The organism is Amycolatopsis pigmentata (assembly GCF_042684065.1).
GTDB lineage: Bacteria > Actinomycetota > Actinomycetes > Mycobacteriales > Pseudonocardiaceae > Amycolatopsis_E > Amycolatopsis_E pigmentata.
This window is the reverse complement of sequence record NZ_JBHUKR010000006.1, coordinates 792960-848925: the sequence shown is the minus strand read 5'-3', so window position 1 is coordinate 848925 and position 55966 is coordinate 792960. Positions and strand designations below refer to the sequence as shown.

The 55966-nt window shown below is 70.1% G+C and carries 55 protein-coding genes and 1 pseudogene (2 of these 56 only partly in view); 16 read left to right on the top strand and 40 right to left on the bottom strand.

The genetic code is table 11. The annotated features are described in order from the left end of the window. Together ACFSXZ_RS11805 and ACFSXZ_RS11800 are read right to left on the bottom strand one after the other, a co-directional pair. Window positions 1-1788 carry the 5' portion of a vWA domain-containing protein gene (locus ACFSXZ_RS11805; protein ID WP_378264307.1) on the bottom strand. The gene continues 168 nt to the left of window position 1, outside the view, so the window shows 1788 of its 1956 coding nt (coding positions 1-1788); it begins with the start codon at window positions 1786-1788; the stop codon falls past the left edge of the window. Window positions 1789-1957: 169 nt separating this feature from the next. Then, complete coding sequence (locus ACFSXZ_RS11800; protein ID WP_378264305.1) at window positions 1958-3349, bottom strand: sigma 54-interacting transcriptional regulator; 1392 nt, start codon at window positions 3347-3349, stop codon at window positions 1958-1960. Between the two features lie 101 nt (window positions 3350-3450). Between ACFSXZ_RS11800 and ACFSXZ_RS11795 the strand changes: the two genes are divergently transcribed. Beyond that, a complete protein-coding gene (locus ACFSXZ_RS11795) occupies window positions 3451-4245 on the top strand; it encodes a hypothetical protein (protein ID WP_378264302.1) in 795 nt (264 codons plus the stop codon). An 8-nt stretch (window positions 4246-4253) separates the two neighbouring features. Here the strand turns inward: ACFSXZ_RS11795 and ACFSXZ_RS11790 are convergent, their stop codons facing one another. Beyond that, a complete protein-coding gene (locus ACFSXZ_RS11790; RefSeq protein ID WP_378264300.1) occupies window positions 4254-5285 on the bottom strand; it encodes a ferrochelatase in 1032 nt (343 codons plus the stop codon). 73 nt (window positions 5286-5358) lie between these two features. After that, window positions 5359-6235 (bottom strand): annotated as a pseudogene (locus ACFSXZ_RS11785) (aldo/keto reductase). 112 nt (window positions 6236-6347) lie between these two features. Between ACFSXZ_RS11785 and ACFSXZ_RS11780 the strand changes: the two are divergent. Next, window positions 6348-7049 (top strand): TetR/AcrR family transcriptional regulator, encoded by a 702-nt coding sequence (locus ACFSXZ_RS11780; RefSeq protein ID WP_378264298.1) that lies wholly within the window; start codon window positions 6348-6350, stop codon window positions 7047-7049. A gap of 9 nt (window positions 7050-7058) precedes the next feature. On the opposite strand, the gene fabI is transcribed toward ACFSXZ_RS11780, so the two are convergent. Next, window positions 7059-7826, bottom strand: coding sequence for an enoyl-ACP reductase FabI (gene fabI / locus ACFSXZ_RS11775; RefSeq protein ID WP_378264296.1), 768 nt, complete (start codon window positions 7824-7826; stop codon window positions 7059-7061). A gap of 46 nt (window positions 7827-7872) precedes the next feature. After that, window positions 7873-8577, bottom strand: coding sequence for a 3-oxoacyl-ACP reductase FabG (fabG, locus tag ACFSXZ_RS11770; protein ID WP_378264294.1), 705 nt, complete (start codon window positions 8575-8577; stop codon window positions 7873-7875). A 360-nt stretch (window positions 8578-8937) separates the two neighbouring features. Between fabG and ACFSXZ_RS11765 the strand changes: the two genes are divergently transcribed. Both ACFSXZ_RS11765 and ACFSXZ_RS11760 read left to right on the top strand, forming a co-directional pair. After that, on the top strand, window positions 8938-10284 hold the full coding sequence (locus tag ACFSXZ_RS11765) for an MFS transporter (RefSeq protein ID WP_378264292.1): 1347 nt from the start codon (window positions 8938-8940) through the stop codon (window positions 10282-10284). Between the two features lie 37 nt (window positions 10285-10321). Beyond that, complete coding sequence (locus ACFSXZ_RS11760; RefSeq protein ID WP_378264290.1) at window positions 10322-10786, top strand: tRNA (cytidine(34)-2'-O)-methyltransferase; 465 nt, start codon at window positions 10322-10324, stop codon at window positions 10784-10786. A 7-nt stretch (window positions 10787-10793) separates the two neighbouring features. Here the strand turns inward: ACFSXZ_RS11760 and ACFSXZ_RS11755 are convergent, their stop codons facing one another. From ACFSXZ_RS11755 to ACFSXZ_RS11730, 6 genes are all read right to left on the bottom strand, one after another. After that, window positions 10794-11774: a VWA domain-containing protein gene (locus tag ACFSXZ_RS11755; RefSeq protein WP_378264288.1), complete on the bottom strand. Its 981-nt coding sequence runs from the start codon at window positions 11772-11774 to the stop codon at window positions 10794-10796. 61 nt (window positions 11775-11835) lie between these two features. Continuing rightward, window positions 11836-12777, bottom strand: coding sequence for a DUF58 domain-containing protein (locus tag ACFSXZ_RS11750; RefSeq protein ID WP_378264286.1), 942 nt, complete (start codon window positions 12775-12777; stop codon window positions 11836-11838). A gap of 98 nt (window positions 12778-12875) precedes the next feature. Further along, on the bottom strand, window positions 12876-13940 hold the full coding sequence (locus ACFSXZ_RS11745; RefSeq protein WP_378264790.1) for an AAA family ATPase: 1065 nt from the start codon (window positions 13938-13940) through the stop codon (window positions 12876-12878). 45 nt (window positions 13941-13985) lie between these two features. Further along, window positions 13986-14567, bottom strand: coding sequence for a molybdenum cofactor guanylyltransferase (gene mobA / locus ACFSXZ_RS11740; protein WP_378264284.1), 582 nt, complete (start codon window positions 14565-14567; stop codon window positions 13986-13988). An 82-nt stretch (window positions 14568-14649) separates the two neighbouring features. Then, window positions 14650-15111, bottom strand: coding sequence for a DUF2000 domain-containing protein (locus ACFSXZ_RS11735; RefSeq protein ID WP_378264282.1), 462 nt, complete (start codon window positions 15109-15111; stop codon window positions 14650-14652). Next, a complete protein-coding gene (locus ACFSXZ_RS11730; RefSeq protein WP_378264280.1) occupies window positions 15108-16196 on the bottom strand; it encodes a Glu/Leu/Phe/Val dehydrogenase dimerization domain-containing protein in 1089 nt (362 codons plus the stop codon). The genes ACFSXZ_RS11735 and ACFSXZ_RS11730 overlap by 4 nt, the downstream gene beginning before the upstream one ends. A gap of 60 nt (window positions 16197-16256) precedes the next feature. Here ACFSXZ_RS11730 and ACFSXZ_RS11725 point away from each other — a divergent pair, with 60 nt between their 5' ends. Further along, window positions 16257-16742: an Lrp/AsnC family transcriptional regulator gene (locus ACFSXZ_RS11725; protein ID WP_378264278.1), complete on the top strand. Its 486-nt coding sequence runs from the start codon at window positions 16257-16259 to the stop codon at window positions 16740-16742. Window positions 16743-16751: 9 nt separating this feature from the next. On the opposite strand, the gene ACFSXZ_RS11720 is transcribed toward ACFSXZ_RS11725, so the two are convergent. Further along, a complete protein-coding gene (locus ACFSXZ_RS11720; RefSeq protein ID WP_378264276.1) occupies window positions 16752-18071 on the bottom strand; it encodes an NlpC/P60 family protein in 1320 nt (439 codons plus the stop codon). Window positions 18072-18398: 327 nt separating this feature from the next. On the opposite strand from ACFSXZ_RS11720, the gene ACFSXZ_RS11715 reads away from it, so the two are divergent. Then, a complete protein-coding gene (locus ACFSXZ_RS11715; RefSeq protein WP_378264274.1) occupies window positions 18399-21239 on the top strand; it encodes an aconitate hydratase in 2841 nt (946 codons plus the stop codon). 64 nt (window positions 21240-21303) lie between these two features. On the opposite strand, the gene ACFSXZ_RS11710 is transcribed toward ACFSXZ_RS11715, so the two are convergent. The 7 genes from ACFSXZ_RS11710 to ACFSXZ_RS11680 form a co-directional block, all read right to left on the bottom strand. Further along, entirely contained in the window at window positions 21304-23007 is a 1704-nt protein-coding gene (locus ACFSXZ_RS11710) for a phospholipase C (protein WP_378264272.1), read from the bottom strand. A gap of 101 nt (window positions 23008-23108) precedes the next feature. Next, window positions 23109-24284: an EfeM/EfeO family lipoprotein gene (locus tag ACFSXZ_RS11705; RefSeq protein WP_378264270.1), complete on the bottom strand. Its 1176-nt coding sequence runs from the start codon at window positions 24282-24284 to the stop codon at window positions 23109-23111. A gap of 133 nt (window positions 24285-24417) precedes the next feature. After that, the gene (locus ACFSXZ_RS11700; protein ID WP_378264788.1) at window positions 24418-24834 is read right to left on the bottom strand and encodes a nitroreductase family deazaflavin-dependent oxidoreductase; all 417 of its coding nucleotides are present in this window, start codon (window positions 24832-24834) and stop codon (window positions 24418-24420) included. A 108-nt stretch (window positions 24835-24942) separates the two neighbouring features. Further along, window positions 24943-25923: an L-histidine N(alpha)-methyltransferase gene (egtD, locus tag ACFSXZ_RS11695; RefSeq protein ID WP_378264268.1), complete on the bottom strand. Its 981-nt coding sequence runs from the start codon at window positions 25921-25923 to the stop codon at window positions 24943-24945. Then, window positions 25920-26690 (bottom strand): ergothioneine biosynthesis protein EgtC, encoded by a 771-nt coding sequence (egtC, locus tag ACFSXZ_RS11690; RefSeq protein ID WP_378264266.1) that lies wholly within the window; start codon window positions 26688-26690, stop codon window positions 25920-25922. Before egtC ends, egtD begins: the two co-directional genes overlap by 4 nt. Next, window positions 26683-28020 (bottom strand): ergothioneine biosynthesis protein EgtB, encoded by a 1338-nt coding sequence (gene egtB / locus ACFSXZ_RS11685; RefSeq protein WP_378264264.1) that lies wholly within the window; start codon window positions 28018-28020, stop codon window positions 26683-26685. Before egtB ends, egtC begins: the two co-directional genes overlap by 8 nt. A 46-nt stretch (window positions 28021-28066) precedes the next feature. Then, window positions 28067-29311: a glutamate-cysteine ligase family protein gene (locus tag ACFSXZ_RS11680; RefSeq protein ID WP_378264262.1), complete on the bottom strand. Its 1245-nt coding sequence runs from the start codon at window positions 29309-29311 to the stop codon at window positions 28067-28069. 153 nt (window positions 29312-29464) lie between these two features. On the opposite strand from ACFSXZ_RS11680, the gene ACFSXZ_RS11675 reads away from it, so the two are divergent. After that, a complete protein-coding gene (locus ACFSXZ_RS11675; RefSeq protein ID WP_378264261.1) occupies window positions 29465-30064 on the top strand; it encodes a TetR/AcrR family transcriptional regulator in 600 nt (199 codons plus the stop codon). A 5-nt stretch (window positions 30065-30069) separates the two neighbouring features. Here ACFSXZ_RS11675 and ACFSXZ_RS11670 read toward each other — a convergent pair whose 3' ends face one another. Beyond that, window positions 30070-30630, bottom strand: coding sequence for a TetR/AcrR family transcriptional regulator (locus tag ACFSXZ_RS11670; protein WP_378264260.1), 561 nt, complete (start codon window positions 30628-30630; stop codon window positions 30070-30072). A gap of 58 nt (window positions 30631-30688) precedes the next feature. Here ACFSXZ_RS11670 and ACFSXZ_RS11665 point away from each other — a divergent pair, with 58 nt between their 5' ends. From ACFSXZ_RS11665 to ACFSXZ_RS11645, 5 genes are all read left to right on the top strand, one after another. Continuing rightward, window positions 30689-31744 (top strand): FAD-dependent monooxygenase, encoded by a 1056-nt coding sequence (locus ACFSXZ_RS11665; protein ID WP_378264259.1) that lies wholly within the window; start codon window positions 30689-30691, stop codon window positions 31742-31744. A gap of 202 nt (window positions 31745-31946) precedes the next feature. Beyond that, the gene (locus ACFSXZ_RS11660) at window positions 31947-33269 is read left to right on the top strand and encodes a hemolysin family protein (RefSeq protein ID WP_378264257.1); all 1323 of its coding nucleotides are present in this window, start codon (window positions 31947-31949) and stop codon (window positions 33267-33269) included. 163 nt (window positions 33270-33432) lie between these two features. After that, the gene (locus tag ACFSXZ_RS11655) at window positions 33433-34476 is read left to right on the top strand and encodes a hemolysin family protein (RefSeq protein ID WP_378264255.1); all 1044 of its coding nucleotides are present in this window, start codon (window positions 33433-33435) and stop codon (window positions 34474-34476) included. Next, a complete protein-coding gene (locus ACFSXZ_RS11650) occupies window positions 34473-35525 on the top strand; it encodes a 3-methyladenine DNA glycosylase (RefSeq protein WP_378264253.1) in 1053 nt (350 codons plus the stop codon). Before ACFSXZ_RS11655 ends, ACFSXZ_RS11650 begins: the two co-directional genes overlap by 4 nt. Window positions 35526-35593: 68 nt before the next feature. After that, the gene (locus ACFSXZ_RS11645; RefSeq protein WP_378264251.1) at window positions 35594-36988 is read left to right on the top strand and encodes a hypothetical protein; all 1395 of its coding nucleotides are present in this window, start codon (window positions 35594-35596) and stop codon (window positions 36986-36988) included. A 7-nt stretch (window positions 36989-36995) separates the two neighbouring features. Here the strand turns inward: ACFSXZ_RS11645 and ACFSXZ_RS11640 are convergent, their stop codons facing one another. Both ACFSXZ_RS11640 and ACFSXZ_RS11635 read right to left on the bottom strand, forming a co-directional pair. After that, window positions 36996-37826, bottom strand: a complete 831-nt coding sequence (locus tag ACFSXZ_RS11640) for an aldo/keto reductase (protein WP_378264249.1) — start codon at window positions 37824-37826, stop codon at window positions 36996-36998. Window positions 37827-37839: 13 nt separating this feature from the next. Next, the gene (locus tag ACFSXZ_RS11635) at window positions 37840-38715 is read right to left on the bottom strand and encodes a helix-turn-helix domain-containing protein (protein ID WP_378264247.1); all 876 of its coding nucleotides are present in this window, start codon (window positions 38713-38715) and stop codon (window positions 37840-37842) included. Between the two features lie 178 nt (window positions 38716-38893). Between ACFSXZ_RS11635 and ACFSXZ_RS11630 the strand changes: the two genes are divergently transcribed. Continuing rightward, on the top strand, window positions 38894-39256 hold the full coding sequence (locus ACFSXZ_RS11630) for a nuclear transport factor 2 family protein (RefSeq protein WP_378264245.1): 363 nt from the start codon (window positions 38894-38896) through the stop codon (window positions 39254-39256). Window positions 39257-39493: 237 nt separating this feature from the next. Here ACFSXZ_RS11630 and ACFSXZ_RS11625 read toward each other — a convergent pair whose 3' ends face one another. The 7 genes from ACFSXZ_RS11625 to ACFSXZ_RS11595 all read right to left on the bottom strand — a co-directional run bounded on the left by ACFSXZ_RS11625 (window position 39494) and on the right by ACFSXZ_RS11595 (window position 43785). Then, the gene (locus ACFSXZ_RS11625; protein WP_378264243.1) at window positions 39494-40060 is read right to left on the bottom strand and encodes a MerR family transcriptional regulator; all 567 of its coding nucleotides are present in this window, start codon (window positions 40058-40060) and stop codon (window positions 39494-39496) included. Between the two features lie 355 nt (window positions 40061-40415). Next, the gene (locus ACFSXZ_RS11620) at window positions 40416-40889 is read right to left on the bottom strand and encodes a bifunctional nuclease family protein (RefSeq protein WP_378264241.1); all 474 of its coding nucleotides are present in this window, start codon (window positions 40887-40889) and stop codon (window positions 40416-40418) included. A gap of 232 nt (window positions 40890-41121) precedes the next feature. Then, complete coding sequence (ftsR, locus tag ACFSXZ_RS11615; protein ID WP_378264239.1) at window positions 41122-41865, bottom strand: transcriptional regulator FtsR; 744 nt, start codon at window positions 41863-41865, stop codon at window positions 41122-41124. Next, on the bottom strand, window positions 41862-42320 hold the full coding sequence (gene garA, locus ACFSXZ_RS11610; RefSeq protein WP_378264237.1) for a glycogen accumulation regulator GarA: 459 nt from the start codon (window positions 42318-42320) through the stop codon (window positions 41862-41864). Before garA ends, ftsR begins: the two co-directional genes overlap by 4 nt. A gap of 180 nt (window positions 42321-42500) precedes the next feature. Next, a complete protein-coding gene (gcvH, locus tag ACFSXZ_RS11605) occupies window positions 42501-42884 on the bottom strand; it encodes a glycine cleavage system protein GcvH (RefSeq protein ID WP_378264234.1) in 384 nt (127 codons plus the stop codon). 65 nt (window positions 42885-42949) lie between these two features. Further along, window positions 42950-43570, bottom strand: a complete 621-nt coding sequence (locus ACFSXZ_RS11600) for a CDP-alcohol phosphatidyltransferase family protein (RefSeq protein WP_378264232.1) — start codon at window positions 43568-43570, stop codon at window positions 42950-42952. Between the two features lie 8 nt (window positions 43571-43578). Further along, window positions 43579-43785, bottom strand: a complete 207-nt coding sequence (locus ACFSXZ_RS11595) for a hypothetical protein (protein WP_378264230.1) — start codon at window positions 43783-43785, stop codon at window positions 43579-43581. A 131-nt stretch (window positions 43786-43916) separates the two neighbouring features. On the opposite strand from ACFSXZ_RS11595, the gene ACFSXZ_RS11590 reads away from it, so the two are divergent. Together ACFSXZ_RS11590 and ACFSXZ_RS11585 are read left to right on the top strand one after the other, a co-directional pair. Beyond that, window positions 43917-44348 carry a hypothetical protein gene (locus ACFSXZ_RS11590; RefSeq protein ID WP_378264229.1) on the top strand — a complete coding sequence of 144 codons (432 nt, stop codon included), beginning with the start codon at window positions 43917-43919 and terminating at the stop codon, window positions 44346-44348. Window positions 44349-44387: 39 nt separating this feature from the next. Continuing rightward, a complete protein-coding gene (locus ACFSXZ_RS11585; protein WP_378264227.1) occupies window positions 44388-44771 on the top strand; it encodes a hypothetical protein in 384 nt (127 codons plus the stop codon). 6 nt (window positions 44772-44777) lie between these two features. Here ACFSXZ_RS11585 and ACFSXZ_RS11580 read toward each other — a convergent pair whose 3' ends face one another. From ACFSXZ_RS11580 to ACFSXZ_RS11545, 8 genes are all read right to left on the bottom strand, one after another. Further along, window positions 44778-46481 carry an AMP-binding protein gene (locus ACFSXZ_RS11580; protein WP_378264225.1) on the bottom strand — a complete coding sequence of 568 codons (1704 nt, stop codon included), beginning with the start codon at window positions 46479-46481 and terminating at the stop codon, window positions 44778-44780. A 14-nt stretch (window positions 46482-46495) separates the two neighbouring features. After that, window positions 46496-47338 carry a crotonase/enoyl-CoA hydratase family protein gene (locus tag ACFSXZ_RS11575; protein WP_378264223.1) on the bottom strand — a complete coding sequence of 281 codons (843 nt, stop codon included), beginning with the start codon at window positions 47336-47338 and terminating at the stop codon, window positions 46496-46498. Further along, window positions 47331-48566 carry a uroporphyrinogen-III C-methyltransferase gene (gene cobA / locus ACFSXZ_RS11570; RefSeq protein WP_378264221.1) on the bottom strand — a complete coding sequence of 412 codons (1236 nt, stop codon included), beginning with the start codon at window positions 48564-48566 and terminating at the stop codon, window positions 47331-47333. The genes ACFSXZ_RS11575 and cobA overlap by 8 nt, the downstream gene beginning before the upstream one ends. 57 nt (window positions 48567-48623) lie before the next feature. Then, complete coding sequence (locus ACFSXZ_RS11565) at window positions 48624-49643, bottom strand: ABC transporter permease (RefSeq protein ID WP_378264219.1); 1020 nt, start codon at window positions 49641-49643, stop codon at window positions 48624-48626. Beyond that, the gene (locus ACFSXZ_RS11560; protein ID WP_378264217.1) at window positions 49640-51163 is read right to left on the bottom strand and encodes a sugar ABC transporter ATP-binding protein; all 1524 of its coding nucleotides are present in this window, start codon (window positions 51161-51163) and stop codon (window positions 49640-49642) included. The genes ACFSXZ_RS11565 and ACFSXZ_RS11560 overlap by 4 nt, the downstream gene beginning before the upstream one ends. Further along, a complete protein-coding gene (locus ACFSXZ_RS11555; protein WP_378264215.1) occupies window positions 51160-52197 on the bottom strand; it encodes an ABC transporter substrate-binding protein in 1038 nt (345 codons plus the stop codon). The genes ACFSXZ_RS11560 and ACFSXZ_RS11555 overlap by 4 nt, the downstream gene beginning before the upstream one ends. A 120-nt stretch (window positions 52198-52317) precedes the next feature. Continuing rightward, window positions 52318-52575, bottom strand: coding sequence for a hypothetical protein (locus tag ACFSXZ_RS11550; RefSeq protein WP_378264213.1), 258 nt, complete (start codon window positions 52573-52575; stop codon window positions 52318-52320). Between the two features lie 87 nt (window positions 52576-52662). Further along, the gene (locus tag ACFSXZ_RS11545; RefSeq protein WP_378264211.1) at window positions 52663-53328 is read right to left on the bottom strand and encodes a Crp/Fnr family transcriptional regulator; all 666 of its coding nucleotides are present in this window, start codon (window positions 53326-53328) and stop codon (window positions 52663-52665) included. 68 nt (window positions 53329-53396) lie between these two features. Between ACFSXZ_RS11545 and ACFSXZ_RS11540 the strand changes: the two genes are divergently transcribed. After that, complete coding sequence (locus ACFSXZ_RS11540; protein ID WP_378264209.1) at window positions 53397-54320, top strand: effector-associated domain 2-containing protein; 924 nt, start codon at window positions 53397-53399, stop codon at window positions 54318-54320. 4 nt (window positions 54321-54324) lie between these two features. Here ACFSXZ_RS11540 and ACFSXZ_RS11535 read toward each other — a convergent pair whose 3' ends face one another. Continuing rightward, window positions 54325-55656 (bottom strand): MFS transporter, encoded by a 1332-nt coding sequence (locus ACFSXZ_RS11535; protein ID WP_378264786.1) that lies wholly within the window; start codon window positions 55654-55656, stop codon window positions 54325-54327. A 144-nt stretch (window positions 55657-55800) separates the two neighbouring features. After that, a protein-coding gene (locus tag ACFSXZ_RS11530; protein WP_378264207.1) for an LLM class F420-dependent oxidoreductase crosses the window boundary here: on the bottom strand, window positions 55801-55966 show its final stretch. It continues 860 nt past the right edge of the window; only the last 166 of its 1026 coding nucleotides appear in the window; its start codon lies off the right edge, out of view — the gene reads right to left on this strand; its stop codon occupies window positions 55801-55803.

The window sequence follows — 55966 nt, the reverse complement described above, 5'->3', positions numbered from 1 at the left end:
TCTGTCCACTTCGGACAGTGTCTTGTAGAGGGTTTCGCGCCGGGGCGGGTAGTCGAAGACGGCTTCACCGTCCGCTTCCAGGTGGGCGGTCGGCTCCCCGTCGGTGACCATCAGGACCACCGGTTGCGCGTCCGGGTGCCGGCGGAGATGCCGTCCGGCCAGCAGGAGGGCGTGGTGGGCGTTGGTGCCCTGTTCCCACGCCCCTTCCAGGCCGACCAGTTCCTCCAACTCCACCGAGGCGGCGTAACGGCCGAACGTGACCAGTTGCAGCGCGTCGTTGCGGAACCGGGTGGAAATCAACTGGTGCAGGGCCAGCGCGGTGCGCTTCATCGGCAGCCACCGCCCCTCCTGCACCATCGACCACGAGGTGTCCACGCACAGCGCGACCGCGGCCCGCGACCGGTGCTCGGTCTCCACGACCTCCACATCGGACACGTCCAGGCGCACCCGGCCACCGCCGGCCGAAGCCGTGCGGAGCACCGCGTTGCGCACCGTGCGCGAGACTTCCCACGGCTGCATGTCGCCGAACCGCCACGGTCTGCTGGAGCCTGTCGGCTCCCCCGCCGCACCGGCCGACTCCGTTTCGCGCTCCCCTGCCTTACCCCGCAACGCGTTCACCACGTCCGCGAGCGCGGTCTCCCCGAGCCGCCGCAAAGCCTTGGGAGACAGGCGAAGCGAGCCGTCGGGCGCGCGTTCGAACAGACCCTGCCGCCGTAGTTCGCGCTCGAGTTCGGACAGTCGCCGCGCGTCGACCCCCGCGTCCTCACCGAGCTGCCGGCGCAGGGCCTCCATGTCGATGTCCTCCAGCCGCGCGCCCGGGTAGGACTGCGCGAGCTGCTCGGCGAGCGCGTCGAGTTCGGCGAGATCGCTCATCGCCTGAGCACCCTCGCCGAGCCCGAGCGGGTCCTGGCCGCGGAAGCGTGCCGAAGAAGTCCAGTCCTCGCCCGGCCGCAGCGCCCGGAGTTGACTGTCCAAGGTGGACAGTTGCTGAGCGAGGCGCGGATCGCCGAACGCCTGCTGCGCCAGCTCCATCAGCTCGGCACGCTGCTGTTCGCTCATCGAGTTCATCATCCGCTGAGCGGCCGCGGCACGGGAGGCCAGCGCGTCGATCAGCTCGTCGACGTTCTGCGGGTTCTCCGGGAAGAACTCGCCATGGTTCCGCATGAACTCGGCGAACCGCTCGTCGACGTCGTCGGCACCCTGCGCGTGCGCGGCGAGCAGTTCGTTGAGATCGGTGAGCATCCGGTTGACGCGCTCGACATCCTGCGGCGTGGTGCTGCGCAGCGCGTCCTTCATGCCCTCGAAACGGGAATCGAGCATCTCACGCCCGAGCAGGTCACGGATGCGTTCGTAGTTCTCCCGTCCCTGTTCCGACTGCCACTCGTAGGAAGCCAGCTCACGCACGGCCGCGGCCGTACCCGGCGGGAGCGCGTCCAGCTCCGCTTCCCGGAACCGCGCCTCGTCCGACGGGTCCGGGAACAGCGTGCGCCGTTCCGCCGCCAGCGCCTCGTCCAGCAGACGTTGGACCTCTTGCAACGTCCCGTCGAGCCGGTGCCGCCGCTGGATCTCCGCGCGTCGCTGCCAGACCCGGCGGGTCAGTTCGTCGAGGCCGGCCGTGTTCCGGGTGCCACGCCGCAACAACTCCTCCAGCGCGGAACGCGGCGAGGACCCGCCCATCACGTCCTGGCCGATCTCGTCCAGCGCGTCGCGCAGGTCGATCGGCGGCGCGAGCGGATCCGGGCCCTCGTGCCACGGCCCGTAGGAATAGCCCTCAGGTACCTGTGTCATGGCAGCCCCTCCGCAACTTTGCGCGCTTCCGCAATCGCGTCGACAGGGCGCTCCTTACGAACCCAAGTCGCGCCATCGAGCGGGGCGCCCTGCCGCCACGCTGGCGGGCCTACCGGCACAACACGCGCGTTGTGGTCACCCTGACTGCCGCGCCTCGACAAACTAGGTGTCATGGTCCATACACCGTGGTCGCGTCATCGGTGTCCTTGGCCAGCTGGCGGGCCAGGTAGAGCGACTCCAGGGCCAGCTCCACCGCGGCCGCGATCCGGCCGGGCGGGTCGCCCGGCGAGACCCCGGCACGGCTCGCCACCTCGTGCAGGACCGGGAGTTCCGGCAACGCCGAAAGAAGATCCGTCCCGGGCACGCGTTCGCCGGTGGCGACGAGATGCCCGTCGGCGACCGCCTCGACCAGCGGGCGCAGGTTGAGCCCGCCGAAGGTGTTCCGGGCCGTTTCGGCGACCGCCCTGCGGAGCAGGTGCACCAGGTGCTCGTGCTCGCGGCCCTCCTCACCGGGCTCGAACTCGATCTTGCCGCGCAACACCGCCGGCACCGAGTCCAGGTCCACCGGGCGGGCGACCGCCGGCTGCTCGCCGGTCAGCGCGGAGCGCCGGAGCGCGGCGGCGGCGACGGTTTCCGCGGCGGCCACCGCGAACCGGGCGGACACACCGGAACGCTGGTCGATCACCGTGGATTCGCGCAGGTTGCGCACGAACCGCGCGAGCACCTCCAGCAGCGGGTCGCCCACCTCGGCGACCAGCTTGGACTCCTGCCGGACGACATCGACCTCGGCCTCCACGTCCAGCGGGTAGTGGGTGCGGATCTCCGCGCCGAAACGGTCCTTGAGCGGGGTGATGATCCGGCCGCGGTTGGTGTAGTCCTCCGGGTTCGCGGTGGCCACCATGAGCACGTCCAGCGGGAGCCGCAAGGTGTAGCCGCGGACCTGGATGTCGCGCTCCTCCATCACGTTGAGCAGCGCGACCTGGATCCGCTCGGCGAGGTCGGGCAGTTCGTTGACGGCCACGATGCCCCGGTGCGCCCGCGGCACGAGTCCGAAGTGGATGGTCTCGGGATCGCCGAGGCTGCGTCCTTCGGCGACCTTGACCGGGTCCACGTCGCCGATCAGGTCGCCGACCGACGTGTCGGGTGTGGCGAGCTTTTCGGTGTAACGCTCATCGCGGTGCCGCCACGCGACCGGCAGGTCGTCACCGAGTTCGGCGGCCCGCCTGCGGGACGCGGGGGTGATCGGGTCGAGGGGGTGCTCGCCCAGTTCGGAGCCTTCGATGACCGGGGTCCACTCGTCGAGCAGTCCGGCGAGGGTGCGCAGGAGGCGGGTCTTGCCCTGGCCACGCTCGCCGAGCAGCACGATGTCGTGGCCGGCCAGCAGCGCGCGCTCCAGCTGCGGTATCACGGTCCGCGAAAATCCGACGATGCCCGGCCAGGGGTCACGGCCCGCCCGCAGGGCGGTGAGCAGATTGTCGCGGATTTCCGTCTTCACTCCGCGAGGCCGGTAACCGGCCTCGCGGAGCCCGCCTGCGGTGCGGGGAAGGAGTTCGGGGTTCACCCCTACGAAGCTACTTATCCCGGCCGGGATCGTCGACGTGGAGCGACTCCAGCCCGCCGCACGCGGGCCAGGTCGGCGCTCCTGCCGTATTCTGAATCCTCGTGTGCTGCCCCAGTGCGACCCTGACCGTCTGGACCTCGGCGTGGCTTTCCGGCGCCGCGGCGCCGGACGACGTCCTCGACGCCCTGCTGGCCTGGGGCGAGGCCCACGAAATCGTGGCGGCGGACGCCGAATCGGCGACCACGTTCGGCCTCCCGCTCGCCGGTGACTACCCGGTCACTCCGGTGCAGTTGCTCGCCGCGTTGCGCGCCCGCCAGTCCGCCGGCGCGCAGTTGGTCCTGCCCGTGCCCGGCGATGTCCGCGGGCTCGGCGGGGGCGGCCGGTTCACCGAAGCCGCGCTCCGCGCCGGTGAGGCCATGCTGCTGCCCTCGCTCGGTTCCGGCCTCGTCCCCGAGCCCATCGCGGAGGGACTCGTCCGCTGGTCCATGTACAAAGTGGACAGTCCCGCGACCGCGGGGTATGTCGGGCTGGCCGAGGCCGAACACGCGCTGACCGACGCCATCCGTGACTCCGCGGGCGCGTTGAAGGCCCTCGACATCGCCTCCGATCGCCCCGGCGTACGGGCCGAACTGTCGGCCTGGCACAAGGCCCGGCCCAAGCTCGAGTGGCCGCCGGGCACGCCGGGACGCGCGTTGCGGGTGTTGCAGCGGGCCGAGGAGGTGGGCGCGATCATCGCGCTGGCCCAGGCCGACGACCCCGGGGGTGCGCTGTCCGCGTCCGCCGCGGCTCGCCGGGCAGACGCGCTGCGCCCGCTGGGCGAGGCCGTGCGCGTGGCGCGCTTCGCGGCCGTCAACGAGGCCGTCCGCCTGCTCACCGAACACGACCGTCAGCCGTAGAAAACGAGCTAGCTGGGACGCTTCGCGGGCTCGCAACAACGGGCCGCGCACGTCTCGCCGTTGACCGTGCATCCCGCCGCCGGAAAGCCCGACAGCTTGCGCGGCGCCGCCCCGGCCACGTGCTCGCGGACGAGTTCGGCGACCAGTTCGGCGAACCGGGGATCCGCGCCTGGCGTCGCCACCCTGGCGAAGCCCATGCCGAGTTCGGCGGCCCGCTCGGCGGCTTCGTTGTCCAGGTCCCAGATGACCTCCAGGTGGTCGGACACGAACCCCACCGGGCACACCACGACCGCGGTCTCGCCCCGGGCGTGCAGGGCACCGATGTGGTCGACGATGTCCGGCTCCAGCCACGGCACGCGCGGCGGGCCCGACCGGGACTGCCACACCAGGTCGTAGTCGGCCACCCCGGCCTCGGCCGCGACCAGCCGGGCGGCCTCGGCGATCTGCCGCGAGTACCGTCGCCCGCCTTCCTCCGGCGGCCCGGCCGCCAGATCGGCGGCTTCGGGCACCGAGTGCGCGGTGAACACCACGCGCGCCCCCGCCAACCCCGCGCGAGCGGCCCGCAAGCCGTCCGCGAAGGCGCCCACGAACAACGGGTGGTCGAAGAACTGGCGCAGCTTCACCAGTTCCGGGGCGTTCGCCCCGACCGCGGCGCGTGCCCGCAGGATGTCCTCGTCGTACTGACGGCACGCCGAGTACCCGCCGTAGGCACTGGTGGGAAAGACCAGGGCCCGGCGGACACCGTCGGCCGCCATGCGGGCCACGGTGTCCTCCACCATCGGGTGCCAGTTGCGGTTGCCGAAATAGACCGGCAACTCGATGCCCTGGCTCGCGAACTCGCTCTCCACCGCGGTGATGGCCGCCCGGTTGAGCCGGTTGATCGGCGAGACCCCGCCGAAGTGCAGGTAGTGCTCGGCGACCTCGGCCAGCCGTTCGCGCGGGACACCCCGCCCGCTCGTCACGTTCTCCAGGAAGGGCATCACGTCGTCCGGCCCCTCGGGGCCCCCGAACGACAACCACAGCAGCGCGTCGTAACTCACGACCTCATCCTGCCGTCGTGACCCCGCCCACATGTCTCAGGGGCATCCGGCCGCCGTTCGGACCTGGCGGTGCTCAGCGGCGGCTCTTCGCCGCGGCCGCGTGCGCGTCGAGCGTGGACTGATGTGGCTGGTCGAGGACGGCTTGTGATTCGTCCACGAGACCGGTCAACTGGGCCACCTCGGCGTCGGTCAACGCGGGCGCGATGTCGGCCGCCGCGACGTTGGAGCGCAGGTGGGCGGGATTCTTCGTGCCGGGGATGACGACCACGGCGGGCGAGCGGCGCAGCAGCCAGGCCAGCGCGACCTGAGCGGGGCTCACGCCGAGGCGCTGTGCGGGGCCGGTCAACTCGGCGTGACCGGTGAGCCGTCCGGAGGCCAGCGGAAAGTAGGGGACGAACATGATGCCGTGGGCTTCGCAGTCGGCGAGGACCCGAACGCCGCTGCGGTCGAGCAGGTTGAAGCGGTTCTGCACGGCCGCGATCGGCGTCATCTCGCGCGCGGGCCAGCATCTCCGGCGAGGCGCCGGACAGCCCGATGCGACGGACGAGTCCTTGTTCGCGAAGGTCCACGAGAACGCCGAGCGAGTCTTCCAACGGGACGTCGCTCGGCGGCGCCGGACCGTCGCCACCAAGCCGCAGGTAGGTCAACTCACTGGTGTCCGTGCCCAGATCGGCCAGTGCCTCATGGACCTGGTGACGGACGGTGTCCGGGTGGTCGGTGATGATCCACGATCCGTCCGGGCCGCGTCCGGCACCGACCTTGTTGCCCACGATCACGCCGTCCGGGAAGGGCCGCAACGCTTGTCCGATCAGCTGGTTGACCGTTCGCGGCCCGTAGGCGTTCGCGGTGTCGAAGAACGTCACGCCCAGCTCGACCGCGAGGCGAAGCACTCGGCGCGCCGAGGCGGGGTCGTCCGGGAAGCCCCACACATTCGGCCCGGCGAGCTGCATGGCGCCATACCCGACACGATTCACTGGCCTGCTCCTTGCCGTATCGTTGCCACGCCTAATTGCGTAGCACTGTTCGAAGCATTGATACGCGAAAGGACGTAGCATTGCAACGGTGGACGACGCGAAGAGCCGCACCCGGCGGCAGATCATCGAGGTGGCGGCCGAGATCCTGGAACGAGAAGGCGCGCGGGCGGTCTCCACCCGCTCGGTCGCCTCGGCGGCCGGTATTCGCGCGGCCTCCCTGTACCAGTACTTCGGAGACAAGGACGGCCTTCTCGCGGCCCTGGCCATCCACGGTTTCGACCTTTACCTGGCCGAAAAGCAGACACTGACGCGCACCGACGACCCGGTCGAGGACATGCGCCACGGCTGGGACAGCCACGTCGACTTCGGCTTGCGCCGTCCGGCCTTCTACCTGCTGATGTACGGGACCAACCACCCCGGCAGCCGCCCGGTGGCCGCGGACAAGGCCAATGCGCTGCTGCGCGGGTTCCTCGACCGCACCGCCGCCGCGGGACGCCTCCGGGTCCCGGCCGCCCTCGCCGCTCAGCTCTCCCTGGCCGCAGTCACCGGCGTCACCCTCACGCTGATCGGTACCCCAGCCGGGGCACGCGACCCGGAACTCTCCCCGAGGATGCGCGAGGCCCTCCTCGGCGCCCTCATCGCCGACCCGGACCCGGTCACCAGCCCCGGGCTCGCCTCTCGTGCTCTCGCCCTCGACGCTGCTCTCACCACCACCGGCGAGAGCAGCCTTCCCCTTCGTCCAGCCGAAACAGCCCTCCTGCGTGACTGGCTCGACCGGCTCGCCCGCTGATCCCCTCGGTCAGAGGCCGAGGGCGTGGACGCCGCCGTCGACCCAGATCATCGAGCCGGTGGTGGCGGGCAGCCAGTCGGAGAGGACCGTGCAGATGGTCTTGGCGACCGGCGTCGCGTCCTCGGCCTTCCAGCCGAGCGGCGCGCGGTCTCCCCAGCCGCTTTCGAGTTCGCTGAAACCGGGGATCGACTTCGCCGCCATGGTCTTCACCGGCCCCGCCGCGACCAGGTTGACGCGGACACCGTAGGGACCGAGTTCCCGGGCGAGGTACCGGTTGACCGACTCCAGCGCGGCCTTGGCCACGCCCATCCAGTTGTAGGCGGGCCACGCCACACGAGCGTCGAAATCCAGGCCCACCACCGAAGAGCCGGGACCGAGCAACGGCAGCGCCGCGACCGCGAGCGACTTGAACGAGTACGCCGATACCTCGACCGCGACCGACACGTCCTCCTTCGGCGCGTTCAGAAACGGCGCGCCCAGGCAGGTCTGCGGCGCGAACGCGATCGCGTGCAGGACCCCGTCGAGGCCGTCGACGTGTTCGCGCACCCGGTCGGCGAGGGTGTCCAGGTGTTCCTGGTTCTGCACGTCCAGTTCGATCACCGGCGCGGGCTCGGGCAGGCGCTTGGCGATCCGCTCCACCAGCGACAGCCTGCCGAAGCCGGTGAGCACCACCTTCGCCCCTTCTTCCTGCGCCACCTTCGCCGCGTGGAACGCGATCGAAGCGTCGGTGATGACACCGGTGATCAGCAGCCGCTTACCTTCGAGCAGTCCGGGCACGCTAGTCCTTTCGGTTCTTCGGATCGGGAGGGAAAGTCCGCCAGTGTCAGTGGCCCATGCCCAGGCCACCGTCGACGGGCAGCACCGCGCCGTTGATGTAGGCCGCGTCGTCGGAGGCCAGGAACCGCACCGCACCGGCGATCTCGGACGGCTCGGCGAACCGGCCGGCCGGGATCTGGGCGAGCGTGGCGGCTCGCTGATCCTCCGTGAGCGCGTCGGTCATGTCGGTGACGACGAAGCCGGGAGAGATCACGTTGGCGGTGATGTTGCGCGACCCCAGTTCCCGGGCCAGGGACCGCGCCATGCCGATCATCCCGGCCTTGCTCGCGGCGTAGTTGACCTGCCCGGCACTGCCGGAGAGCGCGACCACCGAGGAGATGAAGACGAAGCGGCCCCACTTCGCCCGGAGCATCCCGCGCGAAGCGCGTTTCGCCACCCGGTAGGCCCCGGTCAGGTTCGCGTCGATCACCCGCGTGAACTGGTCCTCGCTCATCCGCATGAGCAGGGTGTCCTCGGTGATCCCGGCGTTGGACACCAGCACCTCGACCGGCCCCTGGTGCTCCTCGACCTGCTTGAACGCGGCGTCGATCTGCTCGGTGTCGGTGACGTCGGCCTGCACGCCGAACAGTCCGTCCGGCGCGCCGGAACCGCGGTGGGTCACCGCGACCGCGTGCCCCGCGTCGGCGAGCCCCCGGGCGATCGCCAGCCCGATGCCGCGATTGCCGCCGGTAACCAGAACGGACCTTCCCACGTGCCACTCCTCGCGCTTGTGCTTCTCACATGCTCCGCGCTGAGGTTAACCGCTGGCCCCGGGACCGGCATCACCCACGCCACTACCGGAGAGTAATCGTCCCCGGTCAGGGCGAAGGCCGTCCGGAGAGGACTTGCCGGTAAGCCTGTCGATCGTCGAATGTGCTGGGGAGACAGTCCGCAAATCGTCAGTTGTCTGGTCAAATTACCGGCCAGACGCGCCACCCGAAGGTAGCCGATCTTGGGGGCAGGGCTCTACCGGCTCAACGAGAGTAGGGCGCTCCAGGTAGGCCCTGGCCACAAGATCGGCTGGGCGCGTTCATCAAAAAAATACTGAGACCACGGACGAAGGAGTCAGCCGATGACGACAGAGGCAGCCGTGCCCGCCCCGCACGGGCGGGTGGTCAGCAACATCCTTCGCGGCTCGATCGGCAACCTGATCGAGTGGTACGACTGGTACGCCTACGCCGCGTTCAGCGTGTACTTCGCGGCCACCTTCTTCCCGAAGGGCGACACGACCGCTCAACTGCTCGACACCGCGGGCGTTTTCGCGGTCGGGTTCCTGATGCGCCCGATCGGGGGGTGGATCCTCGGCCGCTACGCCGACCGCTTCGGCCGCCGCGCGGCGCTGACCCTCTCGGTCACGCTGATGGCCGCGGGATCCCTGCTGATCGCGCTCACCCCGGGCTACGGCTCGATCGGCCTCGTCGCGCCGATTCTGCTGCTACTCGCCCGGCTCGTGCAGGGAATCTCGGTCGGCGGTGAGTACTCGACCTCGGCCACCTACATGTCCGAAGTGGCCACCCGTTCCCGGCGGGGCTACTACTCCAGCTACCAGTACGTCACCCTCATCGCCGGTCAACTGGTCGCGCTGGCCGTGCAGATCGTGCTGCAGCAAGTCCTCACTCCCGCCGAGATGGCCGGCTGGGGCTGGCGGATCGCCTTCGGCATCGGGGCCCTCGGCGCGCTGATCGTGCTGTGGCTCCGGCGGGGCATGGACGAGTCGGAAAGCTTCGAAGCCGCGAAGAAGGCCGACCGCCACGGCAGGAACGGGACGATCCGGGAGCTGGCGCGCCATCCCCGCGAATTCGCCCTGGTGCTGGGCCTGACCATGGGCGGCACGCTGTTCTTCTACACCTACACCACCTACCTGCAGAAGTTCATGGTCAACACCAGCGGGATCAGCAAGCCGACGGCCGCCTGGATCAACTTCTGCGCGCTCGTGGTCTTCGTCGTCCTGCAACCGATTTTCGGCGCCCTGTCCGACCGCGTCGGCCGCCGCCCGATGCTGATCGCCTTCGGGGTGCTCGGCACGCTGATCACGGTGCCGTCGCTGACCCTGCTGGCGCACACGAAGAACCCGGTGGCCGCGTTCGGGCTGATGACCGTCCCGCTGGCGGTCAGCGCCGCCTACACCTCGATCAGCGCGGTGGTGAAGGCGGAGCTGTTCCCCACCACCGTCCGTGCCCTGGGTGTCGGGTTGCCGTACTCGCTCGCGGTCGCGATCTTCGGCGGCACGGCCGAATACATCGCGCTGTGGTTCAAGCAGGCAGGCCACGAATCCTGGTTCTTCTACTACGTCACCGCGGTCGTGTTCGCGTCACTGCTGGTCTACCTCAAGATGCGGGACACGGCGACGACATCGTGGATCAACGCGGACGCCACCGCCGAGCACGGCGCCGCTCTGCCCCGGACCCAGCCCGGGTAACCTTGCGCGGGAAGAGAACGACGAGTGGCGAAAAACAATGTTCCGCATTCTGTTCTACCAGCCGGAAATCCCGCCCAACACGGGCAACGCGATCCGGCTCGCGGCCAACACCGGCTCACAGCTGCACCTGGTCGAGCCACTCGGTTTCGCCTTGGAGGACAAGCATCTCCGCCGCGCGGGGCTGGACTATCACGACCTCGCGCACGTGAGCGTCCACCCGGACCTCGACGCGGCCTGGCGCGCCCTGCTCCCCGCCCGCGTCTTCGCCTTCAGCGCACGCGCGACCCGTTGTTATACCGACATCGCCTACCAGCCGGGCGATGTCCTGCTCTTCGGCCCCGAGTCCGTCGGGCTCCCCGACGAGGTGCAGGCACTGCCGGAGATCACCGACCGCCTGCGCGTGCCGATGATGCCCGGCTCACGGTCGATCAACGTGGCGAACACCGCCGCGATCGCGATCTACGAAGCCTGGCGCCAGCACGGTTTCTCCACCGGCGCCTGACGCCGGCTCAGGGCAGTCGCTGTCCCACGAACAACGCGCTGCCCGCCGCCACGATCAACGAGAACGTGCCGAGCATGACCCACGGCCTGCTCGCGTCGGTGTCCTTCACCTCGTAGCCGATCTGCTCGCCGAGGTCCGAATAGACCTGTTTGAGCTGTTCGGCCGAACCGGCCTGGTAGAACTCGCCCCCGGAAAGACGGGCGACCTCGTGCAGTGAGCCGTCGTCGACGTCCACCGGCACCTCGCGGCCGTCGATGGTGACCGTGCCGTGGTCGGTGCCGAACGAGATCGTCGAAATGGGCACCTGTTCCTTCCGCGCCTCCTGGGCCGCGGTGAACGCTCCGCGCGGGGCGTAAAGGTCGTCGGGCACGGTCTGCTTGCCGTCGCTCATCAGCACGACACGCGCGGGAGGCGGGCCATCGGCGCCGCCGACCACCGACGAGAAGCCCTGGATCGCCGTCAGCGCCGCGAAAATCCCTTCCCCGGTCGCGGTCGACTGAGCCAGCTTGAGATTGTCGATCGCGGCGACCACCGGCTGCCGTTCGGTGGTGGGCTGCTGCATCACGGTCGCGGTGCCGGCGAAGGACACCAGCCCCAGGTTGATGCCCGGGGTGAGGCCCTTGGCGAACGCGGTCGCGGCGTCCTGGGCCGCCCTGATCCGCGTCGGTTTGACGTCGGTGGCCTCCATCGACAGCGACACGTCGATCACGAGCATCACGGTGGCCCGGTTGCGCGGCACCTTCGCCTCGGCGGTGGGCCCGGCGAGCCCGACGGTCAGCAGGGTCAACGCGACGATGATCAGCGCGGCCGGCACGTGCCGGGACCATCCCTGCGTCCGCGGCGCGACCTTGTCCAGCAGTTCCAGGTTGGTGAACCGCATGGTCCGCTTGCGGCGCGCACGCTGCGCGACGAGGTAGCCGACGGTGACCGCGGCGACCACCAGCAGCAGCAGGAACCACCAAGGAGCGCTGAACCCGCTCACACTCATGCCTGTTCCCCCGCGACGTCACCGTGGTCACCCTGACATCCGCGCGTCAGCAGATGCGTCTTCATGCGGCGCCGCCTGACCAGCGCCGCTTGCGTGTCACCACGAAACGCACGGTGTCGGCGATCCAGTCCGAATCCGTGCGCAGCACCAGATGCGCCGCACCGGCCTGGCGCAGCGCCCGTGCCACCTGGTCACGGTGCGCCTGCGCGGCCGCGGCGAACTCGCGGCGCAGCAACGCCGACGTGCGCACCTCGCGCTGCCTGCCGCTTTCCGGGTCGGCCAGCACCACGGTGCCGACCTCGGGCAGATCCACGTCACGGGGATCGAGGACCTCCACCGCGATCAGATCGTGCCGGGCCGACAGCGCGCGCAACGGCCGTTCCCAGCTCGTGGCACCGAGGAAGTCCGACACGACGACCACCAGGCCGCGACGCCTCGGCGGGCGGCGCAACTGCTCGATCATGGTGCTCAGTTCACCGCGCGTGCCCTCGGCCGCCCTCGGCAACTCGGCGAGTTTGCGCAGCAGGCCGCGCGCGTGGGCGCGCCCGCCCCGTGCCGGGACGCGGACGGTGTCCGCACCGTTGGACAGCACCGCGCCGAGGCGGTTCCCGCCGCCCCCCGTCAGATGCGCGATCGCCGCGACCGCACAGACCACCAGATCACGCTTCTCGCACAGGGCGGTCCCGAAGTCCAGGCTCGGCGAGAGGTCCGCGGCCACCCACGTCTCCAACTCCCGGTCCGCCACCGTCTCCCGGATGTGCGCCACCGTGGTCCGTGCCGTGACCGCCCAGTCCATGCGGCGCACGTCGTCGCCCGGCTGATAGGGGCGCGCCTCCCCCGGCTCCGACCCGGGACCGGGCACCAGCCCGAGATGGTTGCCCTGCAACAACCCGTCGAGCCTGCGGCGCACGTCGAGTTCGAGCGTGCGCAGGCCGGCTTCCAGACGGTCCCCCCGCAGGACCGGCGGCGCCCAACGAGGTCGTTCGGTCTCTTTCCCCGTCATTCTATTCCTCCGCGACCTTGCGAGGGCGCGCTCTACGGTCACCTTGACAGCCGCGGGTCGACGCAAGTGGTGTCATTGACAGTGCTTTCCGGCGCGGCTCACCGGCCCGGCACCCCGGCCGGGACCGGCTGGCCCGGTCCGCCGTGCGGGCGGGCCGAGACCTGCGGCAACGGCACGGTCTGCAGCACCCGGTTGATGATGTGGTCCAGGGGCACCGCGTCGGCGAGTGCGTCGTAGGAGAGCACGAGCCGGTGGCGCAGCACGTCAGGCACCACGTCCACCACGTCCTGCGGCAGCACGTAGTCACGCCCCCGCACCAGCGCCAGCGACCGCGCGGCGGCGATGATGCCGAGGCTGGCGCGCGGCGAAGCGCCGTAGGAGACCCAGCCGGCCACGTCGGTCAGCCCGTGCTCCGCCGGAGTACGGGTGGTGAGCACGAGCCGCACCACGTAGTCGACGAGCGCGTGGTGCACGAACACGGTCGAGGCCACACCCTGCAGCCGGACCAGTTCCACCGGCGTGAGCACCTCGTGGGGTTCCGGCGGGGTGACGCCCATCCGGTAGATGATCTCGCGCTCTTCCTCCGCGGTCGGATAGTCGACGACGATCTTGAACAGGAACCGGTCGCGCTGCGCCTCCGGCAGCGGGTAGACGCCCTCGTTCTCGATCGGGTTCTGCGTGGCCAGCACCAGGAACGGGTCGGGCATGCCGAAAGTACGCCCGCCGATCGACACGTGCCGCTCGGCCATCACCTCGAGCATCGCCGACTGCACCTTCGCCGGTGCGCGGTTGATCTCGTCGGCGAGCACGAAGTTGGCCACCACGGGACCGAGTTCGACGTCGAAACGCTCGCTGCCCTGCCGGTAGATGCGGGTGCCGAGGATGTCCGCCGGCACCAGGTCGGGGGTGAACTGCACACGGGAGAACGACCCGCCCACCACGCGCGCGAAGGTCTCCACGGCCAGGGTCTTCGCCACGCCGGGCACACCTTCCAGCAACAGGTGCCCCTTCGACAGCAGCCCGACCAGCAGCCGTTCCACCAGCCGGTCCTGCCCCACGATCACGCGCTTGACCTCGAGCACCGTTCGTTCGAGCAGCTGCGCGTCCCGGGCCGGGGTGGACTGCTGCCCGTTCGTGCCCTCCGGGTGGCCCGCCTCGGTCAAGGGATCCTCCTCGCTCACGTTCGCCTCCTGCGACCGTACCGATAGTCAACTCAGGGTGCGGTATGAGGGCTGTGAGCTGCGCGTGAGCCGGTCGAGGTCACGGGGGGTATCCACATCCGCGCTCTCCCCCGGAGCCCCGGGCACCGGCACGATCGACAGCCCGCCCAGCACCGCCCGCAGCGCCTTGCCCTCCGGCGAGGCCGGCAGAACCTCCCGCAGACGGCCCGGCCGCCAGGCACCGATCAGCCACTGGAACCTGCCCTCGTCGTCGGTGAGCACAGCGCCGTCCGCGGCGCCGAGCGCACCCACCAGTTTGTCCACAGTGGACTTCCGTACCGCGACGAGATCCCCCGCCAGGACGACCACGATGCCGGTGTCGCCTGGCATCAGGGCCAGGCCCGCCGCGAGCGCGGCCACCGGACCGCCACCCGGCGGGGACTCCTGTGCCCACCGCACGTCCGGCATCCCGGGCCGCTCCGGGCCGACCACGACGATGGGCCCGGCGCCGGCCAGCGCGGTGATCACCCGGCGTAGCAACGGAACCCCGTCGAGTTCCAGCATGGGCTTGTCCACACCGGACAACCGGCGGGCCGCCCCGCCGGCCAGCACTATCCCCGCGGTCCGCACAGGGGACAGTCTTCCACGGGTATGGCACCGTCGCGGCCCGCGACACGTGCCGATGACGCGGCCGGGCCACGCACCGGGGGGATCAGGACAGCAGCGGTAACTTCTTGGTCAGCTTGGTGACCTGGTTGCGGGGACCGGCGACGACCAGGCCGACGATGTCGGTGTCGGATTCAGGGGTGGCGGCGAGGTCGCCGAGGTATGCCTCGTAGGTGCGGGCGCGCCGAGCCGTTTCGGTCAGGCACAGCACAGTCACCTGCTCGCGCTCGCTGGCGAGGCGATAGAGCCTGGTCAGTTCGGCGGAGTCGGTCGCCAGTATCGGGACCGGGGTGGTGACGATGCCGCTGTAGCGGGTCCCGGTGGCATCGACCGCGTCGGGGCCCAGCGGGAGACGCAGGGCGGTCCCGACGCTGGCTCCCAGGACCGTCGCGGCGTTGACGGCCTGACTGGTCGGCAGATCCTGGCGCACGACGAGCACGACTTTGAGCTCGCGAGACGCGCTGTGCGGAACGGCCGGTGCCGGGGACGGAGAAGGTGCCGCGGTCACGGTCTGTGTGTGCTCCATGGCCATCGGGCGGGCGTCGGTTCGGGGTGGGCGATCACGGCGTCGGCGGCCTGCAGTGTGGTGATCTCGTGGGTATCGGCGTGGGTCAGGATGCGGGTGACCTTGGCGCCGATGGCGTCGATCCTCGCGTTCGTCTCCTGCTCGTCGCAGGCCAGTTCTTCGCGGCAGACGGCGTGGATGATGCCGCCGGCGCCGGCGATCACGTCCGGCACCCACGTGATGCCCCGCTCGCGCAGCCGGGCGTCGATGTCGTCACTGGCGAGCTGGTTGTTGGCGGGGCCGACAACCAGGCGCGCCCGGCAGGCGGTGGCGGCGTCGGCGTCGAGCAGTCCGCCGGTGGCCGCGGGAACGAGCACGTCGAGGTCCTCGCGCAGCAGGTCCGCGCCGGTCCAGGCGATGCCGCGGTCCAGCGCCGATGACCGTAACCGGTCGTTGACGTCGGTGATGATCACGTTGGCGCCGTCGGCGGCCAGCGACTCGCTGAGCAGACGTCCGACGCTGCCGAAGCCGATGACGCCGATCCGCAGGCCCGCAACGGAGTCGGCGTGGTGGACGTGGCCGACCGCGGCGTCGAGGGCGGCTCGGACCCCACGGGCGGTCGCGGCGCTGGAGTTGCCGCTGCCACCGAGCGTTTCGGGGCGGCAGAAGGCCCCTCCGGGAGTGCGGCGGTGGATCAGTGCCATGTCCTCGGGCGTGGTCCCGATGTCGGGTCCGGTGATGTAGCGCCCGCCCAACTGGCCGATCGTGTCCGCGATGTCGAGGATCAGCTCTTCGCGCGCGTGTGGGTTCATCGGCGAGCCGGGCACGACGGCGACGGTTTTGCCGCCGCCGTGGGGAAGATCGGCCAAAGCGCACTTGAGCGTCATCGCGCGCGAAAGACGCAGCACGTCGGCCACGGCCTCGCCGACCGAGGAGTACGGCTTGAGCCGGCACCCTCCGATGGCGGGTCCCCGCGAGGTGGAATGCACGGCCACGGCGATCGTGATGCCGCTGCGAGGCCCACGGACCACCCGCAGTTCCTCATGCTCGTACTCATCGAGACTCGGCGGAAGATCTGTTCGATTCACGCGGCAATGATGCATCGAATCCCGGCAGTGATCGGGCCAGTCCTGGGATATGTTCGGAAGATGATCGAAAATTCGAACCTGGATCGGGTGGACCGGCAGATCGTCCATGAACTTCAACGGGACGCGCGGATACCCATGCGCGACCTTGCCGACGTGGTCGGGGTGGCGGCGTCCACCTGCTCCGAACGCATCCGCAGACTGCAATCGCGTGGCCTGGTCACCGGTTTCCACGCCGACGTCGACCTCGCGTCACTGGGACGATCGGTGCAGGCGCTGGTCTTCGCCCAGATCCGGCCGCTGAGCCGCGCGCTGATCAGCCGGTTCCACGACGAGGCCCTGGCGATGCCCGAAGTGATGGCGGTGTTCGTGCTCGCCGGGGGCGACGACTTCCTGCTGCACCTCGGCGTCACCGACGTGGCACACCTGCACAGCTTCCTGGTCGACAAACTCAGCGCCCGCAAGGAAATCGTGCAGTTCCGCACCTCGGTGATCTTCTCCCACGGACGGAAGCGGGCCCTGGAAGATCTCAATGCCCTCGCGCCATGACCGGGGTGGTCAGCCGACGACGCGGGTGGCGAAGGGCACGATGTCGGCGTAGCGCACCGGAGTCACGCGCACCGTCTTGCCGGACTCGGGCGCTTCCACCATCACGCCGTTGCCCAGGTAGAGCGCGACATGATGAATCTCGCGCACGCCCCAGAACAGCATGTCGCCCCGCCGCATCTGGGCCAATGGCACGTGCCGCCCGGCGTTGTACTGGTAACCGGCGTAGTGCGGCAGCGTGGCCACGCCCGCGAAGGCGTAGACCATCAGGCCCGAACAGTCGAAGCCGATCTTGTTGTAGTCGCCGTAGCGATCGGCGACCCCGCCGTCGCGGATGCCCCGGGTGGCGCCGTTCGAGTTGCCGCCGCCCCACGCGTAGGGCTTGCCGACCTGCGCCAACGCCCGGGAAACGACGCGCTCGACGAGCGGCGAGGAACCCGGGGGCGCGGCCGGGGCCGCCACCGAAGGCGCGTTGTCCGTCTTGCCCCCGCCGGTCTTGGCCGAAACCAGGCGAATCGCCTGCTGCTCCTCACTCTGCTGCCGCGCGACCCAGTCGTCGTAGGCCCGGCGCTGGTCCCGTAGCCCGTCGACCCGTTGCTGAGCGGCGAAAAGCTGCCGCTCGGCGGTGTCACGTTCGGACTCCAGCCGGGCGGTCTCGGCCACCTGGTCCTGATCGGCCCGTTCGGCTTCGTCCCGCGCGGCGTCGGCGTCGCGTTGCGCCTGCGCCGCCTCGTCCTGCCTCTGCCGTGCGGTCCGCAGGGACGCGCGCGCCGCCGCGTCCTTGTTGGCCTTGTCCGTGCTGGCCTGGTCCATCGTCCGCACGGCGTCGTTCCGGCCACGCCCCACCGCCGAGAGCAGCTCCACCCGGTCGAGCAGGTCCTGGGGGCTGGGCGAACCGAGGAAGGCCGCGATCGAGCCGATCATGCTGCCCTGTTCGAAGCTCGCGGTGACGAACCGGTCGAGCTCTCCCCTGGCCACCTCGGCCTGCGCGTCCGCCGCGCCGGACTCCTTCCGGGCCGCGGCGGCGTCGTCGGCGGAGGCGTTCGCGGCGTCCTGGGCGGCCACCAGGTCGACCATCGCCTTGTTGGCCCGTTCCCGCTTGAGTTCCGAGGCGGCCCGCAGTTCGGCCAGCCGCGCTTCGGCCCTGGCCACCCTGCTGGTCAGCTCGCCGACCTCGCCGGCCTTGCCGTCGGCCGCCGCGCGGCCGGAGTCGATCTCGGCGTCGCTCGGGTTCGGGGGCGGTGGCGGTACCGCCGCGCAGGTCCCGGCCGCACCGAGCGCGGCCACCACAGTCACCATCGTCCCGACGATCAGGCCGCGCACAGCCGCCACCAGCCACCTCCCATTGCCCGTTTCGATGTTTCACTTCTGTCACAGACGGAGGGCGGCCACCAACGCGTGTTTGGCGGGTGGCAGCAGGTTTCGCCGCATTGGGGGTCTCTCGATCGGGTAGCCCCCTTCAGGACGGACCCGGCCGGGGCCAAGCCCGCGAAACGAGAAGGTCGGCAAGGCCACACCCCGGTTGAGTCAGAAAAAGGACAAGCGTACTGTTTGAAGGGAGGGAGCCTGCGCGCCTCCCCGCGTCCCCGGCGTCGTGAGCGTGCGTCAGACTCGCTCCCACACCCGAAAATCCGACTGACCGGGGACCTGGAGTTTGACGTGACCGCACCTGCCAGCAAGGACAGCTTCGGCGCCCGAGACACGTTGAAGGCGGGCGACTCCTCGTACGAGGTGTTCCGCCTCAGCGCCGTCGACGGGGCGGACCGCCTGCCCTACAGCTTGAAGATCCTGCTCGAAAACCTGCTGCGCACCGAGGACGGCGTGAACATCACCGCCGACCACATCCGGGCGCTGGCCGGCTGGGACGCCACGGCCGACCCCTCGATCGAGATCCAGTTCACCCCGGCCCGGGTCGTCATGCAGGACTTCACCGGCGTGCCGTGCGTGGTCGACCTGGCCACCATGCGGGAGGCCGTCACCGAACTCGGCGGCGATCCGGAGAAGGTGAACCCGCTCGCCCCGGCCGAGCTGGTGATCGACCACTCGGTGATCATCGACGTGTTCGGCCGCGCGGACGCCTTCGAGCGCAACGTCGAAATCGAGTACGAGCGCAACCGCGAGCGCTACCAGTTCCTGCGCTGGGGCCAGAACGCCTTCCAGGAGTTCAAGGTCGTGCCGCCGGGCACCGGGATCGTGCACCAGGTCAACATCGAGTACCTGGCCCGGACCGTCATGGCCCGGCCCGTGCCCGCCGGCGCTGGAGGCACCGACACCGTCCAGGCCTACCCGGACACCGTCGTCGGCACCGACTCGCACACCACGATGGTCAACGGTCTCGGCGTGCTCGGGTGGGGCGTCGGCGGCATCGAGGCGGAGGCCGCGATGCTCGGGCAGCCGGTGTCGATGCTCATCCCGCGCGTGGTCGGTTTCAAGCTGACCGGCGAGATCCCGGCCGGCGTGACCGCCACCGACGTCGTCCTGACGATCACCGAGATGCTGCGCCGCCACGGCGTGGTCGGCAAGTTCGTCGAGTTCTACGGCGAGAGCGTGGGCGCGGTGCCGCTGGCCAACCGCGCCACCATCGGCAACATGAGCCCGGAGTTCGGCTCCACGGCGGCGATCTTCCCGATCGACGAGGAAACCCTGCGCTACCTCAAGCTGACCGGCCGCTCGGCGAGCCAGCTCGCCCTGGTCGAGACCTATGCCAAGGAACAGGGTCTGTGGCACGACCCGGCGCGCGAGGCCGTCTACTCGGAATACCTCGAGCTCGATCTGTCCACAGTGGTCCCGTCGATCGCGGGCCCGAAGCGCCCGCAGGACCGGATTCCGCTCACCGACGCGAAATCCTCGTTCCGCAAGTCCGTGCACGACTACGTCGAGCAGGACTACCCGACCCCGCACACCAAAGTGGACGAAAAGGTCGAGGAAAGCTTCCCCGCCAGCGATCCCGCGTCGCTGTCCTTCGCCGACGAGGACGCCGTCCAGCCGGTTTCGGCCGCGAACGGCTCGTCGGGCCGCCCGAGCAAGCCGGTGACGGTGAAGTCCGCGGAGCGCGGTGAGTTCGTCCTCGACCACGGTGCGGTGGTGATCGCCTCGATCACCTCGTGCACCAACACCTCCAACCCTTCGGTGATGCTGGGCGCGGCACTGCTCGCGCGCAACGCCGTGGACAAGGGCCTTTCGGTCAAGCCGTGGGTGAAGACCTCGATGGCGCCGGGCTCGCAGGTGGTCACCGACTACTACGAAAAGGCCGGTCTCTGGCCCTACCTCGAGAAGCTCGGCTACCACCTGGTCGGTTACGGCTGCACCACGTGCATCGGCAACTCCGGCCCGCTGCCCGAGGAGATCTCGGCCGCCGTGCAGGAGAACGATCTCACCGTCGTGTCGGTGTTGTCGGGCAACCGGAACTTCGAGGGCCGCATCAACCCCGACGTGAAGATGAACTACCTGGCCTCGCCGCCGCTGGTGATCGCCTACGCGCTCGCCGGGACGATGGACTTCGACTTCGAGGAGCAGCCCCTCGGACAGGACGCGCAGGGCAACGACGTGTTCCTGCGCGACATCTGGCCCTCGCCGCAGGAGATCCAGGAGACCATCGACTCCGCGATCACGCAGGAGATGTTCAGCAAGGACTACGCGGACGTCTTCGACGGCGGCGAGCGCTGGAAGTCGCTGCCCACCCCGGAGGGCGACACCTTCGCCTGGGACGCGGAGTCGACCTACGTGCGCAAGCCCCCATACTTCGAGGGCATGCAGGTCGAGCCGGCACCGGTCGAGGACATCTCCGGCGCCCGGGTGCTGGCCAAGCTCGGTGACTCGGTCACCACCGACCACATCTCGCCGGCCAGCGCGATCAAGGCCGACTCCCCCGCCGGCCGTTACCTGACCGAGCACGGCGTCGAGCGCAAGGACTTCAACTCCTACGGCTCACGCCGTGGCAACCACGAGGTGATGATCCGCGGCACCTTCGCGAACATCCGGCTGCGCAACCAGTTGCTGGACAACGTGCAGGGCGGCTACACGCGCGACTTCACGCTCGAGGGCGGTCCGCAGGCCTTCATCTACGACGCCGCGCAGAACTACGCGGCGGCCGGGATCCCGCTGGTCGTGCTGGGCGGCAAGGAGTACGGGTCCGGGTCGTCGCGCGACTGGGCGGCCAAGGGCACGCGGCTGCTCGGGGTGCGCGCGGTGATCGCCGAGTCCTTCGAGCGCATCCACCGGTCGAACCTGATCGGCATGGGCGTGATCCCGCTCCAGTTCCCGGAGGGCGAGTCGGCTTCCTCGCTGCACCTCGACGGCACGGAGACGTTCGCCATCGAGGGCATCACCGCGCTGAACGACGGCGAGACGCCGCGCACGGTGCGGGTCACCGCCACCAAGGAAGACGGTTCGGCGGTCTCCTTCGACGCTCTCGTCCGGATCGACACACCCGGCGAGGCGGACTACTACCGCAACGGCGGCATCCTCCAGTACGTACTGCGCAAGATGACGCGCGCCTGACACCGCAAAACAAGGAACCCCTCGCCGCGAACGGCGAGGGGTTCCTTTGTTCGCAGGGGATCCGTCAGTGCACGACGGCTCCGGTGTTCGGGTCCAGCGTCACGGCCGGCGCAGGACCGTTCCGGTGGTCGCCGTCGCAACCACCGCCGTGGTGATGCTCGTCGGAGACGTCGGCGTGCGGATGCCCGTCGTCGCCCCCGCACAGGTCGAGCATGTTGGTCAGTTCACCGGCCCGCTCGTCGTAGGACGAGTCACCGATCCGGCCGGTGGACCAGTTGTCCTCGATGAACCGCAGGATCGAGGTCTGGTCGGTGCGGGTGTGATCGACGAAGTTCGTCTTGGCGAACGGCGAAACCACCAGCAGCGGCAGGCGCGGGCCGTAGCCACAGCGGTCCGCGTAGCCGCCCAGGGAGGTCTTCTCCGCGGTGCAGACCGCGGCGTCCTGGGCCTGGTCGTGCGAACCGTTGACGATCTTCGGCGCGACGTGGTCGTACCAGCCGTCGGAGTCGTCGTAGGCCAGCACGATCGCGGTCGAGGCCCAGTCCTTCGACTGCTGGATCTTGTTGATCTCGTTCACGATGAACTGCTGCTCGTCCAGCGGGTCCGAGTAGCCGGCGTGGCCGTCCTGGTACTCCGGCGCCTTCAGGAAGCTGACCGCGGGCGTGTTCCCGGCCTTCAGCGCGTCATCGAAGTCGCTGATGTCGTACTGGTGGTTGGCCTGGTCGGTCTGGCCGATCGCGGCGACCGAAGTCGGCGGCAGGTGCTTCTCGTTGGCCGTGGACTTGTAGTACTGGAACGGCTCGTGGTGCGGGCTGTAGTCCACCACCTTGTTGCCGCCGACGTTGGTGTGGGACTGACCGCACACCGCGAAACCGTTCGCCGTGCCGGTGGGCCGGAACCCACCCTGGAACCAGCCCCAGGTCACGTGCCGCTCGTTGAGCAGGTCACCGATGTTGCGGCCGTCCATCGCGCCCAGGTTCTGCGTGGCGGTGTGGTTCTTGTCCGAGCAGTCGTCCCAGGCGGGGTCCGGGTCGTTGATCACGGTGCCGACCCCGTGCGCGTCCGGCGAAGCCACCACATAGGAGTCGGTCGCCGGTTCGTGGGACACCGGGTTCACGGCCCGCACGCCGTGAGTCTGGCCGGAGATGAGGTTGATCGCACCCGGTGTCGAGGGCCCGAACACGGTGTTGAACGAGTTGTCGCTCATCGCGTAGTTCTGGGCGTAGTTCCACAGGCCGGTGACCGTGTTGCCGTCGTAGTAGTCCATGACGAGGCCCGGCTCACCGAAGAGGACCGGCTGCCCGCTGCACTTGTCGGTCTCGGTGTTTTCGACGAACTTGTCCATCTTCCCGCCGTTGAAGGCGAGCTGTTCCTTGCCGTAGCTGTGGTCCTGGTCGCACGTCATCGCGTGGTCGGGGCCGAGCCGCTTCGGGTTGTAGGCGTTGGGGTTGTGCGTCAGAAGATCCGGGGTCAGGCCGTCCACCTTCGGGGTGCCCTTGGCCGCGGTGAACGGCGTGCCGTCGGTGTTGGCCGCCTTGGGGTAGGTGCCGAAGTAGTGGTCGAACGAGATGTTCTCACCGAAGATCACCACCACGTGCTTGATCGGCGTCTCGGTGTGCAACCACTCGGCGTGCTGCGCCTGCAATGGTGGGCGAGGCTGGGCGTCGGCACCGCCGAAGGTGGTGACCGTCACGGCCACACCGGCCGCGGTGACCAGCGCGCCCGCGGCGAGCAACAGCCGCTTGCGACCGGACAAAGCGAAAGCCATGTCCACTCCTTGTCTTCCCTTGTCGGAATCGGATCCCTCCGGTCTGAGGCGGGTTCGCCTCGCCGGAGTGGTCTTGGGGCCACGGATTTCGCCAGAGGCGGTCATGACGTCCGCCTCGGCTCGGCGACCGCGGCGACCACGGCGAGGCGCTCCGCCAGTGCACCGAGCGCGCCGTCGGCCCTCTCACGCAGGCCCCGGTCCAGCCGCGTGACCGGGGTCCAGCTCCCGTCCGGCCGCCGCGCCGCGCCGAGCGCGGTTTCCGCACGCGTGACCGCGGCGTCCACTTCGGACAGTTCGGGCAGACGTGGGATCAGCACGGGACGCAACACGTTCAGCACTTCTCGCGTACCGTCGAGGCCCGCCAGCGCGCTCGCCACACCGGTGCCGCTGCCGTAGTCGGTGCGGCCGGTGAGTTCGGACTGCAGGGCGTCTTCGGAGATCTCGTGTGCCCGCGTGACCAGATCGGCGGGGTCGATCCGCAGGCCGGCCGCCGAGTCACGCAGGGCGCGCACCTGCCCGTCCAGCGCGTCGGCGACTCCGGCGAGGGCAGGCATCGGCTCGTCGTGCCACAACCCGTGCTCCAGCCGGTGAAATCCGGTGAAATCGGGGTCACCGGTGCCGCCGGGAAGACCGTCGGCGGTTCCGTCGATGGCCTTGCCGGCGTCGCCGAAAGCGCCGTAGGCCGCGCCAAGGCGCCCGTAGCTCAGGTGCGCGGTCGACCAAGCCGCCTGCGCCGCCGGGCGGTCGCCGGACGCGACGGTCCTGGCCAGCGCGGAGGTCTCGTCGGCGAGCGTTCCCAGCCCGGCCGCGACGTAGTCGTGGTAGGCCTTGAGCGGACCGATCAGGTCCCCGGGGGTCACCGGCACGACAGCAGCGGGCCCCGGCCGGTCCGGACCGCCTGCGACCACGACCCTCGGTCCGACGGTCGCGTCGGCCCCGTCGGGCAGGCACCGTAAGGCGTAGGTCCCGTTGCCCAGCGTCACCCGGAGTTCGCCGGTCTGGCCGGCCGCGAGACCTTCGAGCTCGCCGAAGATCGCACCGCTGGTGGGATCGATCAGTGCGGCGTCCGCGGTGACCGAGTCCGTGTTGTGGACCTGGAGGGTCTGCTCACCGGGCCGCGCGCGGGTCCACCCGTCACCGCATCCGGAACGCGCGAGGTTGACCACCGTGACGGCCTTGCCCGCCGCCGGGACGTCCTGGGCGCGCATCCAGAACAGCAAGCCGCCACCGAGGAACAGCACGAGACCGGCCACACCGGCTACCACCCAGCGCGACACCCTGCTCCCTCACCTGAACGAACTACCACAGGATGCGGAGCGTAAGCGCCGGAGATGAACATCTCCCGACCATAGAGCCATCAGGGGAAAAGTTCACCGCGCGTTCATCGCCCCTCAACCCTGGGGCGCGCGCTCACCGGCGAGTGAGCAGGAAGATCGGCAACTCACGGCCCGCCGCGAGGCGTTCCATCTCGTAGCCGGGCCAAAAGTCCAGCAACAGAGCCCAGAGTTCGTCGTAGCGCTCACCCTTCACCGGCGTGGCCACGACGGGAATCCGCGTCCCGCGCAGTTCGACCGTGGCTTCCGGGTGGGCAAGGAGGTTCAGCGTCCACATCGGGTCGCGCGGCCGGCCCCAGTTGGACCCGACCAGCACGAAACCCTCTCGATAGGGGAAATAGAGCAGGTTGCTGCTGCGCGGCAGGCCGGTCTTGCGCCCGGTCGTGGTCAGGCGGAGGGAGGGCAAGCCTGCCATCGCGACGAGACTCACCTTGCCGCGGAAAACCCGGTACAGACGCTTGTCCACCGCCACGACGAGGGTTGCAAGTTTCATCAACCACGGTCTCGTGCCGAGGCGGCGGGCCAGCGCCGGAAGCGGATTCACCGTCCTATTGGACCATTTCCGCCGGTGGCCGCCCGCCCGCCGCGCCGACCGGGCACGTCAGCCGGCAGAGGACGGGCGTGCCTCCGCCAGGGTGAGGCCGAACCTCTTCGCCTCGTCGGTCCACCACCGTTCCACCGCGAAACCGGCTTCCGCGAGTTCGGCGGCCACCCCGGCCGCGCGGAACTTCGCCGAGATCTCCGTGCGGATGTACTCGCCCTCGGTGAGCGAGATCTCCATTCCGGCGCCGGGAATCCGGACCGTCATGTCCTCCTTCGCGCGCAGGCGCATCTCGATCCACTCGGCACCGGCGTCCCAGTAGGCCTCATGGTCGAAGCGATCCGGGTCGAAGTCCGCGCCGAGCCGCGTGTTCACCACGCGCAGGACGTTGCGGTTGAACTCCGCGGTCACCCCGGCCGCGTCGTCGTAGGCGGCGACGAGGGTCGCCGGGTCCTTCACCAGGTCGGTGCCGAGCAGGAGCCATTCCCCCGCGTCCAGCACCTCGCGGACCGAGCGCAGGAACTTCATCCGGTCCGCGGGCAGGAAGTTGCCGATCGTGCCGCCGAGGAACGCGACCAGCCTGGGCGCCTGTCCGGGCAGCAGGTCCAGGTGCTCGGTGAAATCGCCGACCACGCCGTGGACTTCGAGACCCGGGTAGTCCGCCCGGATCGCCTCGACGGCCTCGGACAGGGCGGATTCGGACACGTCGAGCGGCACGAAGTGCCGCAGCGCGCCGTGATCGCGCCCGCCGTCCAGCAGCAGCCGGGTCTTCTCACTGGATCCGGATCCCAGTTCCACCAGCGTCCGCGCGCCGGTGATCCGGGCGATCTCCGCCGCCTCCCTGGCGAGGATCTCCCGCTCGGCCCTGGTCGGGTAGTACTCGGGCAGCGCGGTGATGTCCTCGAACAGCCGGCTGCCCCGGGCGTCGTAGAACCACTTCGACGGCAACGACTTCGGCTCGGCCGACAGCCCGGAGCGTACGTCCGTCCTCAGTGCCTCGGTGAGTTCGCGTTCCTCGCGATGCACGTCCAACTCGGTCATGGTGTGCTCCGTCCCCGGTCGGTGCCGGACTCGATTCGGATGATGTCCACCGTCGCCCGCCGGGCGATGACCGCGTGCCCGTCCGGGACCGGCTCCCAGCCGGGCTCGTCGTCCACCGGTTCCGACGCGACCAGCACCGCGTCTTCGGTGTGGAGCACGGAAAGCGCGTGCGTCCACGCGGTCGCGACGAGGACCTTTCCGTCGGTGAGAAGGAAGTTCAGCCGCGCGCCGGGGGCCGCTCGCGCGACGCGGGTGACCAGGTCGCCGACCGCGGCTTCCGGCCGCTCCCCGGCCCGCAGGCGTTCGGCCAGCAGGGCCCACAGCACCGCCGAATCCGTCGGCGCCGGAAGCGTCAGCAGATCGGCGACCGGCAACTTCCCGGCGATCGCCGCCAGCGAATCCGGCCAGCCGGGCACCATGCCGTTGTGGCTGAACAGCCAGCGGCCGTCGGTGAACGGCGCGCACGCCGCCTCGGCGACCGGCATCCCGGTGGTGCCGTTGCGGACCGCGGCGACGAACGCCTCCGCCCGCACCGAGCGCGCCAGCGCGGGCAGGTCCTGGTCTGTCCACAACGGACTCGCGCGGCGGTACCGGACGGCGTCGCCGTTTTCGCCGTACCAGGCCAGGCCGAAGCCGTCGGCGTTGACCGTGCCGCCACCCCGCATGTCCTTGGGCGCGTAGGACTGGCGCAGCAGCGAATGCGGCGCGTCGAAGACCGTTTCCGCCGGCGAGACGGCGGGCCCCAGGTAACCCAGATGTCTACACATGGGCGTCCCGTGCGCAGCGGAACCCCGAGAAGATCTGCCGCCGGATCGGGTAGTCCCAGTTGCGGAAGGTCCCGCGGATCGCGGCCTCGTCGGTGCCGAACGAGCCTCCGCGCAGCACCTTGTACTCCGGGCCGAAGAACACCTCCGAGTACTCGCGGTACGGGAACGCGGCGAACCCGGGATAGCCGGCGAAGTCCGTGCTCGTCCACTCCCACACGTCACCGATCAGGTGGTGCACCCCCAGCGGTGACGCGCCCGCCGGGTACGCGCCGGGCTCCGCGGGAGTGAGGTGCCGCTGCCCCAAATTCGCGTGCTCGGGCGTGGGTTCCTCGTTGCCCCACGGGTACCGGCGTGACTGCCCCGTCGCCGGATCGAACCGCGCGGCCTTTTCCCATTCCCGTTCGGTGGGCAGCCGCTTTCCCGCCCAGGCGGCATAGGCTTCGGCTTCGTAGAAGGAAACGTGCACGACGAACTGACCGGGCGGCACGGGCTCCGCGACGCCGAACCGCCTCCGCCACCAGCCATCGGTCTCCCGCCACCAGAATCGCGGCGCGGTGATGTCGTTTTCCGTGCGGTACCGCCAGCCCTCTTCGCTCCACCAACGGCGTTCGGTGTAGCCGCCGGACTCCAGGAAGTCCACATAGGCACCGTTGGTGACCGGGGTGGTGTCGATGAGGAACGCGTCCACATCGACCTCGTGCGCCGGGCGTTCGTTGTCCAGCGCCCAGGGTTCGACGCTGGTGCCCATCGTGAACCGTCCCGCCGGGACCAGTACCTCCTCGGGCAGCGGGCCGGTACGGCTGCCGGGCGCGGGCGGCGCGTGCAGTGCCGGCTCCCCCTCGCGCAGCTGGTGGGTGGCCAGCATGGTCTCGTCGTGCTGCTGCTCGTGCTGGGTGATCATGCCGAACGCGAAGCCCGCTTCGGTGAGCCTCCGGCCTTCCATCGGAACCTTTTCCAGCACGTCGAACGCCTTCGCGCGCACCTGTCCGACGTACGCGCGCGCCTCGGCGGGACCGAGCAACGGCAACGACGGCCGGTCGGCACGCTTGTGCTGGAAGGCGTCGTAGAGATCGTCGATGTCCGGGCGCAATGGGTCCAGACCACCGACATCCCGCACGAGCCACAGCTCTTCCTGGCTTCCGATGTGCGCCAGATCCCAGACCAGCGGCGACATCAGTTTCGAATGCTGGCGGACGAGTTCGGCGTCGTCCACCGCTTCGGTGAGCACGGTGCTGCGCGACCGCGCCCTGGTCAGCGCACGCGCGGCGTGCTCGCGCAGGCGCTCGGTGCCCAGTGCACGCAAGGGGTTCGGGGCTTCGTTGACCGGCATTGAGAATCCCTCCCAGCTTTCCTTGGCTCCTGTCACAGTTCCCGCGTCAGTTCCGCCGGGCCCACAGCCGCCGCCGCACGTTCTCGCCGACCTCGTCGACGGTGTGCGCGGGCAGGCCCGTGCGCCCTAGCTCGGCACAGCCGAGGTCCGCCACCGTCCTGGCCACCGTGGCGAGCGCGGTGTCCTCCAGGCCGTCGCGGGCGGCGCGGTCCCACTGGTTCCGTACCGGTTCGCACACCTCCCGCACCTTGTCCACAGTGGAGGGACGGTCGAGCAGCGCGGTGACCAGCGCGACCGGGTCCAGCCAACGCTGCCCCGGTTGCGCGTCCAGATAGCGGACCTCCAGGTAGCCACGGGGCCGCACGGCGGTGAACATCGTGGTGAGGTGATAGTCGAGATCGGCGAAGGTGGGCGGGCCGGGCACTTCGGCGCCGCCGTGGCCCTCCACCCATCCGGCGAAGGTCAGCCCGTCCGGAGGATCCCACCGAGCGCCGGACCGCCGCACCACCAGCAGCGGGGTGTCCATGACGCGGCCGGCCCAGGCCGCCGCCGGATCGTCCGAAGGCGGTTCCGGACGGGTACGGCTCGGTTCGGTGTCGAGCACCGCGCGCCACCGGGCCGAGGACAGCCCGGTGTCCCGTTCCGCGTGGCGACGGGAGGTGGCGAACAAGGCGATCAGCGGCGGACCGAGGGCGTGCAGCGCCTCCCAGCGTGCCCTGAGCATGTCCTGTTCCCCGCAGTCGAGGCAGACCTGCAGGCCCGCGGTGCTGCACATCATCGTGATGCCGCCGGCGCCCTGTGGTGCGAACCTTCGTTCCATGGCCGCGTAACGCTCGGTTTCCAGCAGGCGGGTTGGAGGACGATGCGGATCGATCCCGGTTTCCCCCAGGGTGAAACCGGCACGCGCGAGGAGATCGGTGAGATGGGCCAGGTCCGCGGAGACCGCTTCGTGCAGTTCGGGCAAGGACGCCCGCGGAGGCGCGGAAATCTCCACCTGGCCGCCGGGTTCCAGGCTCAGGGGAGAGCCTGCCGGCAAGGGTTCTTCGGGGCTGTCGGGGCGCAGGGTCCGCGGGGTGTGCGGGCCGAGTGCCGAGGCGAGGTCGTCGGGGTCGAGGGGTCTTCGGAGGTCTTCGGCGTAATGCACGGTGTATTCGAGTTCCGTGCCGAGCAGGCGCGGTGGACCGTGCTTGAAACACACTTTGGCGACATATGCTTCGCCGGCCGCGCGGTCGGAAATCACCTTCGCCGACAACGCGGTGGCCTCGCCGCCGGGAGAGCGAACGGCAGTCATGGGTCTCTCGTCCTCTCGAACCGGGAGTGGTAGGGAACCCGTGCCTTCGGACGCTACACGCGGGGTGCGACAATTTCAGGCCCGCCGGTGCCGCCGGTTGTAGTACGTACGTACGGATTGCGTAACGAGTTCCCCGGGTGACAGGATCACAGGATGCCACGGGTCAGCCAGGATCATCTCGACGCGCGAAGACGCCAGATCCTCGACGGCTCGCGGGTGTGTTTCGCCCGCTACGGTTACGAGGGTGCCACGGTGCGGCGGCTGGAGGAAGCCACCGGCCTGTCCCGTGGCGCGATCTTCCATCACTTCCGCGACAAGGAGTCCCTCTTCCTGGCACTCGCCGAGCAGGACGCGGCCCGCATGGCCGACGTCGTCGCCGCGCAGGGTCTGGTCCAGGTGATGCGTGACCTCCTCGCGAACACGAACGAACATCCCGCGGACTGGCTCGGCACCCGTCTGGAGGTCTCCCGGCGCCTGCGCACCGACCCCGAGTTCCGCGGCCGCTGGGCCGAACGCTCCCAGCAACTGACCACAGCCACCCGGCAGCGCCTGCTCCGCCAGCGCGACGCCGGGAACCTGCGCGACGACGTCGACGTCGACGTGCTCACCTCCTACCTCGAACTGGTGCTCGAAGGCCTCGTCTCGCACCTGGCGATGGGCTTGCCCGCCGACGACCTCGGCCCCGTGCTGGACCTGGTCGAGGAGAGCGTCCGCCGTCACCGCGCCCGGGCTTCCGCCGTTGCCGGCCCCTGAGGGCCCTATCGGACGATGCCGCGCAAGAAGGTGCGGATCGCGGGCTCGGGATCGAAGGCCGGATCCGGTGTCGTGCACTGGTTGATCAACTGACCGTCGAGCAGCGCCATCAGCCCCCACAGGTCGTGGACCGGATCCCGGGACCCGAGGCGGCGCAGCCACTCGGTGCCCTGCTTTTCGAGATCGGCGCGAACGTCGGAGATCCCGGTGCGCAGCACGGGCTGGACCGCGGCTTCGACGAAGACCGCCAGCCGGGCCAGCGTGATCACCCGCCGCCGGCCGGTGAGGTCCCTGAGCAGTTCGCCCAGCGCGGCGGCGAAGGCGTCGGCGTCGATCGGCCCGGACTCCCCCAGATCCGTCGCGACCTCCGCCCAGGCCTGTTGTTCGAGCGCGATGAGACGGCCGAGCACCGCCTCGACGAGGGCTTCGCGCGTGCGGAAGTAGTTGGAGGCCGACCCGGCCGGGAGACCGGCCTCGGCGTCGACCGCCCGGTGGGTGAGCCGGCGTGCGCCATGGGTGCCGAGCACCCGGATCGCGGCGTCGAGCGCCTGTTGCCGCCGGCTCATGACCGGGCATCCTACCGGCACCGACGCCGGACACTACATTTGTAGTATGCTGGTCCGCATGGGGAAACGGGCTCTGGTCATCGGTGGTGGCATCGGCGGGCTCGCCGCGGCGGCCGGCCTGGTCCGAGGCGGCTGGGAGGTCCGCGTGTGCGAGCGCGCCGCGGAGCCGTCCCGCGCGGGCACCGGGCTCGGGATCTGGCCCCAGGCCGTCCGCGCGCTCGACGACCTCGGCCTCGGAGAGGGGTTCAGGGCAAAGGCGCGACGGCAGGCGCCGGGAAGTCTCTACCGGCCCGACGGCACCCGGCTGGCCACCATCGACACCGGCCGGATCGAGCGGCGCGCGGGCCGGGCGGTTTCCCTGATCCCCCGGGCCGACCTGCTCGACCTGCTGCACTCGTCACTCCCCGAGGGCACCGTCGAATTCTCGGCCGAAGTCACCGGCTTCCCCTCACTGGCGACCGGCTACGACGTCGCGATCGGCGCGGACGGGATTTCCAGCCGGGTCCGCACGGACCTGTTCGGCCCCCGGTACGGACTCCGTCACGCGGGCACGTTCGCCTGGCGCGGAGTCGTGGACCTCGAACTCGACGCCGGCGGGGAAACCTGGGACCCGGGCGGCAAGTTCGGCTTCGTCCCTCTTCCCGGCGGCCGCACCAACTGGTACGCGACCCGGCGCGTGCCCGAGGGGTTCACCCCGTCCGCGGACGCTCTGGCGGAACTGACCGCGCAGTTCGGCACCTGGCACGACCCGATCCCCCGGGTACTGGAACGCGCCGCCGGCGAGGAGATCCTGGCTCACCCGCTCTACTACCTCGACCCGCCGCTGCCCTCCTACGTCCGGGAGAACGTGGCACTGCTCGGTGACGCGGCGCACGCCATGGTGCCGGACCTCGGCCAAGGAGCTTGCCAGGCGCTCATCGACGGCCTCGTCCTCGGCGAATGCCTCACCGCCGCAGCGGATCCGCGTGCCGCGCTGGTTCGCTACGACCACCTGCGGCGCAAGCCGAGCCAGCGTGTCGCGGCACTCGGCCTGCGCGTCGCCGCGATCAGTTACGCCCGGCGGTTCACCCGGCTCCGCGACACGCTCGTCAAAACCGCCTCTGCGCTGATGTGATCACGTCCTCGCCCGCCGCCGCGACACGGACTTCCCGGCACGCATTGCCCCGTTCAGCCGGTATCATGGGCGCCATCGCAGCCGTCTTCGTCAAGGAGTGACACTTTTCCGTGCGCGATGCGCCCTCACCTGGTGACAGTACGTGGCCGGGTGACGAACCCGGCTCATCCGGATCCCACCACCCGCCCGCCCGGGGCCACCGATGAGTGTGCTGCTCTCCGTTCTCGGCGTGGTCTTCTTCCTCCTGCTCACGGTCGCCACCGGGATGGCCGTCGCCGCCGAGTTCTCCCTGACCACGCTGGAACGCAGCACGGTCGAGGCCAACGTCGGCCAGGTCGGCGACCGGCGTTCGCAGACGCTGCGCAAGGCCCACTCCACGCTGTCGTTCCAGCTCTCCGGCGCCCAGATCGCGATCACGCTGACCACCCTGCTCACCGGTTACGTGGCCGAGCCCCTGATCGGCCGGCTGGTCAGCCCGGCGCTGGTCGCGGCCGGGCTGTCCCCGGGCGCGGCCGACAGCGCGTCCGTGGTCATCGCCCTGCTGATCGCCACCATCCTTTCGATGGTGCTCGGCGAAATGGTCCCGAAGAACCTCGCGGTGGCCCGCCCGCTGGAGACGGCGCGCGCGGTGGTCGGCTACCACTCGCGGTTTTCCGCGTTGTTCCGATGGCTGATCATCCTGCTGAACAACGGCGCGAACTGGGTGGTGCGCAAGTTCGGCGTCGAACCCCAGGAAGAGCTGCGGTCGGCGCGCTCCCCGCAGGAACTCGGATCGATCGTGCGGGCCAGCGCCGAACGCGGCACGCTCGACACCTCCACGGCCCGGCTGCTCGACAAGTCGCTGCGGTTCGGCGATCGCACCGCCGAAGAGCTGATGACCCCGCGGGTGCAGGTCGAATCGTTGACCGTGGGCGACTCGATCAGCGATCTCGTCGAGATCGCCCGCCGCACCGGTTTCTCCCGCTTCCCGGTCTACAGCCAGGATCTGGACGACGTGCAGGGCGCGGTGCACGTCAAGCAGGTGTTCGCGGTGAGCGACCGCGACCGCGACACGATCCGGATCGGCTCGATCATGCGGCCGGTGCCCACCGTGCCGGAGTCGCTGACCGGCGACGCGCTGCTCGCGCGCCTGCGCGACTCGCGCTTCCAGATCGCCATGGTCGTCGACGAATACGGCGGCACGGCGGGACTGGTGACCCTGGAGGACGTGGTCGAGGAGATCATCGGCGACGTCCGCGACGAGCATGACGTCGGAGAGGCCCCGGCGTCACAACGGCTCGACATCGACACCTGGATGATCTCCGGCCAGCTTCGCGCCGACGAGATCTCCGAGATCACCGGCTTCCGGATGCCCGAAGGCGACTACGAAACGGTCGCCGGACTGGTGCTCGAACGGCTCGGGAGGATCCCGGTCGCCGGCGACACGGTGGACATCGACGGCTGGCGGCTGACCGTCACCACCATGGACCGCCACCGGATCGCGGAACTGAGCGTGCACCGGATCGAAGGGGAGAAACCAGCATGACACCCCTTGTGCCAATCCGCGGATGTCAAGATGACCGCAGAGCGCGCCGTCTTGTTCCGCTATTGGGGCGGCAGGGCGCCCATCCGCCTGCCGGGACGTTTGCCGGGAAGGAGCGCCCTGTCGACACGATCGCGGGGGCGCGCAGACTCGCGGAGAATACAGCGTGAACGACTGGCTCGCGCTTTTCCTCGTCGTGATTCTGTTGCTCACCAACGCCTTCTTCGTCGGTGCGGAGTTCACCCTGATCTCCTCCCGGCGCGACCGCCTCGAAGCCCTGCTGGATCAGGGCAAGGCCCGGGCGAAGATCGTGATCAACGCCAGCAAGCACGTTTCCCTCATGCTCGCCGGCGCCCAGCTCGGCATCACGGTCTGCTCACTGCTACTGGGCCGTCTCGGGGAGCCGGCGGTGGCGCACGGGCTCGGCTGGTTCTTCTCGCTGCTGCACATTCCGGAAGTGCTGCTGCACCCGATCTCGTTCGCGATCGCGCTGGCCTTCATCACCGTGCTGCACGTGCTGATCGGTGAAATGGTGCCGAAGAACCTGGCCATCGCCGATCCGGAACGGCTGGCCCTGTGGCTGGTCCCGGTGCACGTCGGCTGGGTCAAGCTGGTCAACCCGTTCATCTGGCTGCTCAACTTCTCCGCGAACTCGTTGCTGCGCCTGGCGAAAGTCGAGCCCAAGGACGAACTGGAGACCGCCTACACCTCGGCCGAACTCGCCGAACTGCTCGGTGAGTCGCGGCGGGAGGGTTTGCTCGAACAGTCCGAGCACGAGCGGCTGAGCCAGACCCTGTCCTCGGTGGCCAAGACCGTGGGTGACGTTCTGGTGCCGACGGCCCGGCTCACCACCCTGCCCGCCGCGCCCACCGTGGGCGAGGTCGAGGATGCGGTGTCACGGACCGGTTTCTCCCGGTATCCGCTCCGCTCGGAGGCCGGTGAACTCATCGGATACCTGCACGTGAAGGACGTCCTCGACCAGATCGGTGACGCCCCCTCGACCACCGTCCCGGCGAGCAAGACCCGGACCCTCACCGAACTGCCGGTGAGCGCGCGGCTGGACGAAGCGTTGTCGGCCATGCGCAAGGAGGGCACGCATCTCGCCCGGGCCCTCGACGCCGAGGGCGCCTCGGTCGGTGTCGTCGCGCTGGAAGACCTCGTCGAGGAGTACGTCGGCACGGTGCGCGACGGAACACACGTCAGGGCATGATGACGCATGTCCAGGTCTTCCGCCCGAGGTTTGGGGTCCCGCTGGTGAAAACGGTGCTCGCCGAGGACGTGTGGCGGGCCAGGGAGCGCGCGCACACCGAGCGGACGCGACGGTGGACCGTGCCCTATCAACGGCGGCGCTCGCACGGCGAGAAACATCCCGTGTTCGATTTCCTGTTCCAGTACTACGCGCACCGGCCTGCCCAACTCGAACGCTGGCAGCCCGGGCCGGGTGTCGTGCTCGCCGGTCCGGACGCCCGGAAGTTCCTGGAGCGCCCCGGTTACCAGGAAACCGATGGCGGCGTCGTCCTGTCTGAAAGCGCTTTCACGCCGAAGCGCGCGCGGATGGCCGCCGCCACCCTGACGCTGCTGCGGGCGACGGAATCCAGGAAGCCTCGGCTGAACTGTTTCGGGCTGCACGAGTGGGCCATGGTCTACCGGCAGCCCTCCGGCGAAGTCCGGCATGCCGCGTATCCGTTGCGGCTGGGGTCTGCCGGTACCGACGCGGTCGTCGAGTCACAGGAGATCCGCTGCGGGCACTACGACGCTTTCCGGTTCTTCACCCCGGCGGCGCGTCCGCGCAACGAACTCCAGCCGACCCCGGACGCGCGGGTCGATCTGGAACAACCCGGTTGTCTCCACACGAACATGGACCTCTACCGGGCGGCGGGCAAACTCGATCCGTTCGTGCCCTCGGAACTGGTGGCCGACTGTTTCGAACTCGCCGCCGCCATCCGGGAACTCGACATGCGGGCCAGTCCCTACGACCTGAGCGCCCTCGGCTACCATCCCATTCCGGTCGAAACCGCGGCCGGGCGTGCCGAATACGTCCGGGCGCAGGTCGAGTTCAGCCGCCGGGCGGCACCTCTGCGGGCCCGGCTCATCGCCCACTGCGCCAAGTTACTGATCCGGACCAGAAGCAGGGGGAGACGGCCCAGAGCCGGACCGCTGGTAGACATCCGTTTCCGCCGTGGCTGTGGTCGGATCGGTAACGACCGGCACAGCTCACGCTGGGGCAGTAAACCGTGCACAAACGTCACGTTTCCCTAACGACCTGCCCCTGTTAGGGTGAAGGCCGTTTGGCCGGGGTGACTGAGAGTTTGGAAGGAACGACCGTCATGGGGCGTCACAGCATCGACGAGGAGCCCCCACCGCCCTCCGGCAGACGAGTCGCCACCGGCAGGTACCCCGCGGTCGACGCCCCGGTCCGCGCGACCGGCGAGGCCGCCGTTCGCCCTCCCGACGGCCGTGTGTCCACCGGTCACCACTTGGCGGTCGAGGCCAGGTCGGTCGTGCCGACCCCGCAACGCCCGCCGGATCGCCGGGTCGCGACCGGCCAGTACCCCCCGGCCGACCCCGCCCTCCAACGACGAGACGGCCGCCGCTCCACCGGGCAGTACCCGCCGGTCGACGGTCCCCCGCGCCGGGCCGGCAACCCCCCGCCGCGCCGGCCCGCGCCCCAGCCCCCCGCCGTCGACGCGCCCACCCGCCAGACGACGGACCAGGCCCCGCGCCGCCCGGACGGCCGGATCGAGACCGGCCGGCGTCCCGCCGTCGACGCTCCCGCCCGGGAAACCGCCATGCCCCGCCGACCGGACGGCCGCACCGCCACCGGCCGGAACCCCGCGGTCGACGCGCCCACCCGCCAGGTCCGCAATCCGGCTCCGGGCCGGCCCGGCACGCGCACCACCGGCGAACACCCCGCGGTCGACGCCCCTACCCGTCAGGTCGGCAATCCCGCTGCCCGGCGACCCGACCGCCGCACCGCCACCGGTCAGCAAACGGCGGTCGACGCCCCCACCCGCCAGGTCCGCGAGCCCGCTCCACGCCGGGCGGACGGCCGCACCACCGGCCAGCACGCCACCGTCGACGAACCCACGCGCCAGGTCGAAACGCCCCAGCGGTCCGACGGCCGCAGCGCGACCGGATACCACCGGGCGGTCGGCGCGGCCGCCACCCGGCGCCGGATCGCGAAGTGGCCGATCGTCGCCGGGGTGCTGGTGTTGCTGGTCGCCGTCGGTCTCGGGGGCTGGGCCTGGGCGAACAAGGTGCTCGACAGCCGGAACGCGGCACAGGCGAAAGACTGCGCCGAGGGCGTCGCCACGATGAAGGTGATCGTCGCGCCCGGTGTCTCGCGGCCGGTGCAGGCCGCGGCCGCGAAATGGAACCAGGCCAGGACCGTGGTGCACGCGCACTGCATCACCGTCGACGTCCAGCCCCGGCCGTCGAACCAGGTCCTGGACGCGCTGACCGGTCACGCCGCCCCGGACACCATCGGCGGGATCCCCGCCGCCTGGGTCCCCGAGGCGACCGGCAACTGGGCGGCACAGCTCGCCACCGCCCGTCCCGACCTGATCGGCACGCCGCCGGAAGGCCTCACCAACGGCTTTTCCTACGTCGGGCTCGGCGGCTCGGCCGTGGACGAGGTCACGATCCGCGCCGCCCAGGTGTTCCACGACTTCCTGATGGACCCGGCCCAGCGGCCGGACTTCACCGACGCCGGGCTCACCTGAAACACCGCTAGCCGAGGTTGAAGGTGTCCGGGTCCGGGCCCGTGCGAGCACCCTTGTCCAGCTCGGCGATCACCGCCAGGTCGTCCTCCGCCAGTTCGAAATCGAACACGTCGATGTTCTCGCGAATGCGGGACGGCGTGACCGACTTGGGAATGACGACGTTGCCGAGCTCCAGGTGCCACCGCAGCACGATCTGCGCGGGGGTCTTGCCGTATTTCGACGCGAGCCCGGTGAGCGCCGGGTCGTCGAGCGTCCCGCCCCGCGCGAGAGGGCTCCACGCCTCGGTCACGATGCCGTGCTCGGCGTGGAACGCCCGCAGCTCCGCCTGCTGCAGGCCCGGATGCAACTCCACCTGGTTGACCGCGGGCACCACCGACGTCTCGTCGAACAGGCGCCGCAGGTGCTCGATCCGGAAGTTCGACACCCCGATCGCGCGGACCCTGCCGTCCGCGTAGAGCTTCTCGAAGGCGCGCCAGGTGTCGACGTAGCGGTCGCGAACCGGCAGCGGCCAGTGGATCAGATACAGGTCCAGGTAATCCAGGCCCAGCTTGGCGACGCTGGCGTCGAAGGCACGCATCGTGGAGTCGTAGCCCTGGTCGGAGTTCCACAGCTTGGTGGTGACGAACAGGTCTTCACGCGGAACGCCGGTGTCGCGAAGCGCTTCACCGACACCCGTTTCGTTCTGGTAGGCCGCCGCCGTGTCGATGCTGCGGTACCCGGCGTCGAGGGCGTGGCCGACCACCGCGGCGGTGTCGTCTTCGGGCACCTGGAACACCCCGAAACCGAGCTGCGGGATCGTTGCGCCGTTGTTGAGCGCGATGCCGGGAACGGTGACCATCAAATGCGTTCCTTTACGTCGGGTAGGGCCGGATCGATCCGCCGTCGATAGTGCCATTGGCCGCGGCCGCACGCCGAAGGTACTCCCCCGTCGCCGCGTCGGCGGGGTAGAAGGATTCGATGGCCAGCTCGGACAGAGTGACATCGAGCGGCGCGCCGAAGGTCGCGATCGTGGAGAAGAACGACAATTCCCTGTCCCGGTGGCGAAGGCGCAGCGGCACGAACACCGCGCTCCCGCCCGGGACTTCGACCTCGGGCACCGGATCGTCGCACGGATAACCGCGGACCTCGGCGAGCAACTCGGCCAGCCCGGGGTCGGCGGTGGCATCGACCTGACGGCGCAGGCGGCCGAGCAGGTCCGCGCGCAACTCGCCGAGGTTGAGCACCCGGGGCGCCATTCCCGCCGGATGCAGCGCGATCCTGAGGACGTTCGACGGCGGCGCGAGCAGTTCGGGAGCGGCACCTTCGGTCAGCAGCGCCACGCCCGCGTTGCCGTCCACGAGGTTCCACATCCGGTCGACCACCACGGCGGGATAGGGCTCGTGCCCGGTCAGCACCTGGCGCAGAGCGCTTCGAGCGGCGGTCATTTCGGGGTCACCCAACTCGCCTTCGCGGTAGACGGGGGCATACCCGGCGGCCAGCAACAGGTGATTGCGCTCGCGCAACGGAACGTCCAGATGCTCGCCGAGCCGCAACACCATCTCCCGGCTCGGCCGCGCACGCCCGGTCTCGACGAAACTGAGGTGCCGCGTGGACACCTCCGCGGCGATCGCCAGGTCCAGCTGGCTCACCCGGCGACGATCGCGCCACTGCCGAAGCATCTCGCCCACCCGGGAGTTCCCCGCCCGTCGCCCGCCACGCTCGAGGGAGGCCGCCCGTGAAGTCGTCATGCTTCGACGCTACCTCGGGAGTCCATTACCTCCGGCGTAATCGACACGCCTCACGCCTGCAGGCAGTGTTTCAAAGGCGCGCGATCCGATTTGCGTAGACGGGCCGTGGCTCTCGAAGCACCGTCGCTTTCCGCGGGAAGGCGGCGCCCGCCTCCCTTCAACGGCAAGGAGATTTCCCATGACCGACTTCACCGGTATCGTCGAGCGCTACCTCGCGCCGTGGAACGAAACCGACCCCGTGAAGCGGCGCGAGTTGATCGAGCAGGTGTTCAGCGATGACGCCACCTACACCGACCCCCTCGGCGCGGTGCGCGGCACGGCCGGTCTCGACCAGTTCATCGCCGCGGCCCAGCAACAGTTCGGCGGGCTGAGTTTCAGCCTGGGCGGCAAGGTGGACGGCCACCACGACATCGCCCGGTTCACCTGGCATCTCGGGCCGGAAGGGGCGGAGGAACCGCTCGCGGTCGGGTTCGACGTGATCGTGGTCGAGGACGACCGGATCCGGCAGGTACACGGGTTCCTGGACAAGGTGCCCGGCTGAAACTCGGTGTTACGGCCCAAGGTGAGGCCCGCGCGCGGGGGCCGAAGGCTTCGGATTCGCGGAGGCGGGCCGTAGACGCCGAAACGCGAGAGCAACGCCCAAGTCACGGCCCGTCTACGCGAATCCGATCGCGCGCCCATGAGACACAGTCAAGGTGCCCGGCTGAGGTCGTTCGTCCTGAGATCGTTCGTCCGGCCCGGGCCTTGGTGTCCGGGCCGGCTTCCTCGCGGCCGCGGGTCAGCCGGTGCGGCGGGCGTTCCGGCGCTGGGTCAGCTCGTCGGGCACCTCGGGCTCGATGTGGCCGCCGTCGGCGCGCTCGGCCGGGAACTCGTGGAGGGTGCCGCTGATCTCCTGCATGTGGACCTTGACCGCGATGCCGAACACGCCCTGCCCGCCCTGGAGCAGATCGACGATCTCCTCCGGGGAGGTGCACTCGTAGACCGTCGTGCCGTCGGACACCAGGGTGATGTTGGCCAGGTCACGCACGCCCCGCTTGCGGAGATGCTCGATGGCCACTCTGATGTTCTGCAGGGACACGCCCGTGTCCAGCAGCCGCTTCACGATCTTGAGGCTGAGGATGTCCTTGAAGGAATAGAGCCGCTGTGAGCCGGAGCCCTGTGCCGTGCGGACGCTCGGCGCGACCAGTTTCGTCCGGGCCCAGTAGTCGAGCTGCCGGTAGGTGATGCCGGCGATCTGACAGGCCGCGGGCCCCCGGTAACCGACCAGCTCATCAGGCAGCGACGAGTCGGGGAACAGCTCACCCTGCTCCCCGTCGACCGCCTTGACCGGCCTTTCGTCGACCACGCATGCCTCCCCTCGCCCGGCCGGGCGGCCGGTCGAAACAAGCACCCGAATCCCGGGAGCGGGATCCCTGGCTGCGGCAAGCCCTCAGGTTGTGCTCCAGTTGGCCTAATCACACCCGAGCGATTCGCCGACTTCGACGGTAAGCGCGCGCGCTCTCTCGGTCAACGCGACGCGCGGAGCACCTCAAGGTGTTCTTGAGAGTTCACCCGGGTACGCGATCACCGCGCGGCGATCATGGTAAGCGGGCCCGCCGGAAGTCCCCGTCGCGGGTGTGGAAACCCGGGCCGCAAGCCCCGGACACGAAACCCGCCCCGGCCGTGACGGCCGGGGCGGGTTCGCAGGCTTCGAACGTGGGCTACGTGTCCGCGCCGCGGAAGTCCTCGGGAGAGACGGATTCGAGGAATTCGCGGAACTTCTCGACCTCGTCCTCCTGCTCGTCGGGGATGATCAGGCCGGCTTCCTCCAGCACGGCGTCGACGGCGTGGATCGGCACGCCCACCCGCAGGGCCAGCGCCACGGAGTCGCTCGGCCGCGCGGAGACCCGCACGTTGCCGTCGAAGACCAGCTCGGCGAAGAACGTGCCCTCCCGCAGGTCGGTGATCACGACCTGCTCGAGCTCCCGCCCCAGTGCCCCGATGACCTCCTTGAGCAGGTCATGGGTCAACGGCCGGGCAGGCCGCACGCCCTGCTGCTCCAATGCGATCGCGGTGGCCTCGACCGACCCGATCCAGATGGGGAGGTAGCGTTCGCCTTCGGTCTCCCGCAGCAGCAAGATCGGCTGATTCGCGGGCAGCTCGACCCGCACGCCCACGACGCGCATCTCGCTCATCGGGCTTCGCCTCCCTCTCTGTGCGCGGGCCACAACTTTCGTCGAGGATCCCGCATCGACATTGCCGACGGTACCCGTCATCCGGGCGGTGTGCTGGTGACTGTCCACCGGCGGGCCCGGACCCGGGAGCCCGTTACCCGTCACCACTAACCGTACGGCATCTTCGCCGGAAGGAAGAGACATGAAACGATGTCATTCGTGCCTTCGGCCATGAAGACGGTCCCGCCACAGCTCATCCGCCGATGACACCCTTGATGCCCGCCTTGACGAGCAGCGTGTGCAATGTCACCGAGAGTGCCGCCAGCTCGCAGGCCAGTTCCCCGGCCCGCGCCCTGGCGTCGGCGTCGCGCTGCCGCAGGACCGGTGTGACGATCTGCTCCAGCAGACCGACCTCGCGGTCCGCGGAGGCCCGGAAGGCACGCAGGTGCCGGGGTTCGATGCCGTAGTCGGTCATCGCCTTGACCGTCCTGGCGACCACGACCGCGTCGGCGTCGTAGAAACCGGCGGTGCCCGGCCGGATCAGGCCGTACTGCTGGAGCTCGCCCAGCGTCGTGGCGTCGATCTCCGCCTTGGCCAGCAGTTCCTCACGGGTGACCCGGATTTCCCGGCCGGGCGCGAAGTCCGCGGGCGCGGGCGTGGGGTCCGGAGAAGGCGCGGTCAGTGACACCAGCTTGCGGGGCGGCCGTTCGGGCGCGCTCCGGTGCTCGGCGCCGCGGTCCGCGGCGTCGAGCTGTTCCTTGATCACCTTCAGGGGCAGGTAGTGGTCCCGCTGGGCGGAGAGCACGAACCGCAGCCGCTCCACGTCCGACGGAGCGAACAGGCGGTACCCCGATGGCGTACGGCCGGGCTGCACCAGTCCCTCGGACTCGAGGAACCTGATCTTCGAAATGGTGACGTCGGGGAAGTCCGCGCGCAGCTGCGCCAGCACGGCCCCGATGCTCAGCCCATCCCGTTGTGGCCGCCCGGCAGCCGTCACCGCGCCCCCTGGCCCCCGTGCCCCGGGCCGGTCAGGAAGACCAGGCGGAACTTGCCGATCTGCACCTCGTCGCCCCCGGCGAGCACGGCCTGGTCCACCGGCTCACGGTTGACGTAGGTCCCGTTGAGGCTGCCGACGTCGATGACCACGAACTCCCCGCCCTCACGCCGGAACTCCGCGTGCCGCCGGGAAACCGTGACGTCGTCGAGGAAGATGTCGCTGTCCGGGTGCCGGCCCGCGCTGGTGGTGTCGCGGTCCAGCAGGAACCGCGACCCCGCGTTGGGGCCTCGCTTGACGACCAGCAGTGCCGAACCCACCGGCAGCGCGTCGACGCCGGCGACCGCGGGTTCGGGCGCCGGCGGCTCCTGCCCCTCCGCCGCGAAATCAGCCCGGAAGACCGAAGTCTTCTCCGGAGACCGCTCCGGGGGAACACCGGGCCCGTCGTTCGTGCTCACCTGAGCTCTCCTCACCACTGAAGTATCCGTCTAGCCGAGAACGTGTGCTGCCAACGTACCGTGCCTGATCGATCCGGGCCGAAGGGCTCCCCTAACTCCGGCTTCACGCCTGCCGGGCGGGGCCGGCCGGACTCGCCGGGCCTGGCCCCGTCGCGCCACGCGAGTACTCCGAACGGCCGATCAGGCGGTCGTGAGCCGCTGATAGGCGTCCGAGTCGAGCAGGCCGCCGAGCGCCGCGGGATCGTCGAGCCGGAGCTCGATGAGCCAGCCCTCGCCGTAGGGATCGCTGTTGAGCAGTTCCGGGGTGTCGGCCACGGCGCTGTTCACCGCGATCACCTCGCCGTCCACCGGGGCGAACAGCTCGGACACGCTCTTGGTCGACTCGACCTCGCCGAACGCCTCGCCGGCGGTGAGCTGCCTGCCCACCTCCGGGAGATCGACGAACACGACGTCGCCGAGCTGGTCCTGCGCGTACTCGGTGATCCCGACCCGGACGGATTCGGCCGGAGCGCCCGAAACCCACTCGTGTTCCTCGGTGTACAGCAGTTCCTCTGGGGCAGACACCTGGTCCCTCTCTTTCCGCCACGCGAGCGCGTCTCGCCGGTGCTCTGAGATGCTCGCGGGAAGTCTTACAGAGGCGTCCTCGGCCGCAGTTGCCGCCTCTCGCCTTGGACCGCCCGCACCGTCTGGATCACATACAGCGCACCCGACCAGAGATAGAGCACCCATCCCCAGGTGGTGAAGCCGTAGGCGATCGGCCGTGCCACCGCCGCCACCATGCCGTCCCCCTGGGTCAGCAGGAGGAACGGGAAGGCGTACATCAGCACGAAGGTGGCGGCCTTGCCGGCGTAGGTCACCTCGGGCGGGGCGAACCCGTTGCGGCGCAGGACCAGCAGACAGCCGCCGACGATCAGCTCACGGACGACCAGCGGGGCCACCAGCCACCACGGCATGATGCCCCGGACCAGGAAGGCGGCCAGGGTGGCCACGATGTAGAGGCGGTCGGCCGCCGGGTCGAGGATGCGCCCGAGGTCGCTCTGCTGGTCGAGCCAGCGCGCGAGCTTGCCGTCCAGCCAGTCGCTCAGCGCGCTGAAGACCAGGACCAGCAGCGCCCAGCCGTCCTCGCGGGGGCCGAGCAGCAGCCAGAGGAACACGGGCACGCCCGCGAGCCGGAGCAGCGACAGGATGTTCGGCAGGGTCAGCGCCTGCCGCGCCCACGACGGCGCCTGCCCGGCGCGCGGGTTGTCCACACCCAACCTTAACCGGCCGGGCGGAGGCTCCAGCCACGCCGCCGCAGGTCCTCACGGGTGAGGAAGAGCGGGCGGCCGCGGTCGTCGGCGCCGATCCAGCGGCAGACGCCGGACGCGATGTCGAGAACGTAGGGATGACCCTGACTCCAGACCACGGTGCAGGGAGCGGTCGGGGGCAGGGTCGCCGGAGACGGGGGCTCTGTGTCGGTAATCATCACAATGCCCTTCGCCGGTCAAGGCGGAAGTGTTAACGATCTCGCAAGGATTCACCCAAACCGAGTGAGCTGACACGGAGAGTGACCGTCCATAATAGACCCGGCTGCCGCGCCGGGTAGAGGAGGACGGGATGGGCCTGCCGAAGATCGCGCTGCTGGCCGCGGGCAGTGCCGCTGTCGCCCTCGGCGGCTGCTCGGAAGCGCAGCCCGGCCCCCGGGCCCCGGCGGAAGCGCCCGCTTCGGCACTCCCACCGGGCACCACGGAGCCGCCCTCGCCCGCGACGACGGACCCGTCGAGTAGCTGCGGAACGCTACGTGCGGCGAGCGGCCTGACCCTGCGAGTGGAAGGTCTCCCCGGTGATCCCGACGGCTGCGCCGACGCGCGGCGGCTGGTCGACGAGTTGCAGAAGCGCCTCGCCGCGATCGGGGCCGGTGGTCACGACGGGCAGGTGGCCGTGGCGGTACAGGACTGGCTGTGCGTCTCCCGGCCGGACAGCGCGGGCGGGGCCACGTGCAGCAGGCATGACGAAACGGTGTCCGCCGAGGTCGTTCCGGGACGCTGAGCGCGAGCACGCGCCCCTGCGGAGAAGCGGAGAAACCCCATGAAGGTCCTGTGGACGCTCGGCCTCGCGGCCACCTGCGTGCTCGCGCTCGGCGCATGCCAGGGCGAAGCACGGTCGTCGGAGCCACCATCGCCGGCGGCCGGGCAGGCGGACACGTCGCCCTCCCTGGAACCGTGCGGCACGGTGTCGGTGCCCGAAGGCTCGACTCAGGCTTTCGTGCTCGGTGAAGCGGTCTCGTGTGAGGAGGTCAAAGCGCTGCTGACCGAGTACTTCACCAAACTCACCCCGGTCGACCTGACCCGGCCCGACGGCGCGGGCCCGGTCGCCGTCGGCGCGTGGACCTGCGGCAGCGACCCGGGCGCGCCGCTGTCGGCCACCTGCTCCACCGAGGACGACCGCCAGGTGACCGCCGCCCCCGCGTGAGCCCGTTCAGGATTTCAGCGAGGGAAAGTCCTCGTCGCGGTACTCCCCGGCCGGCCGGTCGCCCGTCGGACGGTCCCGCTCGCGCAGTTCCACGCGCCGGATCTTGCCGGAGATCGTCTTCGGCAGCTCGGTGAACTCCAGGCGGCGGATCCGCTTGTACGGAGCCAGGTTCTCGCGGGCGAACGCCAGAATGCCCTCCGCCGTCGCCGCTGAAGCCTCGAACCCCGAGGCAAGCACGACGTAGGCCTTGGGCACGGCCAGGCGGATCGGGTCGGCGGCCGGGACGACCGCGGCCTCCGCGACGGCCTCGTGCTCCAGGAGCACGCTCTCCAGTTCGAACGGTGAGATGCGGTAGTCCGAGGCTTTGAACACGTCGTCGGTACGGCCGATGTAGGTGATGTAGCCGTCGTCGTCGACCGCGCCGACGTCACCGGTGTGGTAGAAGCCGCCGTGAAACGCCTCGGCCGTCCGCTCGTCGTCGTCCGTGTAACCGGTCATCAGGCCAACGGGCCGGTGCGAGAGGTCCAGGCAGATCTCGCCCTCGCGCGCGGGCTCACCGGTGACGGGATCGAGCAGCGTCACCGTGAACCCGGGCACCGGGCGGCCCATCGAGCCCGGCTTGACCTCCTGACCCGGGGTGTTCGCGATCTGCACGCTGGTCTCGGTCTGGCCGAACCCGTCGCGGATGGTGACGCCCCACGCCGCGCGCACCTGCTCGATCACTTCGGGATTGAGCGGTTCGCCCGCGCCGACCACCTTGCGCGGCGGGGTCTTCAGCGCGGTGAGGTCGGCCTGGATCAGCATTCGCCACACGGTGGGCGGAGCGCAGAAACTCGTGACGCCGCACTCGTCCATCCTGGCCATGAGGGCTCCGGCGTCGAACCGTGTGTAGTTGTAGAGGAATACGGTGGCTTCCGCGTTCCAGGGCGCGAAAACGTTGCTCCAGGCGTGTTTCGCCCATCCCGGCGACGAGATGTTGAGATGCACGTCGCCCGGCTCCAGGCCGATCCAGTACATTGTGGACAGATGGCCGACGGGGTAGGAGATGTGCGTGTGCCGCACCAGCTTCGGCAGGGCCGTGGTGCCGGAGGTGAAGTACAGCAACAACTCCTCGTCCGCCCGGGTCGGACCGTCGGGTTCGAATTCCGTCGGTGCGCCGGCGGAATCCGCGTAGGAAAGCCAGCCGTCGGCGGGCTCGCCCACCGCGATCCGCGTGTAGTCTCCCGCCACGTCCGCGAATTTCCCGGTGTCCGCCGAGCGCACCACCACGTGTCGCGCGGCGCCGCGCTCCACCCGGTCGCGCAGGTCGGCCGGACCGAGCAAAGTGGACGCCGGGATGATCACCGCCCCCAGCTTGATCGCGGCGAGGATCGTTTCCCACAACTCGACCTGGTTGCCCAGCATGAGAATCAGGCGGTCACCGCGACGAACTCCGGTGGTGCGCAGCCAGTTCGCCACCTGGCTGGACCGCCGCGAGAGCTCCGGGAAGGTCCACCTGCCCTCGCCGGAGCCGTCCGCTGTGTCTTCTTCGACGATCCACAGCGCCGGCCGCTGTTCGTTGGCCGGATCAGCGGCGATGACGTCGAACCAATCCAGCGCCCAGTTGAAGTTCTCCGGCCGTGGCCAGCGGAAGCCGCGATACGCGCCGGTGTAGTCCTCCCGGTGTTCGAGAAGGTAGTCGCGGGCTTGGCGGAAAGCGTCGTTGCTCACCTGTTCTCCTGGTTCTACTCGCCCTGGAAATCGGGTTTCCGTCGCTCCATGAACGCCTGGACCGCTTCGCCCAGGTCCTTGCTCGGCAGGAACGCCGCGTTCCACGCCGAGACGTACCGGAGCCCGTCGGCGACCCGTTGCTCCGCGGCCACCGACAGAACTTCCTTCACACCCTGGACCACGAGCGGCGGGTTCGCCGCGATCTCCTCCGCCATCGCCCGCGCGGCCGCCAGCACCGACTCCGGGTCCGGATGGACGTCGTTGACCAGGCCGATGCGTTCCGCGCGGGCGGCGTCGATGTCCTTGCCCGTCAGCGCGAGCTCCCTCAGCTGCCCCTCGCCGATGATCCCGGCGAGTCGTTGCAGGCTGCCCAGGTCCGCCACGATGGCGACCTTCGCCTCCCGGACACTGAACTTGGCCTCGGCCGAGGCCAGCCGGACGTCCGCGGCGGCGATCACGTCCACGCCGCCGCCCACGCACCAGCCGGACACCGCCGCGATCACCGGCTTCCGGGTGGCCGCGATCGCGCTGACGGCGTCCTGGAGGCGGCGGATGTCCTTGAGGAACGCGGTACGCGGGCCGGCCAGCGCGTCGCCGGCCAGCAGCGGTGCCCACGCGGGCATCATGGCGGGCAGGTCGAGTCCATAGGAGAAGTTCGCCCCGCCGCCGGTCAGCACGATCGCCCTGACCTCGGGATCGTCGTCGAGCGCGCCGAACACGACCGGCAGTTCGCGCCAGAAGTCCGGGCCCATCGCGTTGCCCTTGCCCGGGCCCAGCAATGTGACCTCGGCGACGTGCCCGGTCCGCGCCACCGCGAGCGAGACCAACCCCTCGAACGGATCACCGTTGTCACCCATGGGTGTCATCTTGGCGCATCCCCGCCAGCGAAGCGACCGGGCCGATGACGATCACCGCCGGCGGGCGGATCCCGGCGGCTCGCGCGGCTTCGCCCGCCGAGTCCAGTGTGGACCGCACGACCCGCTGGCCGGGCATGGTCCCGTTCTGCACGATCGCCACCGGCGTGTCACCGGGACGGCCTGCCGTCAGCAGCGCCGCGGCGAAGGCCGGCAGCCGCTCGACACCCATCATGAGCACGATCGTGCCCCGCAGGCGGCCGAGCGCTTCCCAGTCCACAAGGGAACTCTCGTGTCCGGGCGCGACGTGCCCCGACACCACCACGACCTCATGCGTCACACCGCGATGCGTCACCGGGACATCGGCCACGGCGGGGGCGGCGAACGCGCTCGTGATACCGGGAACCACGGTCACCGGGACGCCCGCTTCGGCGCAGGCGAGCACCTCCTCGAAGCCACGACCGAAGACGTAGGGATCGCCGCCTTTGAGGCGAACCACGAACTTGCCCGCCTTGGCATGTTCGATCAGGGTGGCGTTGATCACGTCCTGGCTCGCCGCACGGCCGTAGGGGATCTTGGCGGCGTCGACCACCTCGACCCCGGCGGGCAGTTCGTCGAGCAGTTCACGCGGCGCGAGCCGGTCGGCGACCACCACGTCGGCGCGGGCCAGCAGGCGGCGGCCCTTGACGGTGATCAGCTCGGGGTCGCCCGGCCCGCCGCCGACCAGCGCCACGCCGGGCAGATCGGTTCCGGTCCTGGGCACACCGTCCGGGATACGACCGCTGTGCAGCGCCTCGACGATGCCGTCGCGGACCGCGGCCGAGCGCAGCGGTTCCCCTCCGGAGAGCACGCCGACGACCAGGCCCTCGTGGCGGCCCACCGCGGCCGTCACGGCGGTGCCCCCGGTGCCGTCGTCCGCCCGGACACAGAACACCCGCAGCCGCTCGGCTTCGGCGCAGATCGCGGCGTTGACCTCGGGATCGTCGGTGCAGGCCAGGGCGTACCAGGCGCCTTCGAGATCACCTTCGGCGTAGCGGCGCGGATGCCAGACCAGCTCACCGGCGTCGGCCATCGCGCTCACCGCGGGCGTGGTGTGCGGGGTGATCAGCTCGACTGCGGCGCCCGCGCCGATCAGCCGGGGCAGCCTGCGCTGGGCGACGGTGCCGCCGCCGGCCACCACGACACGGCGTCCGGCGAGGTCGAGTCCGACGAGGTAGTGGTCTTCGGGCATGCCGTAAGCATGCCTCCGCCTCCCTGGCCCCGGGTCTTCACCCCGGCGTTCCCTTCGTCACGAAGGCGAGGCGCGGCTCGTCCGGAGGTGTCCCTGGAGCTGGTCGAAGGCGACAGCGAGCAGGATCAGCACGCCGATGGCGATCCTCAGGTAGAACGAATTGACGCCGAGCAGGTTGCCACCGTTGTTGAGGGTGGAGGTGATCAGCGCCCCGGCCGCCGCCCCGAGCGCGCTGCCCTTCGCCCCGAACAGGCTCGCGCCGCCGATCACGCATGCCGCGATCGCGTCCAGCTCGTAGCTCTCCCCCGCGGTCGGCACCCCGGCACCGAGCCGCGATGCCAGCAGCACCCCGCCCAGCCCGGCCAGCAACCCGGATATCGCGTAGACCGACACCAGCACCCGGGGCACCGGCACGCCGGACAGGCGTGCCGATTCGGCGTTGGAGCCCGTCGCGTAGACATAACGCCCGAAAACGGTGCGGCGCAACAGGAATCCGGCCGCCAGGATCACCACGACCGTGATCAGGAACAGGTTCGGCACGCCGCCCACGGTGTCGTTGGCGATCGCCGAGAAGCCCGGTGGCAGCGGCTGGATCGTGTTCGCGCCGGTGATCACGAGCACCAGCCCGCGGGCGGCTCCCATCATGCCGAGCGTGACGATGAACGGTGGCAGCCGGGCGAACGCCACCAGCGCGCCGTTGACCACGCCCACCGCGGCACCCGCGCCCGCCGCGCACACCACCGCCAGCGGCACCGGCCACCCGGCCACCAGCAGCTGGGCGGCGACCGCGCCGGTCAGCCCGACCACCGAACCGACGGACAGGTCGATGCCCTTGGTCAGGATCACCAGCAGCTCGCCGACGGCGATGATCGCGTACACCGCCCATTGGCGGGACAGGTTCGCCATGTTGCCGCTGGTGAGAAAGCTGTCGCTGGCCAGGGCGAGCGCGCCGAACAGGATCACCAGGACGACGAGGCCGCCACCTTCGCGGCCGACCACGTCACCCCAGCCGACCACCCGAGGCCGGGGCTCGGGCAACGCGTCCTCACGGACGATCAGTTTGGAAAGCGTTTTCACTCCTCGCCCCTCCCGGTGCTCGCGAGCGTCAAAAGCGCCTCTTCGGTCGCCTCGGCGGCCGGCAGTTCGCCGACGAGTTCTCCGCGGCGCAGCACCACGATCCGATCGGCCAGCCCGAGCAGTTCGGGCAGATACGACGACACCACCACGATGGCGAAGCCGCGTGCGGCGAGATCCCCGATCAGGGTGTAAAGCTCCGCCTTGGCGCCGACGTCCACCCCTTTGGTCGGCTCGTCGAACAGCAGCACCCGGACATCGGTGACCAGCCACCGCGCCAGCAACACCTTCTGCTGGTTCCCACCGGACAAAGTGGACACCGGCTGATCGTAGGAACCCGCTCGCAGCCTCAACCCGTCCAGAACCTCGTCCGCACGGTCCGCTTCGGCGCGCCGCGACAGCAGACCGCGCGACGCGATACCGGACAGGCTGGCGATGGAGACGTTCTCCCTGATCGTGAGCCCGGGCAGGAGGCCAAGTTCCCCGCGGTCTTCCGACAGCAGACCGATTCCGGCGCGCACGGCGTCGCGAGGACGTCCGGTGGCCACCGGTTTCCCGTCCACCTCGACGGTTCCCGCCTCCGGGGCATCGGCGCCGAAGATCGCCCGGAGCAGTTCGCTGCGGCCCGCGCCGAGCAGCCCGGCCACGCCCACGATCTCCCCGGCACGCACGTCCAGATCCACCGCGTGCGCGCCACCGCGCGGGCGAAGACCGCGCACCCGTAACAGCGGAGTGTCCCCGGACCGGCCCCTCGCCGCCGGATACAGCTCTTCGACCGTGCGGCCGACCATCGCCGCGATCAGGCTGTCCTCGGTGAACTCGGACAGCGCACCGGTGCGGGTCACCGCGCCGTCGCGGAGCACCGTGACCCGGTCGCCGACCTCGAACATCTCCTCGAGGCGGTGACTGACGTAGAGCACCGCCACACCCTCGTCCTTCAGGCGGAGGATCCGGCGCAACAGGGCTTCCGCCTCGGCACCGGACAACGCGGTCGTGGGTTCGTCGAAGACGATCACCCGGGGATCGTCACCGAGCACGCGGGCGATCTCGACGAGCTGGCGGGTGGCCGCGGGAAGGCGGCCGGTGAGCGTGCCGGGATCCACCTCGGCCAGCCCGATCCGGTCGAGCTTCCGGCGGGCTTCGGCGCGCAGCCGGGCGCGGTCGACCACGCCGAAACGGGCCGGAAGCCGTCCCATGAGCAGGTTTTCGTCGACCGGGAGATCCGGCAGCAGGCTGAGTTCCTGATACACCGCCCCGATTCCGGCCTCGCGCGCCGCCGCGGGGGACAGCCCGGGTGGCATCGGCCGTCCGTCCACGCGGTAGTCCCCGGCGTCGCGCCGGAGCGCTCCGGTGAGGACCCGGATCAACGTCGACTTGCCCGCGCCGTTCTCGCCCGCCAGGCAGTGCACTTCACCCGGCCACAAGTCGAGCGAGACTCCGTCGAGCGCGACGGTGCCGCCGAAAGCCTTGCGCAGCCCGGAAATCCGGACCAGCGGTGCCCGCATCGCCGCCGGTGCCGTCACTGGCTGGCCCGGGCCGTGGGCGGATTCAGCAGATCGGCGACCCTGGGCTCGTTCATGGTGGTCCGGTCCGCCAGCACCGCCCCCGGGTCCAGGCTCGCCGGCACCTTCGCCCCGGTGCACACCGCGATCGCCTCGGCCACCCCCTGATAGCCGAAGAAGTACGGGTTCTGCACGACGAGCGCGTCGATCGAACCGTCGCCCAGCGCCGCGTTCTCCTGGGGATCGGAGTCGAACGCGACCACCGGCAGGGTGGCCGAGCGGCCGGTGTCCTTGACCGCGCGCGAGACCCCGTTGCCGGACATGTTGTTCGCGGCGAAGATCCCGGCCAGGTCCGGCACCGCGCCGAGCGCGTCATTGGTCTGGTTGGCCGCGGTGTTGATGTCGTTGTTGTCGAAACGTTCCTGCCACACCGTGATTCCGGGGCAGTTCGCGGCCAGGCCGCGGCGGAAGCCGGCGGCGCGGTCGGCCAGCGCCTGCACGCCCGCGACGGCGTTCTCCAGCAGCACCTGGCCACTGGTGCGGCCCTGGTCGGCGATCAGGCGGCACAGGCGTTGCCCGGCCTGTTCCCCTGCGCGCAGGTTGTCGGTGCCGATGAACGCCTCGTTGGCCGTGGTGACCGTGCCGTCCGCGGTGATCACCTTGATCCCGCTCGCGCGCGCCCGGTCGATGGCACTGTTCAGCGCGCTGGCGGAGTTGGCCGCGAGGACGATCGCGCCGACCCCGCGCGAGATCGAGTTCTCCACGAGCTGGACCTGGTCGTTGACGTCGGTCTCGGAGGTCGGCCCGAACCGGCCCACCGTGGTGCCGAAGTCCTCCCCCGCCTTCTGCGCGCCGGCGAACATGCTCTGCCAGAAGGAAGAGTCGGTCGCCTTGACGATGACGTCGATCCGGAGGCCCGAAGCCTTGCCCGGACCGGCGTTCGCGCTCGGGCCGCCACCGGAGGAGGCCTTGCCCGCGACGAGCCCGATCACCAGTGCCAGCACCACTGCCGCCACGAGAACCGGAGTGGAAAACAGCACCCGCTGCCGCGTCATCGCGTCGCCTCCCCACCATCTGGGCCTTCCCGGCGGAAACTAACACCCAGCGTCGCGGGGATCAAGAAAACGATTGCCGGGACCGCCGGTCCCCCTCGAACCGGCGGGCCCTCGCGTTCCTCAGTGGTGGGCCACGAACCGCGGCCGCGGTTCGAAGGAACCGAGTCGCCAGGCCCAGCGAAGGCTTTCCACGGCGCCCACGATCGCGCCCGCGATCACCAGCGAAAAGGGCAGTGCCGCCGCACCGGTGAGGTGGACGGTGGACAACAACATCAGCACGGCCCAGACCTGCAGAGTGGCGAAGGGCAGGGCGAGGCTGGCGGCGTAGAAGCTGCGGCGCCAGCGTTTCGGCTGTGGTGCCGGAACAAACGGGTCCATTTTGTGTGCTCCCCTCTCGACGGTGTGTCTTCAGCAAACCGCGAAAGGGCACGATGTTCTGCGTCAGATGGCACATTGGCGGGGTGTTCAGCGCGCGAGTTGCCGCAGGTCGTCGATCCGGTGGATGACCACCTGCCGCCTGCCCGTGCTGATCAGCCCGCGCTCCCGCAGGTCCCGCAGCACGCGGACATAGGATTCGCGCGACATCGCCGCCGTCGACGCGAGCTCCTCCTGGGTGGCAGGCGGCACGATCTCCACGCCCGCACCGGTGGTCCGGCCATGCAGAACCGCCATTTCCAGCAGCAGCGCGGCGACCCGCCGCAGGGCGCTGCCACCCCCGAATTCGGCCCACTGCCGTCCGGTTTCCCGCAGCCTGCCGGCGACCACGCCGAGCAGCGCCCACGCCAGGCGCGGCTCGGTCTGGCACAGCGAAGCGAACCGGGCGCCGGAGAGGGCGAGGACCTCGACGCGGTCGAGCGCCTGCAGGGTGGCCGACCGCGGACCGTCGTCCAGCGCGGCGAGTTCACCCAGGATGTCGCCGGTGGTCCGAACCGCAATCACCACCTCACGGCCGTCGGAGGTGGTGGCCAGCACACGCACCGCACCCGCGCGCACCACGAGCACGTGCCGCGAGTGATCACCCTGCCGGCACAGGAAAGTACCGGGGTCGTAGGCGCGACGAGTGGAGTTCCGCTCGATCACCGCCCGCTCGGCCGGCCCGAGCCGGAACCAGAAGCCATCCGCACCCCGCATATTTCAAGACTGCTTGTTTTTATTGTCCAGAGCAACAAGGAAGCTACAGTGGAAGCGGGGGTGAGACCGTGTCCGAGCAACTTCCCGAAGCGAGGAACCGCTTCCGTACCATCGTGGTCGTCGATGTCGCCCGGTTCACCGACCCCGCCCGCACCGAGCATCATCAGCGCACCGTGCGCCAGCGCCTCTACGAGATCCTGGAGGCGGCCTTCGACGATTCCGGCGTGCACTGGAAGCGGTGCAAGTCCGAGGACCGGGGCGACGGCGCGCTGATCTTCATACCACCGGAGTTCCCGCCCGGGCTGCTCACCGACCAGTTGCCCGGCCGGTTGCTCACCGAACTCCGGCGCCACAACGCGAGCCACGCACCCGAAGCCCGGATCCAGCTCAGGGTCGCGCTCAACGCGGGCCGGATCTATGAATATTCCAACGGTGTGGCGGGCCAACCGGTCATCGACGCCTGCCGGGTGGTCGACGCGGCCGCCGGGAAGGAGGCACTGCGACGGCTGGGCGCGCCGCTGGCACTGATCGCGACCGACCCGTTCTATCGCGAGGTGATAGAACAGGATCCGGCCGCGGCACCCTCGTCGTACCGGGAAATCGAGGTATCGGTGAAACAAACGCACACCCGGGCGTGGCTCCGCCTGCCAGGACACGACGGCGCCGATCTCACCGCGCCCGGCGAGCCTCGGGTCTCCTGGCGTCGCGAGAGAGCGTCCGAGGGGCCGTTCGAAATTGTCGAAGCGCTGCTGGCCTTGCCCGTGTTTTCCGACGACGGAGGGCGCCAGTTCGTCGTCGGCCAGCTCCGGCCCGCGATCTCCGGCATGGTGCGGTACCACCCGCAGCCCAGGATGTTCCTGCTGTCTTTGGTCAAGACCTGTGAAGCGCACGACGGCGGATTGCTCGAACTGCTGGAACTGCTGCGCTCCTTCGAAGGAAACGAATCCCCCGCTTTGCGCCGCCTGGCGGAGCTCATCGCCCGGCGGTGCTGAGGAGTCAGTCCGAGCGCGCGCCTTCGGCGGGCACGGCGTTCTTCTCCAGCACCGACCGCCGCAGCAGCGGGATTCCCAGCAACACCAGTATTCCCGGTAGCAGGGAGAACCCGATCAGGATCGCGGTGACCGCGCTGCCGGGCTGCGCCGCCGAAGAGTCCACAGAGGACACATAACCGCCCGCGGAAAGCACCAGTCCGAACAGGCCGGGCCCGAGTGCCAGGCCCAGTGTCTCCGACGCCGTCCACACGCCCGCGGTGACCCCGGCCCGTGTGGCGCCGGTGCGTTCCTCCTCGGCGCTGATCAGGTCGGGCAGGATGGCCAGCGGGAACACCTGGATGCCCGCGTAGCCGACGCCGGCCAGCGCCACGAAACAGAACGCGACGGGCAGCGGCAGCACCCGTGTGGCCAGCAGCCCCAGCGAGCCCACGCCGAAGGCGATGCAAGCGGCCCGGAACCCCCACAGTTTGCCCCACCTGGCGCCGATTCGCGGCCAGACCGGCATCATCACCAGCGCCGGGCCCACGAATCCGACGAAGAGGCCGGTCTGCAGGCCCGCGTCGCCGAAGACGTACCGCGCCGCGTAGCTGACGCCTGCCAGCAGAGTGCCGAGACCGAGGGACTGCACGAAGTACACCCCGAGCAGCCACCGGAACGAGCGCCATTCGCGCATGGTGGCCAGGAGGTCCCGCCAGCCCGCCGTGGTGGGGCGCCGGGACCCGACCGGCGCGCCCCGCGTGCCCAGGTACACGCCGATCGTGCCGAGCAGGATGACCAGCCCCATCGCGATGCCCATCAGGCGGTAGCCCGCGACGCCGCCGATGCCGGTCGTGATCGCCGGGGCGACGCCGCCGGAGATCAGGATCGCGACCGCCAGGAGCCCGATCCGCCAGCTGGTCAGCTTCGTGCGCTCGTCGTAGGAGTCGGTGATCTCGGCCGGCAACGCGTTGTAGGGCACCTGGAAGAACGCGAACGCCGTCGCGCACAGGAGGAACGCGAGCACGACGTAGGCCGCGTCGAGCGCCACCTTGCCGAACCCGGGGTGGGCGAAGATCGCGGCGAACAGCACGGCGACGCCCAGTCCCCCACCGAGCAGGAACGCCCGGCGGCTGCCCCGGCGCTGGAGGCTCGCGTCCGACAGCCGTCCGGCGAACGGGTTGAACACCACGTCCCACGCCTTCGGCACCAGCACGATCACCCCGGCGACCGCGCCGGGCACGGCCATCGTGTCCGTGAGATAAGGCAGGAGCAGCAGGCCGGGCACGGTGCCGAAGGCTCCGGTGGTGAAGGAGCCGAGGGAGTAGCCGAACCTCGTCGGTGCCGACAGCGCCGCCACGGTGTCCTCCTCGGTGCCGGGAATCGCGAGGGGAATACTGTCACCGCTGCTCAGGCCCGGCACGACCGGGTCACCGCAGGCGTCGGTGCCTGTCGGTGAACGCGCCCAGCCGGTCACTTTCCGCAGGAAACTCGCGACAGTCTCTCAGCTCAGGACCGCCGCGATGCGGCGCAGTGCCGCGGCGTCACCTCGCAGCAACAGCGTGGTGACCACGGTTTCCTCCCACCGGGCCAGTTCTTCCCGGATCTTCTCCGGCGGGCCGATCAGGGACGTGTCCTCCACCAGGCTGGTCGGGATCGCCGCGACCGCT

What these genes read in the sequence shown, in the direction of transcription:
- ACFSXZ_RS11760 (WP_378264290.1), top strand. Translation starts at nt 10,322, where the DNA reads ATGTTCCGCATTCTGTTCTACCAGCCGGAAATCCCGCCCAACACGGGC.
- ACFSXZ_RS11575 (WP_378264223.1), bottom strand. Translation starts at nt 47,338, where the DNA reads ATGGGTGACAACGGTGATCCGTTCGAGGGGTTGGTCTCGCTCGCGGTG.
- ACFSXZ_RS11595 (WP_378264230.1), bottom strand. Translation starts at nt 43,785, where the DNA reads ATGATTACCGACACAGAGCCCCCGTCTCCGGCGACCCTGCCCCCGACC.
- ACFSXZ_RS11710 (WP_378264272.1), bottom strand. Translation starts at nt 23,007, where the DNA reads ATGGCTTTCGCTTTGTCCGGTCGCAAGCGGCTGTTGCTCGCCGCGGGC.
- ACFSXZ_RS11630 (WP_378264245.1), top strand. Translation starts at nt 38,894, where the DNA reads ATGACCGACTTCACCGGTATCGTCGAGCGCTACCTCGCGCCGTGGAAC.
- ACFSXZ_RS11660 (WP_378264257.1), top strand. Translation starts at nt 31,947, where the DNA reads ATGAGTGTGCTGCTCTCCGTTCTCGGCGTGGTCTTCTTCCTCCTGCTC.
- ACFSXZ_RS11635 (WP_378264247.1), bottom strand. Translation starts at nt 38,715, where the DNA reads ATGACGACTTCACGGGCGGCCTCCCTCGAGCGTGGCGGGCGACGGGCG.
- ACFSXZ_RS11765 (WP_378264292.1), top strand. Translation starts at nt 8,938, where the DNA reads ATGACGACAGAGGCAGCCGTGCCCGCCCCGCACGGGCGGGTGGTCAGC.
- ACFSXZ_RS11725 (WP_378264278.1), top strand. Translation starts at nt 16,257, where the DNA reads ATGATCGAAAATTCGAACCTGGATCGGGTGGACCGGCAGATCGTCCAT.
- ACFSXZ_RS11750 (WP_378264286.1), bottom strand. Translation starts at nt 12,777, where the DNA reads ATGACGGGGAAAGAGACCGAACGACCTCGTTGGGCGCCGCCGGTCCTG.
- ACFSXZ_RS11650 (WP_378264253.1), top strand. Translation starts at nt 34,473, where the DNA reads ATGATGACGCATGTCCAGGTCTTCCGCCCGAGGTTTGGGGTCCCGCTG.
- ACFSXZ_RS11680 (WP_378264262.1), bottom strand. Translation starts at nt 29,311, where the DNA reads ATGACTGCCGTTCGCTCTCCCGGCGGCGAGGCCACCGCGTTGTCGGCG.
- ACFSXZ_RS11665 (WP_378264259.1), top strand. Translation starts at nt 30,689, where the DNA reads ATGGGGAAACGGGCTCTGGTCATCGGTGGTGGCATCGGCGGGCTCGCC.
- ACFSXZ_RS11545 (WP_378264211.1), bottom strand. Translation starts at nt 53,328, where the DNA reads ATGCGGGGTGCGGATGGCTTCTGGTTCCGGCTCGGGCCGGCCGAGCGG.
- egtB (WP_378264264.1), bottom strand. Translation starts at nt 28,020, where the DNA reads ATGCCGGTCAACGAAGCCCCGAACCCCTTGCGTGCACTGGGCACCGAG.
- egtC (WP_378264266.1), bottom strand. Translation starts at nt 26,690, where the DNA reads ATGTGTAGACATCTGGGTTACCTGGGGCCCGCCGTCTCGCCGGCGGAA.
- ACFSXZ_RS11640 (WP_378264249.1), bottom strand. Translation starts at nt 37,826, where the DNA reads ATGGTCACCGTTCCCGGCATCGCGCTCAACAACGGCGCAACGATCCCG.
- cobA (WP_378264221.1), bottom strand. Translation starts at nt 48,566, where the DNA reads ATGCCCGAAGACCACTACCTCGTCGGACTCGACCTCGCCGGACGCCGT.
- ACFSXZ_RS11585 (WP_378264227.1), top strand. Translation starts at nt 44,388, where the DNA reads ATGAAGGTCCTGTGGACGCTCGGCCTCGCGGCCACCTGCGTGCTCGCG.
- ACFSXZ_RS11590 (WP_378264229.1), top strand. Translation starts at nt 43,917, where the DNA reads ATGGGCCTGCCGAAGATCGCGCTGCTGGCCGCGGGCAGTGCCGCTGTC.
- ACFSXZ_RS11675 (WP_378264261.1), top strand. Translation starts at nt 29,465, where the DNA reads ATGCCACGGGTCAGCCAGGATCATCTCGACGCGCGAAGACGCCAGATC.
- ACFSXZ_RS11755 (WP_378264288.1), bottom strand. Translation starts at nt 11,774, where the DNA reads ATGAGTGTGAGCGGGTTCAGCGCTCCTTGGTGGTTCCTGCTGCTGCTG.
- ACFSXZ_RS11550 (WP_378264213.1), bottom strand. Translation starts at nt 52,575, where the DNA reads ATGGACCCGTTTGTTCCGGCACCACAGCCGAAACGCTGGCGCCGCAGC.
- egtD (WP_378264268.1), bottom strand. Translation starts at nt 25,923, where the DNA reads ATGACCGAGTTGGACGTGCATCGCGAGGAACGCGAACTCACCGAGGCA.
- ACFSXZ_RS11620 (WP_378264241.1), bottom strand. Translation starts at nt 40,889, where the DNA reads ATGAGCGAGATGCGCGTCGTGGGCGTGCGGGTCGAGCTGCCCGCGAAT.
- ACFSXZ_RS11645 (WP_378264251.1), top strand. Translation starts at nt 35,594, where the DNA reads ATGGGGCGTCACAGCATCGACGAGGAGCCCCCACCGCCCTCCGGCAGA.
- ACFSXZ_RS11700 (WP_378264788.1), bottom strand. Translation starts at nt 24,834, where the DNA reads ATGAAACTTGCAACCCTCGTCGTGGCGGTGGACAAGCGTCTGTACCGG.
- ACFSXZ_RS11555 (WP_378264215.1), bottom strand. Translation starts at nt 52,197, where the DNA reads ATGACGCGGCAGCGGGTGCTGTTTTCCACTCCGGTTCTCGTGGCGGCA.
- ACFSXZ_RS11670 (WP_378264260.1), bottom strand. Translation starts at nt 30,630, where the DNA reads ATGAGCCGGCGGCAACAGGCGCTCGACGCCGCGATCCGGGTGCTCGGC.